The 57671-nt window shown below is 45.8% G+C and carries 56 protein-coding genes (2 of these 56 cut by a window edge); 18 read left to right on the top strand and 38 right to left on the bottom strand.

Going from position 1 to position 57671, the window contains the following annotated elements; all coding sequences use genetic code 11:
- Positions 1-749: the 3' portion of an alpha/beta hydrolase gene (locus UXZ23_RS14465; protein WP_320821253.1), read on the top strand. Its footprint begins 115 nt before the window's first position; only the last 749 of its 864 coding nucleotides appear in the window; its start codon lies off the left edge, out of view; the stop codon is at positions 747-749.
- A 30-nt stretch (positions 750-779) separates the two neighbouring features.
- Positions 780-1586, top strand: a complete 807-nt coding sequence (locus tag UXZ23_RS14460) for a pseudouridine synthase (RefSeq protein ID WP_320821252.1) — start codon at positions 780-782, stop codon at positions 1584-1586.
- Positions 1587-2442: 856 nt separating this feature from the next.
- Here the strand turns inward: UXZ23_RS14460 and UXZ23_RS14455 are convergent.
- The 7 genes from UXZ23_RS14455 to UXZ23_RS14425 form a co-directional block, all read right to left on the bottom strand.
- A complete protein-coding gene (locus UXZ23_RS14455; RefSeq protein ID WP_320821251.1) occupies positions 2443-3303 on the bottom strand; it encodes a DsbC family protein in 861 nt (286 codons plus the stop codon).
- A gap of 146 nt (positions 3304-3449) precedes the next feature.
- The gene (gene rplS / locus UXZ23_RS14450; protein WP_015487739.1) at positions 3450-3803 is read right to left on the bottom strand and encodes a 50S ribosomal protein L19; all 354 of its coding nucleotides are present in this window, start codon (positions 3801-3803) and stop codon (positions 3450-3452) included.
- Positions 3804-3814: 11 nt separating this feature from the next.
- Positions 3815-4570: a tRNA (guanosine(37)-N1)-methyltransferase TrmD gene (gene trmD / locus UXZ23_RS14445; protein WP_320821250.1), complete on the bottom strand. Its 756-nt coding sequence runs from the start codon at positions 4568-4570 to the stop codon at positions 3815-3817.
- Positions 4571-4611: 41 nt separating this feature from the next.
- Positions 4612-5136: a ribosome maturation factor RimM gene (rimM, locus tag UXZ23_RS14440; RefSeq protein ID WP_320821249.1), complete on the bottom strand. Its 525-nt coding sequence runs from the start codon at positions 5134-5136 to the stop codon at positions 4612-4614.
- Between the two features lie 24 nt (positions 5137-5160).
- On the bottom strand, positions 5161-5412 hold the full coding sequence (gene rpsP / locus UXZ23_RS14435) for a 30S ribosomal protein S16 (protein ID WP_015487742.1): 252 nt from the start codon (positions 5410-5412) through the stop codon (positions 5161-5163).
- A gap of 168 nt (positions 5413-5580) precedes the next feature.
- The gene (locus UXZ23_RS14430) at positions 5581-7119 is read right to left on the bottom strand and encodes a DHA2 family efflux MFS transporter permease subunit (protein WP_320821248.1); all 1539 of its coding nucleotides are present in this window, start codon (positions 7117-7119) and stop codon (positions 5581-5583) included.
- A 2-nt stretch (positions 7120-7121) separates the two neighbouring features.
- A complete protein-coding gene (locus UXZ23_RS14425; RefSeq protein WP_320821247.1) occupies positions 7122-8159 on the bottom strand; it encodes an HlyD family secretion protein in 1038 nt (345 codons plus the stop codon).
- A gap of 324 nt (positions 8160-8483) precedes the next feature.
- On the opposite strand from UXZ23_RS14425, the gene UXZ23_RS14420 reads away from it, so the two are divergent.
- Positions 8484-10223, top strand: a complete 1740-nt coding sequence (locus UXZ23_RS14420) for a Na/Pi cotransporter family protein (protein WP_320821246.1) — start codon at positions 8484-8486, stop codon at positions 10221-10223.
- Positions 10224-10392: 169 nt separating this feature from the next.
- Positions 10393-11199, top strand: a complete 807-nt coding sequence (locus tag UXZ23_RS14415; RefSeq protein ID WP_320821245.1) for an ion transporter — start codon at positions 10393-10395, stop codon at positions 11197-11199.
- Between the two features lie 110 nt (positions 11200-11309).
- Here UXZ23_RS14415 and UXZ23_RS14410 read toward each other — a convergent pair whose 3' ends face one another.
- Complete coding sequence (locus UXZ23_RS14410) at positions 11310-11840, bottom strand: hypothetical protein (protein ID WP_320821244.1); 531 nt, start codon at positions 11838-11840, stop codon at positions 11310-11312.
- A gap of 600 nt (positions 11841-12440) precedes the next feature.
- On the opposite strand from UXZ23_RS14410, the gene UXZ23_RS14405 reads away from it, so the two are divergent.
- Positions 12441-13166, top strand: coding sequence for a phosphoadenylyl-sulfate reductase (locus tag UXZ23_RS14405; protein ID WP_320821243.1), 726 nt, complete (start codon positions 12441-12443; stop codon positions 13164-13166).
- Between the two features lie 71 nt (positions 13167-13237).
- Here UXZ23_RS14405 and UXZ23_RS14400 read toward each other — a convergent pair whose 3' ends face one another.
- From UXZ23_RS14400 to UXZ23_RS14385, 4 genes are all read right to left on the bottom strand, one after another.
- Positions 13238-13363, bottom strand: coding sequence for a hypothetical protein (locus UXZ23_RS14400; protein WP_276679686.1), 126 nt, complete (start codon positions 13361-13363; stop codon positions 13238-13240).
- A 39-nt stretch (positions 13364-13402) separates the two neighbouring features.
- Positions 13403-13627: a hypothetical protein gene (locus UXZ23_RS14395; RefSeq protein WP_025264953.1), complete on the bottom strand. Its 225-nt coding sequence runs from the start codon at positions 13625-13627 to the stop codon at positions 13403-13405.
- Between the two features lie 239 nt (positions 13628-13866).
- Positions 13867-14310 carry an MAPEG family protein gene (locus UXZ23_RS14390; protein WP_320821242.1) on the bottom strand — a complete coding sequence of 148 codons (444 nt, stop codon included), beginning with the start codon at positions 14308-14310 and terminating at the stop codon, positions 13867-13869.
- Between the two features lie 85 nt (positions 14311-14395).
- A complete protein-coding gene (locus tag UXZ23_RS14385) occupies positions 14396-14962 on the bottom strand; it encodes a Crp/Fnr family transcriptional regulator (RefSeq protein WP_320821241.1) in 567 nt (188 codons plus the stop codon).
- 220 nt (positions 14963-15182) lie between these two features.
- On the opposite strand from UXZ23_RS14385, the gene nadS reads away from it, so the two are divergent.
- Positions 15183-15473 (top strand): NadS family protein, encoded by a 291-nt coding sequence (gene nadS, locus UXZ23_RS14380; protein ID WP_320821240.1) that lies wholly within the window; start codon positions 15183-15185, stop codon positions 15471-15473.
- 10 nt (positions 15474-15483) lie between these two features.
- On the opposite strand, the gene UXZ23_RS14375 is transcribed toward nadS, so the two are convergent.
- The 5 genes from UXZ23_RS14375 to purL form a co-directional block, all read right to left on the bottom strand.
- On the bottom strand, positions 15484-16116 hold the full coding sequence (locus UXZ23_RS14375) for a hypothetical protein (RefSeq protein ID WP_320821239.1): 633 nt from the start codon (positions 16114-16116) through the stop codon (positions 15484-15486).
- Between the two features lie 41 nt (positions 16117-16157).
- Positions 16158-16337 carry a hypothetical protein gene (locus UXZ23_RS14370; protein WP_320821238.1) on the bottom strand — a complete coding sequence of 60 codons (180 nt, stop codon included), beginning with the start codon at positions 16335-16337 and terminating at the stop codon, positions 16158-16160.
- A 12-nt stretch (positions 16338-16349) separates the two neighbouring features.
- Positions 16350-16625, bottom strand: coding sequence for a BrnA antitoxin family protein (locus UXZ23_RS14365; RefSeq protein ID WP_320821237.1), 276 nt, complete (start codon positions 16623-16625; stop codon positions 16350-16352).
- Positions 16603-16878: a BrnT family toxin gene (locus tag UXZ23_RS14360; RefSeq protein ID WP_320821236.1), complete on the bottom strand. Its 276-nt coding sequence runs from the start codon at positions 16876-16878 to the stop codon at positions 16603-16605. The genes UXZ23_RS14365 and UXZ23_RS14360 overlap by 23 nt, the downstream gene beginning before the upstream one ends.
- Before the next feature lie 161 nt (positions 16879-17039).
- Positions 17040-20915, bottom strand: a complete 3876-nt coding sequence (gene purL, locus UXZ23_RS14355; RefSeq protein WP_320821235.1) for a phosphoribosylformylglycinamidine synthase — start codon at positions 20913-20915, stop codon at positions 17040-17042.
- A 328-nt stretch (positions 20916-21243) separates the two neighbouring features.
- Between purL and mltF the strand changes: the two genes are divergently transcribed.
- Complete coding sequence (gene mltF / locus UXZ23_RS14350) at positions 21244-22683, top strand: membrane-bound lytic murein transglycosylase MltF (RefSeq protein WP_320821234.1); 1440 nt, start codon at positions 21244-21246, stop codon at positions 22681-22683.
- 17 nt (positions 22684-22700) lie between these two features.
- On the opposite strand, the gene tadA is transcribed toward mltF, so the two are convergent.
- Positions 22701-23222 carry a tRNA adenosine(34) deaminase TadA gene (gene tadA / locus UXZ23_RS14345; RefSeq protein WP_320821233.1) on the bottom strand — a complete coding sequence of 174 codons (522 nt, stop codon included), beginning with the start codon at positions 23220-23222 and terminating at the stop codon, positions 22701-22703.
- A 108-nt stretch (positions 23223-23330) separates the two neighbouring features.
- Here tadA and UXZ23_RS14340 point away from each other — a divergent pair, with 108 nt between their 5' ends.
- Positions 23331-23726 carry a thioesterase family protein gene (locus UXZ23_RS14340; protein ID WP_320821232.1) on the top strand — a complete coding sequence of 132 codons (396 nt, stop codon included), beginning with the start codon at positions 23331-23333 and terminating at the stop codon, positions 23724-23726.
- A 31-nt stretch (positions 23727-23757) separates the two neighbouring features.
- Here the strand turns inward: UXZ23_RS14340 and UXZ23_RS14335 are convergent, their stop codons facing one another.
- The 5 genes from UXZ23_RS14335 to UXZ23_RS14315 all read right to left on the bottom strand — a co-directional run bounded on the left by UXZ23_RS14335 (position 23758) and on the right by UXZ23_RS14315 (position 28848).
- Entirely contained in the window at positions 23758-25596 is a 1839-nt protein-coding gene (locus UXZ23_RS14335; protein WP_320821231.1) for a monovalent cation:proton antiporter-2 (CPA2) family protein, read from the bottom strand.
- Entirely contained in the window at positions 25589-26137 is a 549-nt protein-coding gene (locus UXZ23_RS14330) for an NAD(P)H-dependent oxidoreductase (RefSeq protein ID WP_320821230.1), read from the bottom strand. The genes UXZ23_RS14335 and UXZ23_RS14330 overlap by 8 nt, the downstream gene beginning before the upstream one ends.
- The gene (locus UXZ23_RS14325; RefSeq protein WP_320821229.1) at positions 26137-26496 is read right to left on the bottom strand and encodes a translation initiation factor Sui1; all 360 of its coding nucleotides are present in this window, start codon (positions 26494-26496) and stop codon (positions 26137-26139) included. Before UXZ23_RS14325 ends, UXZ23_RS14330 begins: the two co-directional genes overlap by 1 nt.
- 102 nt (positions 26497-26598) lie before the next feature.
- Complete coding sequence (locus UXZ23_RS14320) at positions 26599-28227, bottom strand: sensor histidine kinase (protein WP_320821228.1); 1629 nt, start codon at positions 28225-28227, stop codon at positions 26599-26601.
- A 117-nt stretch (positions 28228-28344) separates the two neighbouring features.
- Entirely contained in the window at positions 28345-28848 is a 504-nt protein-coding gene (locus UXZ23_RS14315) for an Lrp/AsnC family transcriptional regulator (protein ID WP_320821227.1), read from the bottom strand.
- Positions 28849-29161: 313 nt separating this feature from the next.
- On the opposite strand from UXZ23_RS14315, the gene leuA reads away from it, so the two are divergent.
- Positions 29162-30859, top strand: a complete 1698-nt coding sequence (gene leuA / locus UXZ23_RS14310; RefSeq protein ID WP_320821226.1) for a 2-isopropylmalate synthase — start codon at positions 29162-29164, stop codon at positions 30857-30859.
- A gap of 91 nt (positions 30860-30950) precedes the next feature.
- On the top strand, positions 30951-31328 hold the full coding sequence (locus UXZ23_RS14305; protein ID WP_015487766.1) for a cyclophilin-like fold protein: 378 nt from the start codon (positions 30951-30953) through the stop codon (positions 31326-31328).
- 1 nt (position 31329) lies between these two features.
- On the opposite strand, the gene UXZ23_RS14300 is transcribed toward UXZ23_RS14305, so the two are convergent.
- The 6 genes from UXZ23_RS14300 to UXZ23_RS14275 form a co-directional block, all read right to left on the bottom strand.
- Positions 31330-33111, bottom strand: a complete 1782-nt coding sequence (locus UXZ23_RS14300; protein WP_320821225.1) for a VRR-NUC domain-containing protein — start codon at positions 33109-33111, stop codon at positions 31330-31332.
- 203 nt (positions 33112-33314) lie between these two features.
- Positions 33315-33527: a glycine zipper family protein gene (locus UXZ23_RS14295; protein WP_015487768.1), complete on the bottom strand. Its 213-nt coding sequence runs from the start codon at positions 33525-33527 to the stop codon at positions 33315-33317.
- Between the two features lie 432 nt (positions 33528-33959).
- The gene (locus UXZ23_RS14290; RefSeq protein ID WP_015487769.1) at positions 33960-34445 is read right to left on the bottom strand and encodes an FKBP-type peptidyl-prolyl cis-trans isomerase; all 486 of its coding nucleotides are present in this window, start codon (positions 34443-34445) and stop codon (positions 33960-33962) included.
- Between the two features lie 193 nt (positions 34446-34638).
- Entirely contained in the window at positions 34639-36987 is a 2349-nt protein-coding gene (locus tag UXZ23_RS14285) for an ATP-dependent helicase (protein WP_320821224.1), read from the bottom strand.
- A 123-nt stretch (positions 36988-37110) separates the two neighbouring features.
- Positions 37111-38271 (bottom strand): alkane 1-monooxygenase, encoded by a 1161-nt coding sequence (locus tag UXZ23_RS14280; protein WP_320821223.1) that lies wholly within the window; start codon positions 38269-38271, stop codon positions 37111-37113.
- Positions 38272-38297: 26 nt separating this feature from the next.
- Entirely contained in the window at positions 38298-39347 is a 1050-nt protein-coding gene (locus tag UXZ23_RS14275; RefSeq protein WP_320821222.1) for a 2Fe-2S iron-sulfur cluster binding domain-containing protein, read from the bottom strand.
- Positions 39348-39699: 352 nt separating this feature from the next.
- On the opposite strand from UXZ23_RS14275, the gene UXZ23_RS14270 reads away from it, so the two are divergent.
- Positions 39700-40116 (top strand): GFA family protein, encoded by a 417-nt coding sequence (locus tag UXZ23_RS14270; protein WP_015487773.1) that lies wholly within the window; start codon positions 39700-39702, stop codon positions 40114-40116.
- A 45-nt stretch (positions 40117-40161) separates the two neighbouring features.
- Here the strand turns inward: UXZ23_RS14270 and UXZ23_RS14265 are convergent, their stop codons facing one another.
- From UXZ23_RS14265 to UXZ23_RS14250, 4 genes are all read right to left on the bottom strand, one after another.
- Positions 40162-40644: an NYN domain-containing protein gene (locus UXZ23_RS14265; RefSeq protein WP_025264932.1), complete on the bottom strand. Its 483-nt coding sequence runs from the start codon at positions 40642-40644 to the stop codon at positions 40162-40164.
- A 124-nt stretch (positions 40645-40768) separates the two neighbouring features.
- Positions 40769-42172: an ethanolamine permease gene (gene eat / locus UXZ23_RS14260; RefSeq protein WP_320821221.1), complete on the bottom strand. Its 1404-nt coding sequence runs from the start codon at positions 42170-42172 to the stop codon at positions 40769-40771.
- A 64-nt stretch (positions 42173-42236) separates the two neighbouring features.
- Positions 42237-43112, bottom strand: a complete 876-nt coding sequence (gene eutC / locus UXZ23_RS14255) for an ethanolamine ammonia-lyase subunit EutC (protein ID WP_320821220.1) — start codon at positions 43110-43112, stop codon at positions 42237-42239.
- Positions 43109-44515, bottom strand: coding sequence for an ethanolamine ammonia-lyase subunit EutB (locus tag UXZ23_RS14250; RefSeq protein ID WP_015487777.1), 1407 nt, complete (start codon positions 44513-44515; stop codon positions 43109-43111). The genes eutC and UXZ23_RS14250 overlap by 4 nt, the downstream gene beginning before the upstream one ends.
- Positions 44516-44714: 199 nt before the next feature.
- On the opposite strand from UXZ23_RS14250, the gene UXZ23_RS14245 reads away from it, so the two are divergent.
- Entirely contained in the window at positions 44715-45668 is a 954-nt protein-coding gene (locus UXZ23_RS14245) for a helix-turn-helix domain-containing protein (RefSeq protein ID WP_320821219.1), read from the top strand.
- A 69-nt stretch (positions 45669-45737) separates the two neighbouring features.
- On the opposite strand, the gene UXZ23_RS14240 is transcribed toward UXZ23_RS14245, so the two are convergent.
- Genes UXZ23_RS14240 through UXZ23_RS14230 form a run of 3 tightly spaced genes read right to left on the bottom strand, consistent with a single transcriptional unit; the run spans position 45738 to position 47697 of the window.
- The gene (locus UXZ23_RS14240; protein ID WP_320821218.1) at positions 45738-46316 is read right to left on the bottom strand and encodes an NAD(P)H-dependent oxidoreductase; all 579 of its coding nucleotides are present in this window, start codon (positions 46314-46316) and stop codon (positions 45738-45740) included.
- Positions 46317-46361: 45 nt separating this feature from the next.
- Complete coding sequence (locus UXZ23_RS14235; RefSeq protein ID WP_320821217.1) at positions 46362-47033, bottom strand: glutathione S-transferase family protein; 672 nt, start codon at positions 47031-47033, stop codon at positions 46362-46364.
- A 52-nt stretch (positions 47034-47085) separates the two neighbouring features.
- A complete protein-coding gene (locus UXZ23_RS14230; RefSeq protein ID WP_320821216.1) occupies positions 47086-47697 on the bottom strand; it encodes a glutathione S-transferase family protein in 612 nt (203 codons plus the stop codon).
- Between the two features lie 198 nt (positions 47698-47895).
- Here UXZ23_RS14230 and UXZ23_RS14225 point away from each other — a divergent pair, with 198 nt between their 5' ends.
- Complete coding sequence (locus UXZ23_RS14225; protein WP_320821215.1) at positions 47896-48477, top strand: helix-turn-helix domain-containing protein; 582 nt, start codon at positions 47896-47898, stop codon at positions 48475-48477.
- A gap of 15 nt (positions 48478-48492) precedes the next feature.
- Here the strand turns inward: UXZ23_RS14225 and UXZ23_RS14220 are convergent, their stop codons facing one another.
- Positions 48493-49401 (bottom strand): DNA-binding response regulator, encoded by a 909-nt coding sequence (locus tag UXZ23_RS14220; RefSeq protein ID WP_320821214.1) that lies wholly within the window; start codon positions 49399-49401, stop codon positions 48493-48495.
- Positions 49388-52801 carry an ATP-binding protein gene (locus UXZ23_RS14215; RefSeq protein ID WP_320821213.1) on the bottom strand — a complete coding sequence of 1138 codons (3414 nt, stop codon included), beginning with the start codon at positions 52799-52801 and terminating at the stop codon, positions 49388-49390. The genes UXZ23_RS14220 and UXZ23_RS14215 overlap by 14 nt, the downstream gene beginning before the upstream one ends.
- 274 nt (positions 52802-53075) lie before the next feature.
- Between UXZ23_RS14215 and urtA the strand changes: the two genes are divergently transcribed.
- The 5 genes from urtA to urtE form a co-directional block, all read left to right on the top strand.
- A complete protein-coding gene (urtA, locus tag UXZ23_RS14210; RefSeq protein ID WP_320821212.1) occupies positions 53076-54329 on the top strand; it encodes an urea ABC transporter substrate-binding protein in 1254 nt (417 codons plus the stop codon).
- A gap of 73 nt (positions 54330-54402) precedes the next feature.
- Positions 54403-55329 (top strand): urea ABC transporter permease subunit UrtB, encoded by a 927-nt coding sequence (urtB, locus tag UXZ23_RS14205; protein WP_320821211.1) that lies wholly within the window; start codon positions 54403-54405, stop codon positions 55327-55329.
- Between the two features lie 13 nt (positions 55330-55342).
- The gene (gene urtC, locus UXZ23_RS14200; RefSeq protein WP_320821210.1) at positions 55343-56527 is read left to right on the top strand and encodes an urea ABC transporter permease subunit UrtC; all 1185 of its coding nucleotides are present in this window, start codon (positions 55343-55345) and stop codon (positions 56525-56527) included.
- A complete protein-coding gene (urtD, locus tag UXZ23_RS14195; protein ID WP_320821209.1) occupies positions 56514-57278 on the top strand; it encodes an urea ABC transporter ATP-binding protein UrtD in 765 nt (254 codons plus the stop codon). Before urtC ends, urtD begins: the two co-directional genes overlap by 14 nt.
- Positions 57279-57288: 10 nt before the next feature.
- Positions 57289-57671 carry the 5' portion of an urea ABC transporter ATP-binding subunit UrtE gene (gene urtE, locus UXZ23_RS14190; RefSeq protein WP_320821208.1) on the top strand. It continues 307 nt past the right edge of the window, so the window shows 383 of its 690 coding nt (coding positions 1-383); its start codon is at positions 57289-57291; the stop codon falls past the right edge of the window.

Here is a 57671-nt window from a genome sequence, read left to right as displayed (position 1 = left end):
TACACGGCATCTTTGGCAACAGCTGGGATTGGCACTCTCTTTGGCCTCTACTGACTCAACAATACCGAGTAACGACACTCGACTTTGTCGGTTGTGGCGATTCGGATAAACCCCATCCATACGACTACAGTATTCATACACATTGCGAACTATTAAGAGATTTATTAGCACATCTGGGTATTAATGATATTAATATCGTCGGACATGACTATGGCGCTCTTGTCGCTTTGTCACTAGCACAAGAGTGCGCGGCGATTAATACCATGACGCTGATCGCGCCCCGCCTGCCACCATCGCTCGCTCGTTGGCCTTGGCTGGAGCGATTACTCGCAACGCCAATCGGTCCTGCTTTAATACCCTTTATTAATGAAAAACGCTTTGTGCATTATATGCAAAGGCAAGCAGGCCCTTACAGCCGACTATCAACACAATTTTTGCGTGATACATGGCAGCCGCTCCGCGCTCATGATGGTTTACGTGCTTTACCTGAACTACTTCATTGCCGCTATTATGAAACCGATTGGCTGAGTAATCGTCCCATCCTACTGATTGATGGTGAGTATGATCGCATGGCCGTTAAAGCTCTTCCGGCTGGGCTAAGTAACGTAACCCACTTGCAACTGAGCACTGGTCATTTCCCTCACCTCGAAGATCCACAAAACTTGCTGGATTTAATCCTACATTTTTTACGCAGCCATTCATCTAAATCGATTACCAGTATTCTGGATGATCAAGATCAATCAGAGTAAAGTGCCCGCCTGCTACAAAAAGACAGGCTTATGGAACTCGAATTTCTTTATTTAGACGATGACCTTGTTGTTATCAACAAACCCAGTGGCTTACTCGTTCATCGCAGCGAAATTGATCGCCATGAAACCCGCTTCGCATTGCAGCTCGTTCGTAACCAGCTGGGCCGCCGCGTATATCCAGTACATCGCCTTGATAAGCCGACCTCAGGCGTATTGGCTTTTGCTCGTAGTCCAGAGATCGCCAGCTTGGTTGCCGATCAATGGCGCGAACGAGATGTCGAGAAACATTACCTCGCCATTACCCGCGGCTATATGCCGGAATTCATCCATCTAGATTACGCCATGGCTCCGCCGGTTGATAAATACGCCAAGCACGAGCGTGTCAGGCCAGAGCAAGAAGCCATTACCGACTTTCGCTGCTTAGCAACTGTCGAGATTCCTGTAGAAATCGATAAATACCCGCAATCGCGCTATTCCCTCGTAGATTGCCAACCTCATACGGGCCGCAAGCACCAACTACGCCGCCACTTAAAGCACTTAGCACATCCAATTATAGGTGATGCACGCTACGGTAAAGGACGTCACAGTCGTTACTTCCGCGACCAACTCAACGCACCTCGCTTATTGCTGCACGCATGGCAGCTCAATATGGTGCATCCGACTTCTGGAGAAGAATTAGTATTCACAGCACCACTAGATGGAATCTGGCGCCAGCTATGCGAACGATTCAACTGGCTTGACGCATTACCTGAATCTCTACAGTCCACATTAGACATTCCTCCACACCCTTCTTTAGACCAATTTTTATTGCATTCAGAAGAGGATGAAAACAGCTAAAAGGCCCGTGTTTTCGGGCTTTTCGTGAGTTACCCACATTTTCTGTTGATAACTTTCTGGATAAGTTTTTGAAAACTCCCTCTAAGGCCCATGAATACAGGCCCTGAGTTAAATTGTTCGCTTTTACACCACAAAAAAATCTTATATTTTTCAATGAGTTATGAATACTGAAAGTTAATACTACAAGCGCTTGACTTTTTCATGACAGTTCAAAATACGAAGATAGCAAATGTGTATAACCAACTTTTTGTCACCAATACCCTGTCAATAGTCAACACAGCATTTTATAAAAAAAATTGCTCAAATTGGCGGAGATAGTCCGATGTATTTTGCCCACAGATTCTGTGGATAAGTTGGTGGATAAGACTTTGAAAAATGCAACAAATCCCCATCATACTTAGCCTCCCTACAGATTGATCATTTTTTGATCTATTAAAAATTCTTTATTTTTCAATGACTTACAAAAATCAATAGTCATATTTACTTTTTATAAGCCAAATATGAAGAAAATACGACTTTAAAATACCAGTGTGCATAAGAAGGCATCATCATGGGGCGGGACGCACCGAAAAAGATCTGAGTAAAGTAGTTTTCTGAACTTTTCGATAAAAAGTTAATATAGGGTGAAAATCAGTCAAACCAGCGCCTGTGGATAACCCTATGCATAACCTCTGAATACTTGCTGCAAGGCCACTTCACATAAGGCTTGCGCTTCAATTGCATAAAATATAATGAACATTCGTACTTAAATAGGGCATGTGCGCAGAGTGCCAAATCCTAAAATTATTTAATCACAGACATAAAAAACCCGCCAATTAGCGGGTTCGTTTAAGCGATAAACATGCCGACTTTTCGGTTATAAGACGCCTAAACGCTTAGCTAACTCATCCGCAGGCATATAACCTGGAATGAGGCTGCCCTCTTCTGTCACAATTGCAGGTGTGCCAGTGACACCAACAGACTGACCTAGCTCATATTGGACAGCAATTGGAGAATGACAGTCTTTGCTTGACGCTAGCATACCCATCATTTGCGATTGCAATGCACGATACTCTCCTTCAAGAGTGCCCGCCTGGTCTGGACTGCTCGCTTGAGACAAGCGTTGACCAGTAATATTCAACGCTCGCTGAGTGGCTTTCATGTCGGTCATCGCAGAACCACGATCAGTCTGACACCAAACATAGTTAATTTTTTCGAACGATGGCGTTAGCTGCCCCGTTTCACGATCCTTTATCCCAGCTCTAGGATACGCTAGGTAGCGAACTTTAATGCCTAACTCGTTTAGGCGGGGAATCTCGATGTGTAGTTTTTGGCAATATCCACAATCAATATCGGTAAAGACATTGATCATAGCTTTCTGCTCACCTTTCGCAGGAAATACAACCGTGTCTCGATCAGGCACCGCCGCAAGGCTTGCTGCGCGCATCGGTTCTTGGCGAGATTCAGTAACACTCTTAGCGCCACGAGCGGTCAACTCATACAATTCATCGCGATAAGTGAAGTAGCTTAAATCCGGCGTCATATGCATGACACTGCCATCTATCAATACCACTTCTAGTATTTGGCCTTTAGCCAACTGCGCCACTTCCCGAACTTTTAAGTCGGGTCCGAAAGCAGCAACCAATTTGGCTTCTGCTGCGTCCTTTAGTGTCATTTCGGCATTTGCTGTTGCGCCAATTAATAATCCAAGCGCAGCCGCAATTAGGGTCTTTTTCATAAAAATCTGCTCATTAACCTATGAAGAGTTTGAGTGACTGAGCCAAACTAAGCTCATGACTCGTAGAAAGCTGCCAACATCATACAGGCCTATAGAAAAAGACCAAAAAAAAACGGGCCAATGGCCCGTTTTTTCCGCTGAAAAGCTTACAGCTTTTCTTTGATACGTGCAGATTTACCGCTACGCTCACGCAGGTAGTACAACTTAGCTTGACGAACCGCACCACGGCGTTTCACTTCAACGCTATCAACCAATGGGCTGTGAGTCTGGAAAGTACGTTCTACACCAACACCGTGAGAGATTTTACGTACTGTGAAAGCAGAGTTCAGACCGCGATTACGCTTACCGATTACTACACCTTCGAACGCCTGTAGACGCTCACGAGTACCTTCTTTCACTTTTACCTGTACAACGATAGTGTCGCCAGGGCCAAATGCTGGAAGTGCTTCTTTCAGCTGTGCATTTTCAATCTGCTGAATGATTGTGTTCTTGCTGCTCATTATTTCGCTCCTTAACAGTCTGATGAAGGCGCTTCGCGTTCATTCAGATACTCTGTCAATAACTTTTGTTGCTCGTTTGTCAGTTCCAGCGCATCCAGTAAGTCCGGTCTGCGTTCCCAGGTTCGGCCCAATGACTGCTTTAAGCGCCATTGGCGGATTTTCTCGTGATTACCACTGAGTAGTACTTCGGGTACTAACTGCCCGTCATAATCTTCGGGGCGCGTATAGTGTGGACAATCCAACAAACCTTCCATAAAGGAGTCTTGCTGGGCTGATTGATCATGCCCTAACACACCGGGCACCAATCGAATCACGGCATCCATCAACGTCATCGCGGCTAACTCACCACCACTCAACACAAAGTCACCGATAGACCATTCTTCGTCGACTTCGTGTTCAATCAAACGTTCATCAATACCTTCGTACCGTCCAGCCACTAGAATCAACTTATATTGTTGTGCTAATTCAAGCACACCTTGTTGATCCAGTTTACGGCCCTGCGGTGACATATAAATCACCTTAGCACCGTCTCCAGCAGCTGCTTTAGCTGCATGGATAGCGTCCCGTAGAGGCTGAATTTTCATCAGCATTCCTGGTCCACCGCCGTACGGACGATCGTCCACGGTTTGGTAGTTATCATGCGCGAAATCACGAGGATTCCAGCACGTAATCTGCACCCGATCTTGCTTTACCGCACGCCCACTAACACCTTGGTCAGTCAGCGCTTGCAGCATTTCCGGAAACAGAGTCACAACTCCAAACCACACCGGTTATTACTCCACTTTAGCCCTTGTTTGAGGGCCCAAGTTTAAAAATCCGGGTCCCAGTCAACTTGAATCTCAGCGCGATCCAAATCCACCTCTAGAACAAATTGATCTACATAAGGAAGCATACGTTCACGTTGATCAACACTGCCTTCGCAAGGTTTAATCACCATAACCTGATTGCCACCACCAGATTCAAAAAGCTCTTTCACCTGGCCCAGCCACACGCCGTCGGTGTTTACCACCTTCAACCCTTCCAGCTGGAACCAATAATGTTCATCATCTTCAAGTTCAGGTAGTGCTTCAGTCGGTACTGCAATCTCAGCTTTAGCAATTGCTAGAGCCTGATCACGATCGTTAATACCTTCTAATTGTGCCACTAACCCTTTGCCCTGCGCCTTGCCTTGCAGCACTTTGAATTCTTTCCACTGACCTTGAATCTTAAGTTGCCAAATGGGGTAATCCAGAATGTTGGTGACCGGATCGGTGTAAGAAAATACTTTGATCCAACCTTTAATACCAAATGCCGTTGAGACCTTTCCTAATACTGAAATGTTCTCTTCAGACACTACAGACAACTCCGCGTTTGACAATTAAGCCTGAGCTTTCTTGAGATCTTTAACCAATTTCTCAACACGTTCTGTTGGTTGTGCACCTTTGCTCAACCAATAGTCAACGCGCTCAAGATCCAGACGCAAGGCCTCTTCTTGGCCACGAGCAACTGGATTGAAAAATCCAACACGCTCGATAAAGCGACCGTCACGTGGTGAGCGGGCATCAGCTACGTTAATGTGATAAAAAGGACGTTTTTTAGAGCCGCCACGGGCCAAACGGATAACTACCATAAATTCAGATCACTCCGATCGTTTTATCAAGTGACAAGTTTTGGAATCGCTTGTCGTTTATCTTCCCAACCACTTCAATGTGCTCAATATTGAACATCACTTAGACGGACGGGGCCTATTAAAAGGGCGCGTAGTGTATAAAATCTGCCACCCCAGCACAAGCATTGATTAATGGACAGGCGCTTCGGCGTTATTGGACTTTATCGCCGGGCGAATACTCAAAGACACCAACGACGCTAACAGCAAAGCGATGCCCAAACCAAAGAAGGCTTCGTTATAAGACATCACCATAGCTTGCTTGTGTAACTCAGTCATAAGTACACCAACACTTTGATCGGCGTTGCCGCCACCGGCTTGCAGTACGTCACCTAGTTGACGTAGATATTCCATCGCATTTTGACTGCCCATAACGATACGCTGCTGCAAATCCGCTAAGTGAACATCAGTGCGATACTCCAATGTCGTCGCCAACATGGCAATTCCCACTGCGCCACCTAAGTTGCGCATCACATTATAAAGAGTAGATGCCGACGGCACTTCTTTTGGATCCAAGTTCTGCGACGATAAAATCGATAAGGGTACAATGATAAAAGGTTGCCCTATCGCACGAATCAGCAAGGCCGGTATTAAGTAGGCACCCGTGTAGTTCGTGGTCATATGTATGTTCATAAACATACTGCCACCGACCACTAAAAATCCAAAAGCAACCAGATACTTAGCATCGATGTACTTTAGCATGCGCGGAATAAGTGGGAAAAAAGGCAACTGAGGAAAACCTACCCACATCAGCACTAAGCCAATGTCCAACGCCGTATAATCTTGGACTGACGCCAAATACAATGGCACTAAATAGACGGAACCAAATAAGGCGGCACCAAGAACAAAATAGGAGATACACGCCAAGGTAAAATCTCGACTTTTAAATAAGCGGAGGTTTACAAGTGGGTACTCACTCGCCAACTGCTTGCGAGCGAAAAGAAATAAACACGACGCTGAAACCAACGCCAGCCAGCGAATATACTCCGCATCAAACCAATCATCTCGAGCCCCCTCTTCCAACATGACTTCCAAACATCCCATGCCTACCGCCATGGTCAGTATGCCGAATAAGTCGATGCGCTTTAGCTGACTAGGGTCACCTTCTTCTTTATCTAGGCCTTCGCTCAGAAGAAAAAGAACCAAAACGCCAGGAACAACATTCAAATAAAAGATGTAGTGCCAGCTAAAAACTTCGGTCAGCCATCCACCCAGCGTTGGGCCTATGGTTGGGGCAAACGTCGCGGTCACGCCGAATAGCGCCATACCAATCGGTCGTTTTTCGGCTGGAAGCAAAGTGACGATCAGAGTGAAGGCCATTGGAATAAGAGCGCCGCCAGTAAAGCCCTGTAGTGCACGGAATACGATCATAGAGTCGAGATTCCATGCGAATGAGCAGGCTAACGACGCCAGAATGAATCCCGTACCATTCCACAACAGATAACGCCGAGGTGATAGCCAAGCGGAGAAGAATCCACATAGTGGAATGGCAATCATCTCAGCAACTAAATAAGAGGTCGCTACCCACGAAGACTCTTCAAGGGTTGCCCCAAGCGCCGCTTGGATATCTTTTAATGAGGAGTTGGTGATCTGAATATCAAGAATAGCCATAAAGGAGCCTATCAAGGCTCCGGCTATCGCCAACCAATGCTTAGGAAAGCGATCGGCCACGGCTATTTAGACTGCGTTACAGCAGGTGCTTTTTTCGCGTCGGTAAATACCGTCACTTCTAACGACATACCAGGACGTACACCGCTGAGATCCTGACCTTCATTGAAGAGAATCTTAACCGGCAAACGCTGAATCACCTTGGTGAAGTTGCCTGTCGCATTTTGGGCGGGTAACAAAGCAAACTCAGAACCCGTTGCAGCGAAGAAACTATCGACATGACCGCTGAATTTCTTACCATCCAATCCATCGACATGAATCGTTGCGACGTCACCTTCGTGCATATTAGCGACTTGAGTTTCCTTGAAATTAGCATAAATCCAAATAGGTTCAGTGACTAAACTTAAGAGCCGCATGCCCGGCTCAACAGTCTGACCTACTTGTGCTTGGCGACTAGTCACAATGCCTGCTCGCGGCGCTGTTATTTGGGTGTAACTCAGGTTCAATTGAGCCCGCTCTAGTGTTGCTTCCGCTTTGGCGACAGCAGCCGCTAACTGCGGGCGCTCACCACTCACCGTTACTAAGTTTGCTTTCTGCGCCGCCAACTGAGCCTTAACTTGATTGAGTCGCGCTAACGATGCGGCCTTATTAATATCAGCTGCGTCTAGGTCATCTTGAGATACGTATTGCTTACCCTTCAACTGGGTTAGCCGGTCTTCTTGCTGAATCGTACGGCGCCACTCCGCATCAGCCGCTTCAACACTGGCAGCTGCAGCATTAATTTGCGACTTCTGTGCACTCTCACGATCCGCTAGATGTTCCAGTAGGGCTTGAGCCTCAACCAGCTGAGCAGCAGCTTCAGCAACTTCGGCTTGATATACGGCCGGATCGAGTTGCAACAATAGCTCCCCGACCTCGACAAAACGATTCGCAGGTGCAGGAGTATCGGTAACGGTTCCTGCAACACGACTCATTACAGAAACAATATCGGCCTTAACATAGGCGTTATCTGTATCTTCCCGCCCTTGATGCCACCACCACCAGTAGCCACCAGCAACCAGTACAACGACCAATAAGATGCTGACTCTCACTTGCTTAGACATAGAAGAACCTGAGAACGACAAGAAAATACGGCGGTCAGTCTAACCGCGGCAAAGATAGTGTAAACATCACTTTTGTAGTCGAACTGTTTCATACATGCGACAAACTCGGCTGATTCTGACCGACTTGGAACACTATTAATTTGCCTTACCCAAACCATAGTAGTCATCCATTGCTCGCACTAACGGCAGCATTAATATTCGTTAAATGAATTATTTTTTGTTACAAAAATATGAAAAAGCCACCGCTCGCGAAATAGTTGCGGCTATAATCGCCGCCTCAATGCTTCGGCAACACAATTCCAAGCACGAATTTAGTGGTGACCTATGAACTACTCCTTCTTCGACTTCCTACAATTGATAGGAGCGTTAGGAATCTTCATCTTCGGTATGAAGATTTTTAGCGAAGGCCTCCAAAACATCGCCGGTAGCCGCTTAAAAGGAATACTAAGCGGTATGACTCGCAACCGCTTTACTGGCGTTCTGACTGGCTTTGGTACTACAGCCATTACCCAATCATCCACCACAACTACGGTTATGGCCGTGAGTTTTGTTAACGCTGGCTTACTTACCTTTGTTGAATCAACCGGCGTCATTATGGGTGCCAACATAGGTACAACCATCACCGCTTGGATTGTTGCCTTATTCGGCTTCAAGATGAAAATCACCCCGATAGCCATTGCTATGATCGGTATTTTCTTTGCTTTTCTATTCTCCAAAAACAGTCGCTGGCGCAACATTGCTGAAACCATGGTTGGCTTCGGTATTCTCTTCATTGGTCTCGAGTTCATCAAAAACGGGGTGCCTGACATCCGCAGTAACCCTGAGATCCTTGCGTTTCTCGATATATTTACTGGCTACGGATACTTTTCCCTAATCCTATTCGTCGTTATCGGCACCGTACTCACGCTACTCATGCAGTCATCCTCAGCCGCAACAGCGGTGACTCTTGTGATGCTGTTTGAAGGATGGATATCTTTTCCAATTGCAGCCGCTATGGTTTTGGGGGAAAACATCGGTACTACGGTGACCGCCAACCTCGCAGCAATGGTTGGAAACGTTCATGCTAAGCGAGCCGCTCGATTCCACTTTTTATTCAATATCATTGGCGTGATATGGATGATGATATCTATTTATTTTGTACTTGATGCGATCGACTGGGCAGTACAAACTTTTACCAATAACCCTATATCCGTATTAAGTGACGACCCAGCAGCACGCTCCAACGCGACATTGGCCCTCTCTCTGTTTCATACCTCGTTCAACGTATTGAACGTCATTATTTTGTTCGCATTTGTGCCACAACTCGTGCGCCTAGTGGAATATTTACAGCCAGACAGCGGCAGTGATGAGGATAACTTTCACTTACGTTATATCAGCGCAGGCGTTATGACCTCGCCTAACTTGTCGATTGAACAAGCGCAAAAAGAGATTCAGCAATTTGCCGACGTGCTCGAAAAAATGCATGACTCTGTTAACGAGTTATTGTTCGATCCGAAAGCACCACGCGAAAAACTAATGGAGCGCATCCAAAAATACGAACAAGCAACGGATCAGTTTGAAATCGAAATTTCGGACTACCTCGTTAGCATCAGTGAACGCACTCACCTAGAACACGACCTAACTGAACGTATGCGTTTCATGCAAACCATGATCAATGACATGGAGCGCATCGCAGACATCTATTTCCAGATTTCAAAGTTGTTAGAACGCATGCACGAAACCAAGTCAGCCTGGCCAGAAGTTGCGACCGCTGAAATCGAACGCATGATGATTGCGGTGCACGATGTCATCAGCAACATGCATTTGAATGTCGCCATGGATCCGCAAGAAGTCGACCTCGACCACGCGATTGTGTTAGAAAATGAAGTAGATAGGCTACGCGATGAGTATCGTGGCAATCACTACATTCGATTGGAAAATGGCGATTGCTCGCCTCGTGCTGGGGTTACCTTTATTGACGTACTGAACCGCCTAGAGCGTATTGCTGATCATGTTTTAAATGTAAATGAATCCGCTGCAGGTCGCCGTTTGAAGGCTATGCGTATTATTGGACAAAACCGCTAAGTCTGAGGTTTAGGCTAGCTCAATGTGAGCTAGCCTAAACGACTTTGCTTAACCTAGCACAAGCGGCAACAGAGAAGATTTCATTCTCCCAAAATCCTGCGTACAGACGATTGTATTAACCGTAAATCTCGATAACATCAGCGCATTAATTATCAGACAGAGCATCAACATGATAAATGTTCAGCAGATACAAGAACGCTCCATTGCACTCCGAGACAACCGTACTTTCGAGATGTTGGTTGTCGGCGTCATCATCCTATCCGCTTTATTGATTGGTGCGAAAACCTATTCTATTCCTTCTGCAGTCATGCAAGTTATCCTTTGGTTGGATGTGGGTATTACCTTCCTATTTTTGTTCGAAATCATTGTAAGATTTATTGCAGAACCGAATAAAAAGCGATTTTTTCACAATGGATGGAATGTATTCGACACCATAGTTGTGGTGGTCAGCTTAATCCCGATTGATAACAGCGATATGGCCTTAGTCGGTCGTTTAGTCCGTGTATTCCGGGTACTGCGAATGGTTTCTATCATTCCAGAGTTACGCACCCTACTTAATTCTCTAGTCCGCGCCTTACCTCAGCTTGGGTACGTTGTGCTACTGATGTTCATAATTTTTTATATCTATGCAGCCGTTGGCGCGACCTTCTTTGCTGAAATAAACCCAGTATTGTGGGGCGATATCAGTATATCTCTTCTGACTCTATTCCGTGTAATGACGTTCGAAGACTGGACTGATGTTATGTACGAAACCATGGCTGTTTATCCATTATCATGGAGCTATTACCTAACATTTATTTTTTTCACCGCCTTTGCCTTTCTCAATATGGTGATAGGTATCGTGGTGAATGTATTAGAAGATGAACACGCAAAAGAACGAGCGGAACAAGCTGAAGAAAATGGCAGCGCCACATTGAATGAATTAAGAGATGAGATTCAAGAACTGAAGGCCCTGATTATAAACCTTAAAAAATAAAGTTGATGAGAACAGATCGTGCTCTAACGTCATAGTCCTAGTCATAGTTCCGGCGGATGCTTGATGATAACCACCGGAATCCTTATGACTACCCTAAAATGACAGGCGGGTCACATGCCTCGAGGAGTAAGAATGAGTTTAGAACCCTCAACCGTCGTGACATCATTAAAAAAGAGATCGCCAAGCGGCGTCTCCTCAAGACCCTTAATAGCCATATTGTGATAAGCAATTTGCCCGAGCCGCTTAGGTAGTAAGACAGTGATGGTGCCATCGGTATTCGTCACTACTTGCGGAGCAGCCGGATCATGATATTCGATCTCTGTGATTTCGTAATCAGTAAGGAAATCCAGCATAGGAAGCACCGATTGAAACAAGGCCATAACACCCTTCTCAGGAGCTTGATCAACGGGGCCGCTGCCATCAGCAATACCTATCAGATAGTTATAATCATCACGAATACCCTGAGCCGCAACACCACTCATACCATTCTCATTTAAAAACGGCATACCAACCCGCTTCGCCAAGTCTTCATCTGTTTGATTAAGCACTGGTGAATCATCAGCCTGTATCAGAGGAGACCCCAAAGCAAAGAGCCCCACAGCGCCAAATAATCTAAAATCAACAAACCGTAATCTAGCCATTTTATAACCCTCCCTGTATTCCGTATCTAAGTGGTAATTTTTTATTAGAGCTATTCTGGCAGGTGAACTATTACGGGGTTCCAGTATTTATTATAAAAATCAGCCAAAGACTGAAAATGTCTGGACAAAATTAGACGAGTGAAAAAAGACGTCCATTAACTATCCAATGTGACACACCACCCCAAGTGCCAAGATATAAAATCGGCGTATATGCAGATAACACTCCAACTTACTAGGACTTAGACGCGAAAAACCAATTGAAATAAAAAGACTGATATTGACTAAATTTTTAGAATTTAATAAGAAAAATCGAATGGGATTTTCGAAGAATTAATTAATGCGAAAAATTATAAAATAAAAGAAAAATCCAGTTCAAAACGAAATATCATGACGTTTTGAATGAATCACACACGTTCAATGAACTAAATGAGATTGCACGCAAATCGTCACCTATATTCCTTTTAGAACTAAAACTTTTACTATTTATTCTTTTGAAGCGACGATGGACCAGTTTACTATAGGCCAATATCGTTGCCTCCATGCCTGAACACTTGCAACGCGCACCTTCCATTCAGTGGGTCGAAAGCCCAAGGAATTACAATGAATACCGCAAACAACACGTCTGCTGACATTATCAGTACCGCAGGCACAAACAACCTCGGGCTGACTAAAGAAGCTATTAAGAAGCTCAACGAAGAATACAAGCCGCTTAACTTTGAAGAGCGTATTCAGCGCGTCTATCAAGACTTCGCCGCCGATAAGATACTGGTAACGTCGTCATTTGCAGCGACGTCTGCCTACTTTTTGCACATTATTTCAACCATTCGCCCAGAGCAGCTGATTCACTTCGTGAATACTGGTTACCACTTTGCGCAGACATTGGAATACCGCGACTATCTAATAGAACGCTTTCATCTCAAGGTTGAAGATCTGACACCTGACAAACACCTGCATGCATACTCACTGTCGGAGAGCCTATGGGAAACCGATCCAGATTTGTGCTGTTCAGTGAATAAGGTAAAGCCGCTCGAAGAAGTGAAAGCTCGTTACAATATTTGGATTTCCAGCCTCATGGGCTGGCAATCGGATCACCGCGCGTCGCTGAACATCTTTGAAGAGCGCCGTGGCATTATCAAGTTCAACCCTATGCTTGATGTGACTAAAGAAGAACGTGATGCTTACATTGCCACTCATGACCTGCCCTTTCACCCGATGGTTGCTGAAGGCTATGAGTCTATTGGCTGCTCACATTGCACCGTCAAAGGCGAAGGCCGTGCGGGACGCTGGCAGGGGAAAGAGAAAACAGAGTGCGGGCTTCATCTTTAATTTAATAGACCAGTCCACACCCATAAAAAAGCCTCGTTTTTAACGAGGCTTTTTTAACGCAATATGGCTAATTACGCTGCTTTTTTAAGCTTTTTCTTCAGGCTTTTCAACTTGCCTTCTTGCTTAGAAATCTTAGCTTTACGTGCTTTGATTTCTTTTTTGATACTAACAACTTTTTTAGAAACTTTCTTAGACATAGTTATTCCCTTCTTTTCTTTAATATTTGGCTTACGCCTTCATTGATCATCAGTCTCTTGATGCTCTCGAATAAAGCTACGAATAAATCGTCGAATCTCCCGTGCTGCACTGGTATCTAAATCGTCACACAAGGCTAAAAATTCATCGCGCTCAACACCATTGATGCGAATCAACAACTGGGCGTCATTCTTAGCTACTTTCGATTTTTTCTTACTACCAGTCTCCTTTTTATCGGGGGCGGATTCAGACTTAGTTTTATCCACAAAAGAACTCAACAAGATTGAAGATATATTTATGATATACAAAATATATCACCATTCAACAATACTAGCGGAATAAAATATTAAGTTTTTATGACAACGAGATTCAAAAAATTAATTTCAATCTAAAAAGAGACAAAAAAGGCCACGATTGCGGCCTTTATATTGGGCCAAAATTCATATCAGTATAGAACGACTTGCTAGCGTCATAATGACGCTATAAGCACCGCATCAAATGCTCTCTAGAATAGAAGACTGACTGCATTGCCCAATAAAACCAGTAGCGCTACGTTTGACAGCACAAACAATAAAAAGCGGATTTCTATTTTATTAAATACAGCCTGCACAAGACTATGAGCAACGCGTAACAAGGTATAAGACCAAGCAGCAATAGTGACTAGCTGGCTATCAGCACCAAGAATGCACAATGAAATGACCAAGGCATAAAACAGCGTTGGTTGTTCCATTAAGTGATTATAGTTATCGGCTTTCCACCTTACACTAGCAGGCAGAGCCGCCATCTTCTCTTCATAGACCTCACCAGGGATAAGATCTATCTTCGCCGCCTTCATCGCTGGCAACCGAGTGACGTACATCCAAAACCACATCACCATAGTCCACGCAATTAAGGCGACGACGGGTTTCAACAACTCAACTGACTTCAATAATTCGACTGACTCAAGCATGACATCACCTTTATAGTTATTCACGCCACTATAAAAGACTTACCTGTCTACCGCCTTATCAAATGGTAAGCCTGCCTTGAATAATTTAGAGGTGGGTTAAATTTCGCCTCATTCTTGAGAATGACTCCGGCGTAACCCCGAGATACGAGGCAATACAGTGCATTGGCGTGTTCTCCGCGATCCCCTCATCCATCACCTCGCGGAAATAACGATAGCGCTGCTCCAACGATTTATGGTGCAACATGACTAGCCTGCGCTCCATTGATAGGTAATGCTGCTCCGCCATGTACCTTAGCATCACATCGATCCACGAATGTTTTTTGCGCTGATCATCCAAGTCTCTGAGCGAAACCCAAACCCCCTCGCACGCCTGAACACACTCGATGGTTTCATGCGACGGCGCACCGGTAATAAACGCCGAATAGTTAAACGCCGCACTGTTTTTCGACATCAACCTCAGAATTACCTCCTTGCCGTCATTCAAGTAGTAACTCTTCACGATACCCTGAGTCAGATACAACAAGTGATCAGGGCTATCGCCGGCACGAAAGATCACATCGCCTTTAGCAAAGGTGCGCACACGCCCCATCGTTTGAATCAGAGGAAGGTATTGGTTTACTTCGGCTTCGATTTTTGGGGTGATGTTAAACATGAAGACTCGAACGTAGTTCTGTGGTGGTTGACAGTTTAACAGAGTCGAGGGAAAGCCATATCTAGTGGCATGCCGATTCGTCGCCCACACTCCCGTTGACAAGATACTCCCTTGGCGTATACTTTTTTTTGTACGCCAATGAAGGATAGGGATATGATATTCATTGAGCCCTCTGACAGGATAGTGGGCACTGATTCGGTACAGGGATTAAGGGGAGAAAATGAAAGACGATCTCTTTAACCAGTTAATGCAAAGTGTGCAAGAAGCAGACAGCATCCTAAAAGGGAGACAAGCGCCAGCGCGTACTACTCAAATTGATATTCCCGATGTAAAAGCCATTCGTGAAACGACAGGTCTGAGCCAGCGGTTATTCGCTAACATGATCGGCGTATCGCTGCGCACGTTACAAAACTGGGAGCAAAATCGTAGAACGCCCGATGGGCCAGCGAGAGCGCTGTTATTAGTTGTAAAGAAAAATCCAATGGTGGTGATGGAGGCACTAGGGAGCTGAATTGCTCTTACTAATTGCAACCGCCATCATTAAAAGGAAGAGATTTGCCTTCAAGTCTGGCAGCCCTGCCTGCTTTCATGTTGCGAAGCAGCAGTTTTATATTAAACTTTGTTTTACTTTTTAGACCACGAACATCATTTAAGAACTTAACTGATCCATAAACATTTTCAACAGTCTCAAGAATTTCAATAAGTGGCTGATATAGCTCATAAAATTCCATTGTAAGATCATTACGACTGACGGATGCCCGAGAGTAAATTTCGTCTTCGGTCAATTTACAACCGGAATGACCAAATAAATTTTGCCTGAACAAGATAATAGCTTTCCAAGAATTTTTATTTTCATCTATTGAAATTATATTTCCATCTAAATTGTAAGCTTCAGAATCATTTAATTTATTACAAAACTTTTTAATACTTATGGAGTTTTTATCATCAATAAATTTATGCATAGACACGATGAACGTAATAAATGCATGGTTAGCGGCAGATTCAAAAAACTGTGCGTACATCTCGAATTGAGTATCATATTCATGATGTAGTTCGTAGCTTTTAAAACTCGAATATACCTCTATAGCTGTCATTGCATCATAGAGACTTCGTGCTATAGAGGATGCCGAGTCTTGGATATTTAATTTATTCACTGTTTGTCATTCCAGTTGTCGATTTAATAAATAAAACCAGATTATATATCGCCATTGCTTGTCGCCCTTTCCTTGAACCTATCTAGCATCGCTTCCTGCGATGTATTAACCCAGCCTTTTTCAGCTACCGATAGCTCAGAGGCGATAAGTCGTTCGCGGACTGCTGCTATTTCGCGTGTTTTGCGAATGACATCCGTCGCTGTGTTTGATTTCGACATCATAGAAACCTCACACTAAGCCTGAATAACAGGATGATCTTTCAACCATTCTTTTAAGGCGTCATCCATACGGCCCTGCCAGCCTTTGCCGGAGGCTTTGAATGATTCCACGACTTCGGGCGACAGTCGAATGCTAATTTGAGTTTTTGTCGGTTCTTTCTGTTTACCACGTACACGTAAGGCTTTGTGCGATGCCTTAGGCAGAACTTCTGCTGCTGGGCGAAATTGCTTCATATCATCGGCACTTAGTTCACGAACTTCGCCATGTTTATCGATCAGATGCTTGTTCATAACGCATTACCTCCCGTGAATTAGCCTTACGTAAACTGATGACCCGAATGCCATCCTTAATTAGGGTGAACACCATAACATGGAGCCTGTGTCTCAAAATCCCTAGAGCAATGTACCGAGTTTCTCCATATTCTCGCCGCTCATCTTCTGCGATCACCGAGTTGTCGAAGTCAAAAATCTTAGCTTCAGCGAATGAAACTCCATGTTTGGTGATATTTGCTCGGTTCTTTTCTGGGTCAAACTCAATCTTCATATCCATTCCCTTAGATAGATATGTTTATTGTATGTACAAAAATCTGATCGTCAATCTAATTGAATATACAATTTGTAAATCACAGACCATAAAAAGACCGCAAAAGCGGCCTTTTTAATTGCGCACAAGATGCGCTCCTACGAGTTGATTTTAACGATCAATCAATTCTCTTCACACCACACCCGGGCATTGCGGAACATACGTAGCCAAGCACCGTCTTCGCTCCAATCTTCGCTCGGAATATAAGAGTTTTGGATGGCACGGAATACACGCTCTGGGTGCGGCATCATAATGGTGACACGGCCTTCGTTCGCGGTTAAACCGGTAATGCCTTGCGGTGAGCCGTTCGGATTGGCTGGGTATTGCTGCGTCACTTGGCCGTAGTTGTCGACGAAACGCAGCGCGATCTGGCCCGCCAGTTCGCTGATGTCGTCGTCGGAACCAAACTCGGCACGACCTTCGCCATGGGCAATAGCAATCGGCATACGCGAACCGGCCATACCCGCTAGGAATACGGAATCCGATTCTTGCACTTCAACCATAGCGACACGGGCTTCAAACTGTTCGCTCATGTTACGTACAAAGTGCGGCCAGTGTTCTGCGCCCGGAATCAACTCGTGCAAGTTGGAGAGCATCTGGCAGCCGTTACACACACCAAGTGCGAAAGTGTCTTCACGTTCGAAGAAGGCTTTAAACTGGCTGCGGGCTTGTTCGTTGAAGAGAATAGACTTCGCCCAACCTTCCCCGGCACCCAATACGTCCCCGTAAGAGAAACCACCACACGCCACTAGGCCACGGAAGTTTTCAAACGTCACTGCGCCGCTTAATACGTCGCTCATGTGCACGTCGACAGTATCGAAACCCGCACGATCAAACGCCGCGGCCATTTCGATTTGGCCATTGACACCTTGCTCACGCAAAATCGCAACGCATGGGCGACCTTCGAGACCGGCGGTAATGTCGTCGTTAATGTCGAAGGTTAATTCGGCATTGATACCTGGGTTTTCTGCGTCTAATAAAGCATCGAATTCTTGCTTCGCACATTCTACGTTGTCGCGACGTGCCTGCATTTCGTAGCTAGTTTGTGACCACAAACGCTGCCAAGTCACACGGCTTTCGCTCAATACGTCTTCGTCTTGGAAGCTGAAGATAATCTGGTCGTCTTCATTGATAGAGCCGATCACCTGAGTGCACTCACCCAAGCCTGCGCCTTCGAACTGCGCCAGCACTTCTTCTAAGTCGTCGCGGCGAACCTGCATCACGGCACCGAGTTCTTCCGCAAACAAGGCAGCGGCTAAATCCGCTTCTGTGTCGGCCAATAAATCGAGTTTAACGTCGATACCGCAATGACCCGCAAACGCCATCTCAGTTAATGTTGCGAATAAACCACCGTCGGAACGGTCGTGGTAAGCCAGCAATTTATCGTCGCTATTTAAGCCCTGAACCACGGCGAAAAAGGCTTTTAAATCTTCGGCATCATCGAGGTCGGCCGGTTGTTGGCCAACTTGCTGATACACCTGCGCTAAACAAGACGCACCTAAACGGTTTTGACCACGGCCTAAGTCAACTAATACCAAGTCGGTTGCACCGGCATCGGTTTTTAATTGCGGCGTCATCACCTTGCGCGCATCGGATACAGGCGCAAAACCTGTGATCACCAACGACATAGGCGAAGTGACTGCTTTGTCTTCTGCGCCTTCGGTCCAGCGCGTTTTCATCGACATGGAGTCTTTACCCACAGGAATAGTAACCTGCAAATCTGGACACAACTCCATACCCACAGCCTTCACCGTGGCATACAATTTTTCGTCTTCGCCGTCGTGACCGGCAGCACACATCCAGTTAGCGGATAGTTTGATATCCGCTAACTGAGCAATCGGCGCAGCCGCCAAGTTGGTAATCGCTTCGGCAACCGACAAACGACCGGATGCAGGGCCATCCAATAAAGCAACAGGCGTGCGTTCACCCATCGCCATGGCTTCGCCAACATAACCGTCGTAAGACGAGGTAGTCACTGCTACGTCGGCAACCGGCACCTGCCAAGGGCCAACAAACTGATCGCGAGCAACCGTACCGGTAATCGAGCGGTCACCAATGGTGATCAAGAAGGATTTACTGGCAACGGTTGGCAGCTTAAGAATACGTTCTGCCGATTCGGCTAAATCAATACTGGATGCATCAAACGCATCAACCGCAACTTTACGTGTGCTCGCTTCGCGATGCATACGCGGCGCTTTACCCAGCAATACTTGCAAAGGTAAATCGACGGGCTTGTTATCAAAATGGCTATCAGTAACGGTTAAATGCGCTTCTTCAGTGGCAATACCGACCACGGCATAAGGGCAGCGTTCACGCGCACAAATCGCGTCGAACACGTCCATTTCAGATTCAGGAACGGCCATTACGTAGCGTTCTTGGGATTCGTTACACCAAATCGCCAATGGGCTCATGCCTGGCTCATCGTTGGGTACGTTACGCAGTTCAAATTTACCGCCACGGCCACCATCAGAAACCAACTCTGGGAAGGCGTTAGACAAACCACCAGCACCCACGTCGTGGATAAAGGCGATTGGGTTGGCATCACCCATCTGCCAGCAACGGTCGATAACCTCTTGGCAGCGACGTTCCATTTCTGGGTTTTCGCGCTGTACCGAAGCAAAATCTAAATCGGCATTGGATTGGCCAGACGCCATAGATGACGCCGCACCACCACCCAAACCGATCTGCATCGCTGGGCCACCCAATGCGATTAAACGCGCACCGACAGGGATATCGCCTTTTTGTACGTGCTCGTCACGGATGTTGCCGTAACCACCCGCAATCATGATTGGCTTATGATAACCACGCACTTCGCCGTCGTGCTCTAATTCGAAAGTACGGAAATAACCGCACAAAGCAGGACGACCGAATTCGTTGTTAAATGCAGCACCACCTAGAGGGCCATCGATCATAATATCGAGTGCCGACACAATGCGGTCTGGCTTGCCGTATTGGCTTTCCCATGGCTGTTCGAAGCCGGGAATTTTAAGATCCGAAACAGTAAAGCCAGTTAAGCCCGCTTTTGGCTTAGAACCACGGCCCGTTGCACCTTCGTCACGAATCTCACCACCAGAACCGGTTGCAGCACCGGAGTGCGGTGCAATCGCCGTTGGATGGTTGTGGGTTTCAACCTTCATTAATATGTGCATTTCTTCTTCGTGGTACGAATAGCCACGAGTATCAGGATTCGGGAAGAAACGACCACTGACATGCCCACGAATAACCGAGGCGTTGTCTTTATATGCCGACAAGATGTTTTCGTTGTAGCACTCGTAGGTATTCTTAATCATTTGGAACAAGGATTTATCTTGTTCTTGCCCGTCAATCGTCCACGTGGCGTTGAAAATTTTATGACGGCAATGCTCTGAGTTCGCTTGGGCGAACATCATCAATTCAATATCGGTCGGGTTACGACCTAAGCTGCGATAGCTGTCGGCTAGGTAGTCGATCTCGTCATCGGCCAATGCCAAACCTAGATTTTGATCAGCGGCTATTAATGCTTCGCGACCACCACCTAATAAATCAATTTCAGTTAATGGTGCAGGTTGTGCATGCGAGAACATAGCACCGGCGCCTTCACTGTTCGCCAACACTGTTTCTACCATGCGATCGTGCAGCACCGCAGCAGCGACTTCGCGCTCTGCAGCACTAATGCCTTCTACATAATAGGTAATGCCGCGTTCTAAACGCAGGACACTGCCCAATCCACAGTTGTGCGCGATGTCGGTTGCCTTTGAAGACCACGGCGAGATAGTGCCAAAACGGGGAATAACGAGAAACGACTCACCGCTAGGCTCACGTACATGGGCTTTAGGGCCGTAACGTAAAATGCGTTGCAGCACAGTCATTTCGTTTGCGCTGAGTTCAGCTTTTAGGTCTGCAAAGTGCGAAAATTCAGCATACACAGCGCTCACTTGAGGCAGCACCAGTTGTAGCTTATTTAAGGTTTTGTTCAGACGGAATTCAGACAGCGCCGGGGCGCCACGCAGCTCAAGCATCGTGGTTCGACTCCAAAGGTTGGGAGCATATCAAAGCAAAAATGAGGCGGAATTGTACTGGATCGGGCGGTTCCACACCAGATTTTGCTTACTTTGCTTTTGATAATTGAGATTGTAATCAATGAACCAATGACAACAGATTGTTCCGCGGCATTTTTGACTACAAAAAGTTACGCCATATCAAGGTGTTAGCGCAGAGTGTGAAGCTATACCCGAAAGTGTAGAAAAAGTTCCCGGCGTTTATAGATTGTTTTTTAAGCAGCGCGCACGCTAAAATGACTCCCCAGACAATCAGTGCACTAATTTAGTGCGATTTATAGGAAAATTCATGCTTCGTGGCGTAATAAGTCTTTTAGCGATTGCCCTACTAGCGTTCACTACGGTGACTACGCTGTCTGGCAACGTGCGCCCGCAAGTTATGGACGAATTACACAAAACGGGCAAAGTCATCATGGTGACGCGTAACAGCCCTACGACCTATTTCGATGATCGTGATGGCGCTACTGGCTATGAGTACGAACTCGCCAAAGCGTTTGCTCATTACCTCGGCCTAGAGCTAGAAATTTTAGTTGCCGATAACCTTGAAGGCGTAATGGCTGCTCTAGAAAGCGGGCAGGCACAATTTGCAGCCGCCGGTTTAAGTAAAGAACAAACTGCCGATTACGCGTTACATTACTCGCCAAGCTATATGACTGTGTCTGAATATATAGTGATGCGCCGCGGTGGAGAGCGCCCTAAGTCATTAAATGACCTAGCCCAAAGTAGCTTAATGGTTACTGCGCATTCGCGTCATGCTAGTAGCCTACGTCGCTGGCAGCGTGATCAGCTACCAAGCCTAAGCTGGCAAGAAAGTACCGATTTGGAAGCGTCTGATTTGATGCAACTGGTATCGGATGGCGATTTAGACTACACCATGGTGAATTCCAACGAGTTCCAAATGATGCAGACTTACCTGCCGAACTTGGAAGTTGCGTTCACCCTAGGTGAATTGCAGAGTGTCGCTTGGAGCTTTCCACAAAATTCTGACGACGGCTTAGCCCAAGAAGCATTCAACTTTTTCTACCAAGCCGAAACCGGTGCGGTATTAGCAGAGTTATCCGAACGTTTTTACGGACACCTTGGCCAATTTGATTACGTCGGTGCTCAGCGTTTCTTACGTCATTCACAACGCGCCCTTCCACGTTATTTGGCCCACTTTCAAAAAGCAGCAGACGATAATAACTTCGACTGGCGCTTACTCGCAGCCATGGGATACCAAGAAAGCCACTGGAATCCGAAAGCTCGCAGCTACACCGGCGTGCGAGGCATCATGATGCTAACGCAGAATACAGCCAGCGAACTGGGGATAGAAAATCGCTTGGATCCAATGCAAAGTATCGAAGGCGGTGGTCGTTATCTAGCAAAATTACGCAGTCGTATTGACGATGAAGTCCAGGAACCCGACCGTACTTGGATGTCGCTAGCCGCTTATAATGTGGGTTATGGACACCTTAACGACGCACGTAAGCTAACCAGCCAGTTAGGCAAAAATCCAAACTTGTGGATTGATGTTAAAGACAGCTTACCTTTGTTGAGTCAGCGTCGTTATTACCGCAATACCCGCTACGGTTATGCTCGTGGTCAAGAGCCCGTCAACTACGTACAAAATATTCGTCGCTATTACGATGTCTTAGTATGGAATGATGAACAGTATGCAACGATTGGAGAAGGTAGTGGTGCATTACAGGTGTCATCTCTAAACGTGACTGTAGTACCACCTCTTCTTTAATCGTTATGTAAACGCCATCAATATTTTGATGATCTTGGTGATGCTTGTTTCAGACGCTTTTTAGCATCACGCCGTAATTGAAAAAACTCCGACATAATTTCAGAACACTCGGCGGCTAATACCCCACCCTCAATTTCTAAGCGATGATTTAACCAAGGTTGAGAAAATACCTGAGTGGCACTTTCAACGGCGCCGGCTTTCGGCTCTGTCGCACCATAAACAAGACGGCCGATACGGCTGTGGATAAGCAATCCAGAGCACATAGTGCAGGGTTCAACAGTGACATAAAGTGTGGCATTGGCAACTCGATAGTTACCGATACGTTTGGCTGCATCACGCAAAGCAACCATTTCTGCATGGGCACTCGGATCGATGGTTGTGATTGGGCAATTAAATCCAGCACCAATAACGATACCATCCAACACCACAATAGCCCCCACAGGAACCTCTCCAGCAGCAAATGCCTGCTGAGCTTGCAGCAAGGCTAAGCGCATCGCACTTTCATCATCTACGATGGGCAAACCAATGGGTGACAACATAAAATTCAGCTTATATAAGTTGACGCTATTGTAGTTAAGCGAGAGAGAAATTGGTATTAACTGCTCAAAATGGCACAATGTTGGTTAAATCCAATATGAGTTTATTTTATGTGGACACAAACCATACTGCCGCGTTTTGTTGATACCGATGCTTTAGGTCACATTAATAATACGGTATTGCCCGTCTGGTTTGAGGATGCACGCACGCCCATATTTCGCTTTTTCACACCTGATTTAAATCCTAAAGACTGGCATTTAATTGTGGCGAAAATTGAAGTTGAATATACCGACGAACTTTTTTATGGGCAAGATGTTCAAGTGCGTACGTTTATAGGACGCATAGGGAATACATCATTTCTGGTTGAACACGAAGTATGGCAAAGCAACCGCTTATGCGCTCGAGGCAATGCTGTAATGGTGCATTATGATCACACAGCCAAAGTTTCTTGCCCTCTTCCAGAAACCATTAAGAAAGCTCTCAGCGAGCATTTAGTAACACTCTAAATACTCACAAAATCTGGTTACGGCTGGTATATTAATTGCGATCCCAGCCGCTATCTTGCAAGCCAGCATCGGCTTCATCATCAGAATGCAGCACTTTCTCTAAATCGGCAGTATGCTGTTTTGCCATCGTCAAGAATGCCTTTTCATCGGCAATCACTTCCGTTAACGCGTGGACATTTTTCTCATCGTGATGTTTAAACAGCATAGCGGCACGATGCGCTTGATAGGCTCTATACCCTAAATTCTTTAACGCGTGTTCACCTAACGACAATGCTGAGTCAAACGTTTCTCGCTCTACGTGATCAGCCCCTGCATGCAGCAATTCAGCAGCCTGGCGACGACCAGCGGCGCGAGCGAGAATGCGCAAGCTAGGATAATGACGACGAACTTGATGCACAGTTTCGAGCGTGCGTTGGTGATCATCAATCGCGAGCACCAACAGCCGTGCATTAGCGATACCGGCAGATTCTAATAATTCCATTCTCGAGGCATCGCCATAAAACACTTTATGACCAAAGCTACGCACCAAATCCACTTGCGAAGCATCATGCTCAAGCACTGTGATATTAAAACCGTTCATTCGTAGTAAACGACCTACGATTTGTCCGAAACGACCAAACCCCACCAATATAGCTTCTCCTTCAGCATCATGTGGTTCAATGGTATCGGTTGGCCTGACATTAGCGTTGCCCGAAAGTTTAGGTAACACCACCCGCTCATTGAGCACGAATAACAAGGGAGTAATGGCCATTGATAGCGCTACCACTAGCCCCATCGGCTCAACAATCGCTGCCGGCAAAATATCTTGGCTAGACGTAAAACTCAGTAAAACGAATGCGAATTCACCGCCTTGTGCCAACGAAAACGTAAAAATAGCATTGCTACGAGCCGACATACCAAAGCCCCACCCTAGCACTAATAAAATCACCATTTTAATCAGCACTAGCCCTACTACTAAGGCAAGGATCGGCCACGGATTTTCTAAAAACAAACCGAAATCGATGCTGGCACCAACTGAGATAAAAAACAGCGCCAACAGTAAGCCTTTAAAGGGCTCGACTTCGGCTTCTAGCTCATGTCGGTATTCGCTCGTTGCTAAAACCACACCCGCAATGAAAGTACCTAAAGCCGGTGAAAGACCGACATATTCCATTAATACAGCAATACCAACCACCAGCAACAATGCCATCGCGGTAAAAGTTTCACGTAACTTGGTTGCCGCAATAATACGAAATACATGGCGGCTAACTAAGCGTCCGACGACGACAATCGAACTGACTACTGCTAGTACCAGCAGCGTACCTTGCCAGCCTGGTAAACCATGCTTCGCAGAGACATGCTCCACGTCGGTGACCGCCAACAAGGGTAATATTGCCAACATAGGTATAACGGCGATGTCTTGAAATAACAAAACCGAAAATGCCGATTGCCCAGCATCGTTTTTCATCAACCCTTTTTCATTTAGGGTTTGCAATACAATGGCCGTCGATGACAGCGCTAGAATCATGCCGATCGCTGTCGCATGCTGCCAGCCCATATCGAGCGCCATCGCCACACCCGCAATGGCAACCGTGGTAAGCACAACTTGCAATCCACCCAAACCGACAATGGGAACACGCATACGCCACAAGAGTGATGGCTGCAGTTCTAAGCCGACCAGGAATAACATCATGACGACGCCAAACTCGGCGAAATGCATGACACCGCCAATATCAGTACCGATGAAACCAAATGCAAATGGACCAATAACCGCACCGGCGGATAAATACCCAAGCACCGAGCCCAACCCGAGACGACTAGCAACCGGCACTGAAATCACAGCAGCAAGTAAAAACACCAATGCCTGATGCATTAAACTAGTTTCAGCCATGAGTCATTCCCGCCAGTAATGCAATTAACTTATCCCGATAGCCATTAGCAACGTCTTGCATAGCTGCTTGAGTCTTCTGACGGCTCGAGAATATTTCGTAAGGCGTTTCGTAGTGCATACCACACAGATGGGCAATTTGAGGATAAGCAATGAAGAAATCCGCTAGGGAATGGCGATTAATGCCGCTCTCCGAATAAGAGCTATGAGATGCACCTGCGGTAAGCACTGGCCAAAATACTTTTCCTGCTAATTTTTGACTGTTACGCCCGTAAGCAAAGCCATATACCAGCACAAGATCCTGCCACTCTCGAAGCAAGGCTGGGGCGTTGTACCAATAAACAGGATGTTGAAAAACAATGATGTCATGTTGAAGCAACAAAGCCTGCTCGCGTTCAACATCTATATGAAAGTTTGGATACTGCTCATACAGATCATGAACCGTCACATCAGCAATACCAGCAATGGTATCCAGTAAGGTTTGATTCGCTTGAGAGCGTTGATGAGCAGGATGGGCATATATAATAAGCGCTTTCGCCATCATCAGCCGCCCGACTTACGAACGGTGAAACCACGCTTAGTTAATTCAGCCACCAGCAAATCTCTCTGATCCCCTTGAATTTCAACAACGCCATCTTTTAAGGCACCGCCAACACCGCATTTTTTCTTTAAATCTTTCGCTAATGTTTTGAGCTCTGCACCGACCAAAGGTATACCTGTGATCAAGGTCATAACCTTACCGCCACGACCTTTCGTTTCGCGACTAACGCGCACAATACCGTCACCCTGCGGCTGCTCATCTTCGCCGCATCGGCAGTCTGCAATTGCAGCTCGACAATCAGGGCAAGTGCGACCAATTTCAGTAGAGTAAACTAAACCGCCAGAAGAGAATTTTTTCGACATGGGTACATCTTATTGCTGTATTTAATGAAGGCAAACTAACCGATACTATCCGTTGAATCAACGAAACATGCTAGTAAAAACCAAACAAAACGAAGAGAGTTTTCAGTCGAACAATACGTCGATAAAAGGAAACTTCAACATAACCACAGTGCCCTTACCATTTTCACTCGTGATTGATAACTCGCCACCATGATTCAACATCAGGTTATACGCTACCGTCAGACCCAAACCGATACCGGCACCGATTTCTTTACGAGTAAAGAAAGGGTTAATAGCGCAACGAACGTCTTCTTCGCTCATACCAACCCCGGTATCTTTAATAAAAATCGATACCGACTCATCATCGTGTTCCCCAGCTATTTCAATCGTACCTCCGTTCGGCAGTGCATCAATCGCATTTTGCAAAATCTTGCCAAACACCATCATCACTTGAGATCGAACAGCCTTCACTGCTGGCAAACCATCTAATAAAGCGTATACCCTAATAGTATCGTGTTCTAACAAACCATAATCACTAAGGCACTCATCCATAACGGCTTGCAAATTTAACGACGACTTTTCTTGTTGGTCAGCATTCGCAAACGTGCGTAGCTCGCCAACGATATTACGCACTCTCTCCAAACTACTTTTCGACGCTCTTACCAAATCTGGAGCATCTTCGCGGACAAAATCAAAATCGATAGTCTGTCGTAAGTTCGCTAATACTTTTCTTACAGATACATCGCCAATTTGATTTTCTGCTTGCTTGTACTGCTCAGCCAATTCAATTAATTCGGTTAAATACTCGCTTAGTGTGGCGATATTACTGTAAACAATGGCGACTGGATTATTAATTTCGTGCGCCATACCGGCTGCCAAATGCCCCAGCGATGCCATCCGCTGTGCTTGCAGTAGTAAGTTTTGCGTGCGCTGCAATTCGTCAATGCTACTTCGTAACTGGTGGTTACTTGCATGCAATTCTTTGGTTCTATCTTTTACTTTTTCTTCCAACTGCTCATTTAACAGGCGAACTCGCGATTCTGCATTTTTGCGCTGCGCTATTTCGTCGTTTACTGCACGTAATAAATCGTTCATTTTACAGGCTAAATCATCCAGCTCCGTGTACTTGAGTGCCTCTTCAACTTCCAACGATAGCGATGGAGCATGTAAATCCACATCCAATAATCTTGTTGCTAAGCGCTTTATTGGCCCGGTAAGTCGAGTGCGGAAGACAAGTATCAAAACAAATGCCAAAACAATATTGCGTAAAATATCCAATAAAAAAGTCGTTAATGCACGTCCTTCAAAACCTTTACGCACCTGTTCCTCATCGGCCAGCAATATCAATTCTCCAATTTCACGATTCAGTGAACTGTAGGCCTCTGGCTCATATAAAACGACGGAATAAGCGCGTACGACCTTGCTCGTAGGAATATCTTTTGGCGCAATACCAGCAGAGATTTCAAAGCCAGCCTTTTTTTCTACAATACGCGCTGCAATTACCGCAGGATTGACCACTAAGCTATCCAAGATAGCTTCCATAGAACTGGAGTCATAATTGTATAGCGCTAATGCGCTGGGAACTCGCTGGCCATTAATGAGACGCTGGGCATTTTCATCGAACCGTTGGCTTTCTGCAACGTAGTCTGTGCTAATTTGCACACCACTAAACAGCAAACCGAGCAGTACGCTGCACAGCACCACGTATAAAGTGAGCTTCTTCTCAATGGATGATGTCGTCTGCTGAGCCAAAACTAGCTCCTACTTTTATATGTACCCAAAGTATAGACGGCCTTTGGCTGTTCGCTGACCTCAGCTACATTAAGAGACGCAAGTCACAATAGTTACTCAGCAGCCGCAAGCTAACGTTTAGTTGCGAGAAGATCTTGGAATAGCAACCGCGGTTCTGTCGAGGACCTTGCGCATAACAAAACTAGAATGAACACCACTCACGCCCTCAATACGCGTTAACGTGCCCAACAAGAACTCTTGGTACGCCTGCATATCTTCAACCAGTACCTTAAGTACGTAGTCAGCAGATTGCCCTGTAATTAGGTAGCACTCCAATACCTCTGGGCAGGCACTGACCTGCGCTTCAAAGTTATCGAAACGCTCAGGAGTATGACGATCCATGCTGATTTGAATGAGGGCCAGCAAATCCAAGCCCAAACGGCGGGCATCTAGATGGGCTCTATACCCCTGAATTAAGCCACTATCCTCGAGTGCCTTTACACGGCGAGAACATGGCGATGGCGATAAACCGATTTTATCTGCAAGTTCAATGTTGCTTAGGCTACCGTCCACTTGTAGTAACTCTAAAATGCGCTGGTCAGCACGATCCAATTTCACGCGTTCATAACTATTTGAAGCCATAATCCATTGCCCCTCAAGATCAAAGACATTTTTAACTAACTTTAAGAAGATATACGCATTTTAATTCTAAAAATACCGCAAAAGCAAAGCAAGTTCGCAATCATATTTGCTCAAACTGCGCATATACTGTGTTCACACTGTTAAGGCAGAGCAGAACAACCCAACCAGGTTCATCTGTGTGATTGTCCTCACAAGGGTCATGAATGGTTGCGCTCACAAGGCCAAGCCAATATCTGCCAACAGCGACTACTCTACCAATCCGAACACAGCGAGCGTCAAGCCACAAAAAGGTCAGCCGCATCAAGGAACTATCATGAGCACACCAAGCAATCCACGATTTAATCATCGCAAGTACCGTCCGTTCCCAGCGTTGCAAATGCCAAACCGTCGTTGGCCTAATCGCTCGCTCACGAACGCACCACTGTGGTGTTCTGTGGATTTACGTGATGGCAACCAAGCCTTGATTGAGCCTATGTCTGTACAGCAAAAACAGCAAATGTGGGGCTTGTTAGTGCGTATGGGCTTTAAAGAGATTGAAGTTGGCTTCCCTGCAGCATCACAGCCAGATTTTGATTTTGTGCGCTGGTTGATTACTGAAAACCAAATTCCAAACGACGTTACGATTCAGGTATTAACCCAAGCGCGTGATGAATTAATTGAACGCACCTATCAAGCGCTTGAAGGTGCTCGTCGTGCTGTGGTTCACGTGTATAACTCAACATCGCCCGTGCAGCGCGAGAAAGTATTTGCATTAGATAAAGACGGTATCGTCGCGATTGCCCGTCACGGCGCGGAAAAAGTGAAAAGCGAAGCACAGAAATATCCGGCAACCGAATGGGTATTCCAGTATTCACCAGAAAGCTTTTCTAGCACCGAAGTCGAGTTTGCCGTCGATGTCTGCAACGCTGTCATTGATGTCTGGCAACCAAGTGCTGATAACAAGACCATTATTAACTTACCAGCGACAATTGAATCGGCGATGCCTAATGTATTCGCTGATCAAGTCGAATGGTTCTGTGATCACGTCAACAAACGCGATTGTTTAACCATTAGCATCCACACGCATAACGATCGCGGCTGTGCCGTTGCCGCATCAGAATTAGCTTTATTGGCCGGAGCTGATCGTATTGAAGGTACCTTGCTAGGTAATGGCGAACGTACTGGCAATATGGACATCGTGACGATGGCGATGAACTTATACAGCCAAGGCATTGATCCTAAACTAGACATCAGTGCCGCTGACGACATTATCGCTACGGTCGAAGCGTGTACGAATATTCCAACGCACCCTCGCCACCCTTGGTTAGGTGAATTGGTCTACACCGCTTTTTCCGGCAGCCATCAAGATGCGATTCGCAAGTGCTTAGCTGTGCAAGAAGATGACGCGGTCTGGGATGTAGCCTACTTGCCCATTGACCCGCAAGACTTGGGACGTAACTACCAATCGGTTATCCGAGTGAATAGCCAGTCGGGTAAAGGTGGCGCGTCTTACTTATTGGAGCAAGAGTTGGGTATTACCTTGCCACGCTGGATGCAAATTGAATTGGCTCAACACATCCAAGCCTTAGCCGAAACCGAGCAAGGTGAAATATCACCACAAACCATTGTGCAGGTATTCCGTAAGGCCTTTATGCCTAATGATGGGCGCTATATGTTAGCCAGCTATCAAACAGAGCATGGCAACCTAGAAAACGGCGAGCATCATCGTATTCAAGCCTGCCTGCACGATGGCAGCCAATTATTAACCGTGCACGGACATGGATTAGGCAGCATTAGCGCTTTTACTGATGCATTACACAAAACCACCGGCGTCGATGTACAAGTGGTGCAGTTTGAAGAGCAAGCGTTAACAGAAGGTTCGAATGCGCAAGCAATGGCCATGGTTCAGGTCAATGTTGCAGGACAACGCTATTGCGCTGCAGCACAAGATGCCGACACTTTATCGGCAAGCCTACAAGCCATTGTTTCTGCATTAAATATTGCGTTAATTCGCAATGAAAAAGCAGCTTAAATTTAACTGACGGGCTACACTAGCAGCAGAGGCAGGAATTCTCGTACGAACGGGAGTTTCTGCCGTTGTCAGCCGCAATAGGACGCCCTTCATGACGCTGCTAGCCCTTCATTTTGACGAAGTAACTATCCGTATTGCCTTACGTCGCACACCAACAGCGCATGCTTTACTCAAAGCCGTACCCTTTGAATCGACAATCCAAACTCGAGGGGCTCAAGTATTGTTCGATTGCCCGATACGAGTAACACCCGAAGATAAAGCGACCAATATCGTGCAACCCGGAGACATTGCTTTTTGGTCTGATGGCAGCTGTTTAGCCATAGCATTTGGTAAGACGCCCACATCACAAGGTAATGAAATACGATTGTCTTATCCTTGTAATATTTGTGGCGATGCCTTAGATGAAGTAACGCAATTAAAGTCGGTAAAAGCCGGCACGCGTGTGCGCGTCGAGTTTGCCGAAGGTTAATTTAGCCTTGCTTTGGCCCATCACGAGCATACAACACACTGGCAGGAATACCTGCGCGGGCGAAACATTGCAGCCAAGCTTGCTGATTTTTCTGCAAGGTATCACCAGGGCCTTTCACCTCTATCAGCTCGTATAAATGCTCGTTTTTATTCGTACTATTAAACACAATTAAATCAGGCAAACCGCTGCGATGATTTCGCAAATCGTTCAGTATAAAACGAAACATCGCTAGCCAATGAGCACGCGGAATGGCTTGCAACGCACCGGCTAACAAGCCATAAGAAAACTCTGCTGTTAAAAACTCCCAATGAACAAAAGGATTAGCTTTACCTTGATGCAAGGTAAAGCTAGCCGCTAGGTCATCGACAAATTCCACCAAGCTTTGCTGCTCAAGTTGCTGCCAACGACGAGTAAACAGGGTTTGGCGCTTGGCAATAAAGTCATCGTCGTATAAATCTGCAGGACGTATTTGAAAAGGATGATAAAAAGCACCCGTAATCGGTGCAAAAATTACATCCCAAAAATACAAACCAAAAACACTAGGAATGAGTGCGTTTTCGCAATAATAAGCCTGACACGGATATTGTTCTTGCAAGTAAGATAAGGCCGCAACCTCGACTCCCAGTCGCGATCTTTGCTCGCTTGCTAAATAGATCGTTTGCGTTGATATATCAATCGGTTTGCTCGTTAACTCTTTGATCAAACTAACAGCCGTATTTGGGTCTGAAAAAATATCGACTGGTTTAAATGCACGCGGTACAAAACTATGTAGAAACTGTAATTCTTCTTCAGACATTGGCGCTGCATTCATTTTAACGGCTAGAGCTAACGCTGCCTCCCATTGTTTAAGCTTAACCAGTAAGCGTAGGCTACGCTCGCGTGCCGGATGCAGCGCTATAACAGCATATAAACTGAGTGCACCATCATAATCTTCTAATCGCTCCAGTTGACGCCCGATTAACAACCGTGTGCGATCGAGTTTACGTTTTAATAATTCATCATCTACAGCAACAGTGAACGCCTGCGACCATGCCAATAAAGCATCAGTTTGGTATTGGCTAACATCTCCCATAATCTCAACAGTATTAAAATACTCAAGATGATGCTCTAACATCACCCTTGATTGGCACCAGCGCGAAGGTTGCTCTAACGCGTAGGATTCGTAACGATAGATACCTAAATCACGCAACACAAAATCGGTTAAGCTTTGTTGTAAATTACCAAAGAATAAAAGCCGAAAAGACTGAAGTTCTTGCTCGCCATAAACGCAAACCACAGGACTTTTGATCCACTGAGTAATCAGCTGTGGGGTTCGGTTTAATTGCTGCAATACAAGCGGCTCAAGTTCATCGCGACGAAAGCGACGACCACAGGACAGCCACTGCTCCATTTCGTTTTTAGTAAATAACGATAGCCATTCGCCATCATCAAAATCAACACTTAATTGTTCTGGTTGAAATACACCGAAATAACGACTTGTTGCCAATTCAGCAATTGCAGAGGGAATATCGGCTATTTCTTCATAATGAATTTTATCTACTCGAAATAAGTCACCGCGTCGTCCAGATAGCCTGACATACAAACATTGGGCTGCAACAGATAACTGCCAAAATTCATCTATAAAACTGCACTCGTCTTCCGATAGGAGGTCTCGATATAAGCTATTTACGTGGTGAATAAGATGTAAGAAATTATCGAGATAATAGGTCGGCGTTAGTTCAACCTGCTTCGTAGGGGACGTTTGAGTATAAGTCGAAAATTGTGTTGTTGAGCTAACCATCATGTTGTCCACTGCCGAACCTTCCGAGTGGCAACATGTGGTTAGTAGAATACTGATACGCCGCCGCCCTTAAAGTGTACGATTAGCAGCACCTCCTGTCAGCCAAAACAGCGACAAAGAAATACCAACTAAGGTCACCCGCACCGTATCAAAGATACGCTTTAGAGCATCTCTAATACCATGCAATCAACGGCCTATCAGTTTAATTAATTATTTTTCTTTGGCTGATGATGCGGTTCTATTGGCGTCGTACCATAACTTACTAGCTCACCAACTAACCAACCACCGATGAAGCCAGTAGCAGTTGCTTCAAGAGACATTCCAGTAGTTGCGCCAATGATCATGCCTAGGCCAGCACCTACCAAACCTCCGGTTACTAACGCTTTATTACGATAACGAGCTAAACGTTCGTCTTTCATATGTTTATCCTCCGGATCGTTCCTGTAAGACATCCTAGATCAAGACTTTTGTCCTGAGCCTATTTTTGTCCCGCTTACGTCCTGTTGTGTGAGTTGCCTCACTTAAAAAGTTATATCAGATGCTTTTACGCGGTCAATGTGACCAGAGTAAATAAGACAGGTTCCATTCGGCGAAATAGACATTTTTTGACAATTTACTGACTTAAACCAGATTGTTTGTGCTGCTTTTGATGGCACGACGTTAGTCGTATGCACCAGAATCCTTCAGATAGACAGGATTTACGAGAGTGACCAAGACAAGTTGTCTCAATTGGCATCTTTGCGAAAAGATTACAGCGAAAATAAGATATTTTAGAGGAGTTGGGCAGAACAGAACGGCAAACCGGCAACCGTCGCTGCCGGTCTTATGTGGCCATCGAAATGGCCGACATTTTAGTGGTGATGACCACCTTCGCCATGAACATGGCCATGAGCCAGTTCTTCTTCACTTGCATCGCGAACGCTTTCAACTTTAACCGAGAAAGCCAAAGCCTTACCCGCTAGAGGGTGGTTAGCGTCAACGGTCACAATGTCTTCTTCAACCGCAGTAACGATCAAGTTAATTGGGCCGTGTTCAGTTTGTGCAGTAAATGCCATGCCTGGTTCAACTTGCTCAACACCTTCAAATGCCGCTACCGGTACTTGCTGGATGCGCTCATCGCTGTATTCGCCATAGGCGTCAGCTGGTTCTACTTGTACTTCGAACTCATCACCCACTACTTTACCTTCCAATGCTTGTTCTAAGCCCGGAATGATGTTTTGAAAGCCGTGTAGATAAGTCATTGGCGCACCGCCTTCAGAAGAATCGATCACTTCGCCACTGGCGACATCAACGACCTTGTAATGAATGGTGACGACCTTGTGCTGTGCAATTGTCATAGCGTTTTTGTCCGTTGTCGTGGCCCCGATGGGCGTGTATTTGCATTACGCAAAGGCGACTTGAGGGGTTTCCAACAGCGGCCGGTCTCTACGAAGGTAGTAGAGTATAACAAGTGAATAGATGAGTATCACCCCGTGTGCCCGATCAAAATCAGCCAACACGCGTATCTAGATGGCAAAGGGCGTAAAAATATTAGAAATGAAATTTCAAATAATCAGCTGCCACATCTCGACTTAGGGTGCGCACGCCCTGCTCACCGTCGAAGCGAATTTTCACATACTGATCGTCTTGAGATATTAAAACGCCCGTACCTAACGAATCGTGAGTGACTCGCGTAACGCCTTGTTTACCGGGAAACTTCTGATCAACGACGCCACCATTGGCTGGCGAATGAACCGCAGCACGTTGGGCGCTAAGCTTAGGCGCTGCCATCGTGAATTTAAGCTCACCGGTCTGGATACCACTGTGCGACAAATGCTCTAAGTACTGAGGCAACCAATCGGGCAGAGCCCCGAATTGCGGATTCAATTCGATGGCACCACCACCCTGCTCAATGGTTTTCATCAGGGTCAAGCAGCGTTCCACTGCCATTTCACGATCAAAACGGCTCGGCCAATCGCGAGATGTGGTATCTCTTGCCGCTTTTTCAGTTGGCGTTGGCGCGAGCAAATGCAGTTGTTCTCTTGCTCGAGTCATAGCCACATAAAGCAAACGACGCTCGCTTTCTTCACTGGCGGCGGTGGTAAATTCGCCGTCCGGCGTATAGGGATAATAATGAGCATTTAATCCCGGAATGATCACCACAGGCCATTCACGACCTTTGCTTTTATGAATTGACGTAAGTAGAACGCCACTCGCCTGCCGTTGCTCACGGCGCTGTTGACGCAATTCACGTAAATACAACAAGGTATCTTCGCTACTTTTATCCAGTTCGCGAATAAAGCGTAAAAATGCTCGGATCGTTTGCAAACGATCTTCAATTTGCTGCGCGGAAAATGCGCTATCTTCAATACCTTGTTCAAATTCGGTTAAATCGACATAATCTTTTAGCAGTCGATATGCTGATAATTTACCGACCTCTGCATTAGCTAATACTTGCGCACGCGCTTCTAATTGCTGTTTTTGCCATTGGCTTAATGAACCTGGGATGGCACGAAACATGGCCTCGCCCAAATTATGTTCTGCTTGTGCTAAATGCCGTGCTAAGTCTTCTAATACTTGACGCTTAATTTTGGGGTAAGGCGTGGTTAATACATGCAACCAAGCTTCTTCTCGTGCCGCATAATCACGGCGATTAAATTCGCCAGCAGCAATTTCCAACAGCAACCAAAAGATGCGTAATTCCCAGCGTTCTAATACCGATTGAGCGTTATCCAACTGATACGGAATACCGGCAGCCAGTAAAGCCAATTCTACTGGCGCGCATAAGGCCCATAAACGATTGATAACCGCAATATCTTCCAGCGGTCTTTGCTTGGCTTCTTCTTGAATAAGAGTCAGCGTCAGCGCTGGCTCATAACGTGCTTGATGCAATTGCACACGCGTATTTGGCGTTGAAACGTGAGACAAACACAATACGGGTTCACGTTCGTGATTATGATGAATTAAATGATTGGCCATTAAACTTAAGCGATGGCCATAACGAAACGTATGCGGTAACTGATAACACGTCACATCGCCCATTTCGCGATCAAACAGCTCAACAATAAACTCAGGGCGAGAGCCTCGAAATTCATAAATCGTTTGGTCTGGATCGCCAATCACCATCACAGAACCACGACCACCATGTAATACGCGCAATAAATTCTGTTGAATATCGTTAATATCTTGATACTCGTCCACCAGAATCCATTGCATATGGCCAGCAAAAATATCGGCAATTTCGGGATGCGCGCGGAAACACATCACCGGGTCGTAAATCATGTCAGCAAAACTAATACGCCGATTTTGCTTACGCCAATCTTCGAACTGATAAAATAGTTCGATAAAAATTCGGCACTGCGGCGGCAAATCTAAGCTATCGAAGACATCGGCGGGCGGTAAAAAACCGGACTTGACTAAATCGATGAAACTGAGCGCTGGCTCAACCCATTTTTTGCGTTGTGACAGAATATCTTGTTTGGTTTCGTCATCGGCAAGTTGCTGCAATAAACGCCAGACCATAGGTTCCATTTCACCATCGGATAGCGGCTTACCCTGAAATGCCGGTAAGGCACCGCGCTCGATCAATTTTTGATAAAGACGTAAGCCCAACGAATGAAAGGTACGAATGTCCGGAATCGGCTGATTCGGCATCACTTGCTTGAGCTTGGCTTGAAACTCAACCTGCGCAGCCTTGTTGTACATCAGCACTAAGATGCGTCGCAACGGCACACCCTGTACGACCCTAGCTTGAATAAAGTGAGCTAGCGTCGTCGTCTTGCCCGCTCCAGCGACAGCCACAACCCGAGCATGGCCCTGAACGTGGGCCACAACAGCCTGCTGCTGCGGCGTTAAACCGCTGGCATTGGAGGCGTTTTGAGGTGGTAGATGCTGAGACACGCGCGGGTTTCCGACTGTAAAACCCGAATGGTAGGAGGTTTAGCGGCTAAGGGCTAGTGCTGTTAGAGCAGAGACAAAAAAGCTCCATCAGTTGACGGAGCCTTGATACGATCAAATTACAGCTTAGGCGGCCTTCATAAGGCTTCGAATACCACTCTTAGCATTTGCTTCTTTCGCTAATTTTCTTTCTTCCTCGCTTGCGTAATGTTTATCCCAATGTTGAACTTTTGGAGTCATTAAGGCATGCCATAGAGGCGGAATCAAAGCGACGACAATAGTGGTCAAATAACCATTGATCATCATAGGTGCATCAGGATACGGACGCAGATCCTGATACGGCACTTCACCTTGAGCATGATGATGCGAATGACGAGTTAAATTAAACATACTCCAAGAGCTGAAACGCTTATTAGTATTCCATGAATGGCGCGGCTGTACTGGCGTCGTCTCAGGATTACGTACCATGCCATAGTGTTCCATGTAATTCACAATTTCCAACAGAGATTTACCCGCCAAGCCCGCAGCAACAAACAGTAGCATTGCTTCAACGCCGCCAGCTAAATACGCTAACGCAACAATAAACGCACTCATCAAATAACCGCGAAGTACAGAGTTACGGAATGATATAACGGATTTACCCAGCTTATTTAAACGTTCTTTTTCTAACTCTAACGCACTGATATTACCGCGAATAGTTGAACTTAAAATGTGGAAATAAACATTTCGTCCGCGCGGCGCAGTCGCTGGATCTTTAGTCGTGCTCACATAACGGTGATGGCCATAAACATGTTCGACGGCAAAGGCAACATCAAAGCTAAAAGCCAATAACCAACGTCCAATGAACATAGAAACAGGATCCCACGTACGGTGAGTCAGCTCATGAGCCGTGATTGTACCAATCAAACCTATCATTAAACCGGTAATAATGACCGCGGAAACTGCGACTCCTACGCCGCCAGCTGCACGATTCGCCAGTACATCAATACCCGTCTGGGATTGAATAAATGCCCCTGCACCCAATACATCCGTCGCGCTAACCTGCCAAATAAATGCAAAGACGATTAAGCTAAGTATCGGCAGAGCGAACCACAATTGAATAGTTAACACTCCCGGATGCTTAAAATTCGGGGTGCTTGTATCATCCCCTAATATTGCATCGAGAATAATATAGCCAGAGAACAGACCAATTAGACCGTAGATAACCCAACCTTCACCTAAGAATAGAACCGATGCGGCAGCTAGTCCGATAAGATGAAATAAGAAATACTTCAAATAATGAAACATAATTTTTCCCTGTTATTTATAAATTTTTACTTACTAGTTCCGTAAGAGCGGTCTAAGAACTTGTCGCTAAAAACATCGTTTATCGATATTCCAGCGTCGTTTAAAACTGCTTCAGCCGCATCCAACATAGGCGGAGGACCACAGAGGTATGCTTGTTTATTAGGGCCGGCAAAACGCTTCAGTGACTCGGTAATAAAACCGCGCTCACCCTGCCAGTCTGATTCTTCAGACTCTGCCGATAGAACTGGAATAAATTCAAACTTACCCGCCCAGTTATCTTGGATACGAATAATTTGATCTAAGCAGTACAAATCGTTTTGAGTACGCGCACCAAATAAGAAAGTGACATCACGCGGATTTTTAAACTGCAAGGCATCTTCAAGAATGGCCAATATAGGAGCCAAACCACTGCCACCAGCGATCAAAATTAATGGCTTATCACTATTGCGCAGATAAAAATCGCCATAAGGCCCTTCAACTACAATAGATTGACCTGTCTCGGCGCTTTCATTCATCCAAGTCGACATTTCACCACCCGCAACTTCGCGAATAAAAAATGTCAGGTATCGTCCACCCTGATTACCCGTTGGTGTTGCGAACGAATAACTACGCGGCGCATCAATTAATCCAGGTACTGATAACAAAGCGTATTGCCCAGCTAGATAGGTCATCGAGTTATCTAACTCAACATCAATTTTTACGATGTCGTGAGTTAATTTATCTTTGCCAATAATTCGTCCAGCGGTAGCCACTGGAGCCGCACCTACGCCGTCAACCAAACTATCAATTCGAATGGTCACATCCCCTTTGGGAATCGACTGGCAACCCAAAATATACGACTGATCCAAATCTTCTTTGCTAAGAATATAAGCGGCAGATGTTAGTTCTTTGACCTTTCCAATTTTTAGCTGGCATTTGCATGTTGCGCATCCACCCACACGACAACTGTGAGGAAAGCGCACGCCCTGCCGCAGCGCCGCGGCCAAAATGGTTTCCTTTGGCTTCACCTCAAACTCACCATCAATGCCTTCGATGGTTAATTTGCTTGGTTGAGCCGATTTAAATAGACCAAACATGGATATCCCCACACATAGGAATAGTTCCTATCCTGTATTATTGTAGGACAATCCTACCATGAGAATTGTATTGGGTAAGGTTATTTCTCGCCACAGACGACGGCTTCAATAGAATTTTATGGCCGTATTAGTGACCAAAATGTCTTACTAGGAGATAAGAAATAGAGAATCTGCGCGGTTATAGACCTCGTTGCAGCACTCTGTCAGCCCGTGCCAGCCACTGATCTAACGCGAGAATTTTTATGCTAAGAACACTGATCTAAATCAAGTTATTGAGCTAGGATACTAAGGCTGTAAAAGGCCTTAACGCTCAATGAGGTCAAATCTAGTTGGCTAACAACAGGAGAATACGATGACGACATCTTTTACCGGAGGTTGTTTATGCGGATTAGTTCGCTATCAAATCAATGGCAACCCTATACGCTTTTACCACTGCCATTGCAGTCGCTGTCGCAAAGCTAGCGGAACCGGCAATGCATCAAACTTAATGGTCGAGCTAGAAAGTTATCAGTGGACGAAGGGCGAACATCTCATTAAGCATTTTAAGGTGCCGGAAGCGGAGCGCTTTACCAATTATTTTTGCAGCGAATGCGGAAGCCCGCTACCAAAGATTCGCCCGAACATGGGGATTGCCGTTATACCAGCGGGCACTTTAGATAGCGCCCCAGCAATGAAACCACAAGCACATATTTTTTGGACTTCACGCATAGAATGGTCGTGTGAATCAGGAGATTTGCCGGTATTTGAGGAATATCAAAGCGATAGTTAAACGCGACGTTACAACAAAAATAGTCGAGCAACTGAATGCGAGAGTTTACTTACGCCCTAACAATAATGACTCACTAATCGACACAAACTCATCCGCAGCATTAATGAGTGACTGAGCCGTTAATGCTGCCGCGCCATACACTATCGTTTTAGCACCATCTCGTTTCACACGTTCGAGTGCTAAATCAAAGTCACCATCACCAGATAGCAATACAACGAGATCCGACTTAGGTGCTGCATCGAGCAAATCTATGGTAATACCAACATCCCAATCGCCCTTAGCAGAACCATCACGACGTTGAATAAAAGGTTTTAGCCGTACTTCAAAACCAATTTGATGCAGGATACGTTGAAAGTTCATCTGCGCGGCATCGCCACGATCAATGGCATAAGCGACGGCACGCACTACCTCTCGGCCTTGAGTAATTTCATCCCAAAATGCCTGATAGTTAAAATGACGACCGAAGGTCTGACGTGTGGTGTAGTAAATGTTTTGCACATCTACGAAAATCGAAATACGTTCTGCCATGGAATATCCATTCAAACTATCTGAGAGTGACGACTAGCATAACACCACTTTCCCGACCGAACTAAAATTCAAAAAAAGGCCGCTAATAGCGGCCTTGAAGTAGAGATAATTTAAAATTTCTGATTTATCCGGCAACTGCCAAATCCGACTCAGCTTCAGCCAACATAGCAAACTCTTCATCCGCTGATTTAGCGACTAAGTGCTTACTGCTATAACCAAAATAGTAAGCGGCACCAATGACGAACAATACGATGGTGAAGAAGAATGCGCGCGGATCAAAAGCATAGACACCCGTTAAGGCAATCAAAGACAAGACCAAAGCAATACCAGAAGTGACAACACCACCTGGGGTTTTATAAGGGCGCACTAACTCAGGTTGTTTAATACGCAATAAAATATGGCTAAGCGCCATTAACGCATAAGACACAGTTGCACCAACAACCGCCATCGCCAACATAAGGTCACCTTCGCCACTTAACGAGGCTAAGAAGCCAAAAATACCTGGTACGATTAAAGCGCGCGCTGGCACTTTACGTTCAGTCGTTACCGATAACGCTTTTGGTAAATAACCCGCACGCGACAATGCAAACACCAAACGGCTATAGCCATAGATAATTGAGAAGAAAGAGGCAACCAAACCTGCCAGACCAAGCACGTTTACTAAGGTCGCTAAACTTGCATTACCTGTTGCATTCAATGCATCCACTAGAGGCACCGCACTTGCCCCCATTGCCGTAGCACCTGCGGCACCCGGCACTAACACGACTACCAGTAGCGCGGTAAATAACAAGAAAATCATGGCTCCGATAATCCCTTTAGGTACATCTTTACCCGGATCTTTGGCTTCTTCAGCCGCCAAAGGTACACCTTCTACCGCTAAGAATAACCACATAGCAAAAGGTAAGGCTGCCCAAACACCGTACCAACCAAGTGGCAACATCTCGCTTGCGCCGGCCGCATCGGTAGCGGCAATATCAAATAGCAACGCAGAATCAAAACTTGGAATAAGGGCAACGCCCGTCGCAATAATTGCGAATACGGCCAAGCCGCTGATCACCATCATAACTTTTAATGCTTCCCCCACACCCGCCAAATGAATACCGACGAATACTAAATAAAATGCGGCATATACCCAGGGGCCATTCACCCCAATTAAAGACTCCACCGCAGACCCGATAAATATGACGATAGCGGCAGGCGCTAAGGCATATTCGATTAAAACGGCTAACCCAGTCATATATCCACCGGCAGGCCCCATTGCTTGACGAGCGAAGCTATAACCGCCGCCAGCGGCCGGAATCGCTGCCGACATTTCTGCCAGCGACAGCACTAAGGTTAAATACATAATCGCCATTAATACCGCAGCGATAGCAAAACCACCCCAACCGGCTTCGGCAATACCAAAGTTCCAACCGGCGAAATCACCGGAAATAACATATGAAACACCTAAGCCTGCTAGAAGAATCCAGCCTGCTGTGCCGCGCTTTAATTGCCGTTTGGCAAGATACTCTTGATTTTCATTCGACATGATTAACCCTCTTTTCTGTGCAATTTTTAAATCAGTTTTTAAATGGGTAAAAAGCCATCCCGCTCTATTCAGAAAGCAGGAAGTTCTTCTGTTCAACGTGATGCTCAATAACATCATCTTGAGTACGATCTTTTAGATTCACGCCCGAAAGCTTCAAACGTCGAGCTTCGCGCAATAAATATAAAGCACGACGAGCAGCTTCTGGATATTGCAGTCCGGCAGGACGAATATTGGAAATACAGTTACGACTGGCGTCGTTAAGACCCGATTTAGGATTCCATGTTAGGTATAAACCTAAACTGTCGGGCGAACTTAACCCCGGACGCTCACCAATCAATACCAACACCGCGCGGGCATTGAGTAGCTCACCAATATCATCCCCAATCGCTACTCGGCCCTGCTCTACAATGGTGATCGGTGAGAGTGACCATGGCTGATCTTCGGCTATTAGTAGTTCAGATAGCTGCTCAATAAACGGCACCGCATTTTTTTGCACCGCTAACGACGACAGTCCATCGACAACAACAATAGCAAGATCGTATTCAGGCTCAGCATGAGGCGCAGTGGGGCTGTTATCTAAGTTATTAGCCATAAATTGAATTAGTTTTTGCCGCGACTCGTCACTCAGTGCACGGCCTTGGTCGGGGCGTTGTAAATACGTGATTCTGTCTACGGCTTGGCTATGCAAACCAAGTGTTTTTTGATTAGGAATTAGCCCTAGTAAGCTTTTGATATCACGGCAAATAGCTTCGGCATCCAGCGGAAAATGCACTGCATCACGCGCCTGAGCATGAGATAACTGAAAAGCTAACATCTCTTTGGTGGGCAAACTAACACCGGCACGGCCTAAGCCGATTCGCGCATCGGTAAATTCGCGCAAGCGCCGCCATGGGTTATTGACGACTTTGCCATTTTCTTCATGTTCGTTAATGTCGCTCACAAGCCACCTCCCGGCAAAGCTTTTAGCGAACGTGCAAAAGGCTCAGGTAATGAATCATTTAAAATATGCTGATTGGCATTTTTCATAATCTGCATTTTCGTTAGCCAATGTTCAAACTCAGGGGCAGGACGTGAGCCCAACACACGACGCACATATAGCGCATCGTGAAATGATGTCGTTTGATAATTCAGCATGATGTCGTCAGAACCGGGAATCCCCATGATAAACGAGCAGCCAGCAACACCTAATAAAGTAAGTAAGTTGTCCATATCATTTTGATCAGCTTCGGCATGATTGGTGTAGCAAACATCGCAGCCCATTGGCACACCGAGTAATTTTCCGCAGAAGTGATCTTCTAGTCCGGCACGGGTAATTTCTTTACCGTCGAATAAATATTCAGGGCCAATAAAGCCGACAACAGTATTGACCAATAAAGGTTTAAATTTTCGTGCCACAGCATAAGCGCGCACTTCGCAGGTTTGTTGATCTAAACCATGATGCGCATTAGCTGACAACGCACTGCCCTGACCTGTTTCAAAGTACATAACATTATTACCGACATTACCGCGTCGTAAACTCAGAGCGGCGTCTTGGGCTTCAGCGAGGGTATTTAAATTAAAACCAAAACTGGAATTCGTTGCTTCAGTACCACCGATAGACTGAAACACTAAATCGACCGGGGCTCCGGCTTCTATACATTCAATGGTATTAGTAACGTGAGTTAACACACAGGATTGAGTCGGAATTTCATACTTCTCAATCACATCACTCATCAAATTCATGAGCTGAATTGCCTGCGCTACGTTATCTGTTGCCGGATTAATACCAATAACGGCGTCACCACTACCGTAAAGCAAGCCATCTAAAATACTGGCGGCTATTCCATTTACATCATCGGTTGGATGGTTCGGTTGTAGACGAGTTGATAAGTGCCCCGGCAAACCTATAGTGTTGCGAAAGGCAGTAGTAACATGACATTTTTTAGCAACTAGAATTAAATCTTGGTTGCGCATAATTTTACTGACAGCCGCGGCCATCTCTGGCGTAACACCCATACGAATACTGGCTAAAACACTGGGTGTTGCATGATCACTGAGCAGCCAATTACGGAAATCGCCAACCGTTAAGTGAGCAATAGGCGCAAAGGCTTTATCATCATGCTCATCAATAATAAGGCGGGTTATTTCATCGCTCTCGTAAGGAATAAGTACGTCATTTAAAAAGGTTGTTAATGGCACATCGGCCAACGTCATTTGTGCGACTGCACGTTCTTCTGCCGATAACGCAATCACTCCAGCTAAACGATCACCAGATCGCGCAGGCGTTGCTTTTGCCATTAACTCGGCAAGATTGCGAAATTGATAGGTCTTGCTACCCAGCGTGTAGCAATATGACTTACTCATGTGTTCACCTCAGGAACGAAACTTGCTGTACTCTTTTACAGAGTCCACTTTTCTATAATGTGGAAGATGCGATATATATTCCGACCGACTATCAAATTTTGGCAAACCTTTGTTTTCGCTGGAAAATCAGGTGGTTAGCGAATATCAAAGGCCGTAAACTTATTGCGAAGTCATTAAATAGAGGCAATAACGCTCACCCATGCAGCACGAACCACATCTGAGCGCACCGGAGAAGTGCATCAGTGAAGCAAGGGACGCAGACGAACATGCCCACAACCTGACAAATTGGCAGCAAGAATACGATCAATTAAGTGATGGCAGCTTTTATGGTCGTATTGATGAAGTAACGTTAGAGGGTTTGCAGGTATTTAAAGAGCATACCAATCGCTCTTTACGTCAGCAGTGTAATGTCTGGGCAGACTCTATCTGGCTGGGGATTCCCGCACGGCCATCGGATAGTCGTATTAACGGCTTAGTGATTGGCAATGATCAACTCATGTGCCGTCCTGGCAGCTGCGACTTTGAATTAATGACGCCAGAAAAATATGATATCTACGGCATCGTGGTGAAACAGGATGTGCTATTACAAGCTGCCGAGATTCAAGGCCTAGCTCTTAAAGGTTTATCTCTCAACGAGTATCCGCGCCTAACCGTGCAACAAAAAACGTTAGATGATGTACGTTATTTATTGGAACGAGTGTTAAACCACAACGCCGATGGATTGAATAACCAAATGCAGCAAGATGTTGTCACGATGGGGCTGCTACGCCTTTTGCAAGAAGAGACGCCCGCCTCCTCGCCAGCACCTAGTTACGCACATAGAAAAGCCGTCGTTGATTGCGTTAAAGAATATTTAGCAACCCATGCAGATGCACCCGTCACTATGACCGAATTATGCGAATTAGCTCACGTTAGCCGTCGCACACTGCAATATAGTTTCGAAACCATATTAGGCATGAGCCCATTACGCTTTTTACGCACAGCGCGATTAAACCGTGTTCGACGTAATCTGAGCGACCCATTGTCAGACAGCTCAGTGGCTGTTGTCGCAGCGAACTGGGGGTTTTGGCACCCCGGACAATTTGCAAAAGACTACAAGCAACTGTTTGGCGAGAATCCATCCGAAACGATTAAGCGTGTGAAACACAGTTGAAATTTGTAAATTTCAACTAACAGACAATAAAAAGCCCCGACTGTCGGGGCTTTTTATTTCAACGAAATCTTACGACATACCATTACCGTAATCTTTAAAGCGCGAACATAAATATTCGCGCTGCGGTGCAAGTGCCGTTATATAGGTTTGTAATTGATCGATGGCAAACGCCGCACGCTCATGTAAATACGTATCGGATTTAGAGTTTTCGCCCGTCCATAATGTCCCGACGTTGCGCAGTAATAAATGCTCTGGAGTATAAAGAAGCCTAGAGTTTTTATAGCCACTACCGCGCATTTCAGCGATCACAAACGCACCGCCACTCGAAGCCGAGACACCAACGAGTAAGGTCGGCTTATGTGCTAGGTGACTGGCATTGCACCATAGCAAAAGATTTTTTAAGCCAGCAGGCGCCATGCCATGCCACTCAGGAATAACAAAAATAAAGCCATCGGCTTGTTGTAGAGTATTTTGTACAGCGACGACCGTCGCCGTCGCTGCAGTGCCATCCCATAGTGGTAAGTCCGCTTCATTGAGATCGACGATACTGGCTTCGCCATTTAGGTGCTCATCATTCAAATGATGAGCAATACGCAAGCTTTGGGAGTCAGCGCGGTGACTGGCGCTAACAATGGCGATTTGAGACATAAATATTCCTACCGTACTTGAAAAATCAATGGGCCGATCATCAAGCTATTTTTGAATAATCGCCTGCCCCGTTTGCGTAACCGTATCCTTATCGCCGCGAGCAGGCAAGCGAATACCGGCTTGCACCGCAGGACGCTCGCGAATTCGTTGAATCCACGCCTGCAAGTTGTCGAGGCCTGTGATATCAATACCCGACCACTCGTAAGTGTGCGCCCAACACCAGTTAGCGATATCGGCAACGCTGTATTCTCCACGATTTTCGCCAACTAAATAGTCACGCCCTGCTAATGCTGAATCCAATACAGCCAACAATCGTCGACCTTCGTTTTGGTAGCGATCAATAGCCGGTTGAATTTTCTCGGGGAAATAGCGAAAGAAGACGTTAGCTTGTCCCATCATGGGGCCAACTCCGCCCATTTGGAACATTAACCACTGTATAACCTGGGATTTTTCCTTGGCGTTATTGCCAAATAATTTACCGGCCTTTTCTGCCAAGTAAATCATAATAGCGCCCGATTCAAACACCGCAAAATCGTCGGCATCATGATCAATTAACGCAGGAATTCGACCATTCGGATTGATCTTTAAAAACCATTCTTCCTTCTGTGTATTATTGGCCAAATTAATTGGCGTCAACGTATAAGGAAGTTGCAGTTCTTCTAGTAACACAGTTGTTTTCCAGCCATTCGGCGTTGCTGCACTGTATAGTTCTAACATTAATATTTCCTCATATTTCGACTGCCGCAGTGCAGCTAATAATCGCTACATTTTATGCCGTATACGATGGTCGCTCTTTCATAGCCGCTTGCCAACGTTGAATCGAAGGATATTCATCGCCGATGCGTATTTTAATAACGCGCGCAAAATCAATCGCACAAATCGCTGTAATATCGGCGATAGAGAATTCGCTTCCGGCAACCCAAGTATTCTCAGCCAGTTGTTTTTCTAAAATCGGTAGGATTTTTAATACGTTACCAATACATTCCTTGCCCCAAGCTTCTACCGGCGTCATACGGTCTTTGAAAAAACCACTGAGGTGCTGAAAGCCCATTGCGACGCTAATAACTAAGCCTAATTCCATGCGGTGATCCCACATATCAATAATGGCACGCTCTTCCACTGTCTTTCCGTATAAACTTAGTCCCTCAAAGCGCTCGTCGAGATAGCGACAGATAGCACCGGTTTCTGCTAGACAAAAGCCATCATCAAGCTCCAATACAGGTACCTTCCCAAACGGATTTTTTGCACAAAATTCTGGGGTAAGATTGCCTCCGACACCCAATTCAATCTGCACAAGCTCTACATCCGTAATGCCCTTTTCTGCCAGAGCCATGCGAACGCGACGAGGGTTTGGCGCTTGATTGTTGTCATACAGTTTCATAGAACTTCCTCTACATGCCCTAACGAGCGCGGGTTGATACACAACGGATAGATACCCTTTTGGCGGTTATATATCGATGCAATAATTTCGATGCAGACCTTATCAGAATGCTCATTCTGTATTACACTAGCCGAGAGCGATGGGACAGGTCAAGAGAACTTATGCCCACCTTCAAAATAATCACTTGAGGCAGTTGCTATGGCGCGAACGCGCAGTTTTGATCCTGAACAGGTATTACAACAAGCAATGATGTTGTTTTGGCAGCAGGGGTTTGAACGCCTGTCGATGGAACAATTGGTGAAGCACTTGGGTGTCAATCGCTACAGCCTTTATGAGACCTTTGGCAACAAACAAGCCTTATTTGAATTGTCGCTGCAGCGCTATATCGCGGTGGTATTTGAATTTATGCAAATGCCGCTAAAGGAACATAAAGGCAAAGCTGCTTTGACTGCCTTTTGTCAGAAGTTCCGCGATCAATTACAACGAACTAATGCCAACAACGGTTGCTTAATGTTCAACAGCCTTCAAGCGAAAACGCCAATGTCTGATACTGCACGCCAGAATTTGCATACCGCCATAGAAAAGCAACAAACTCTATTATTGCAGCGCATTATAGAAGCCCAGGCGGCAAATGAGTTCAACCGTCGATTTGAGCCTGAGGCAGCGGCCCAGTTTATTGCCGCACAAACCCGCTTATTACTCAATACTCGCCGTGATCAGGGCATAGAGGCAATGACAACTATTGCCGACTTTATAATTGCCGATATTGAAGCCTGGTAGCCAATCAATCATATTTTATAACGAATTTAAAAAGCCTAAACTCACAGCGGTTGCACTGGCACGGTTTTCTACGCCAAGTTTAGGAAATATTTGCTCTAAATGCTTATTCACCGTACGCGGGCTCATGGCTAATATTTGGGCAATATCACGATTGGTTTTGCCGCGAGACAACCACATCAACACTTCGGCTTCGCGTTCAGTTAATAAAAACTTCTGGCGCAATTCAGCTTGCAGCACATTGTCATCGTCGTTAATTAATCGTAATAAATATTCAACCGGCGATGGCCGGCCTAAATAGCGCACCTGCAAAGAATGTGTACCTAACTGTAGTCTACTATGACTATTGCGCTCTGGTGCTCTTGCTAACCAAGGTGCTATATCACTGCAAATTAACGTTTCTAGTTCACTCTCTGAGCTCCCGAGCGTTTGTAATAACTCTCGGGTTTTTACCGTACTCCAGAGCATTTCCCCGTGAATATTACAAGCAAAGGCTGGTTGCCCCATTTCATCCAAAGCGCTACGTGCACTGCGTGTTTTACGAGCATTACTCAAATGCACATGCACGCGAGCTAACAGCTCATCAATGTTCACGGGCTTAGTAATATAGTCAACACCACCTACTTCTAAGCCACGCAAGACATGTTCGCTATCGCTCAAGCCTGTCATAAAAATTACAGGAATATCGTGCAGTTCATTGCGCTTTTTTAACGTTTCACAGGCAGTAAAGCCATCCATCGTTGGCATAATGGCATCCAACAAAATCAAGTCTGGAATCATACGTTCGGTAATACTCAGCGCTTGAGTACCATCCATCGCGAGTAATACGGTGTATCCCGCAGACGTCAGCGCTTCGTTCATCATAGCGAGAGATTCTGCTGCATCATCCGCAACCAGCACGATTCCTTTAGATTCAGGCCTGATCACGGGACAACACCTTTTGATTGGTAGAAATAATCGTCGCAAACTGATACGACGCAAGGTAGCGTTTCATCTGCTGGACAAAAAACGGGTGCTCTCCTGAGCTTTCAATACGCACTAAAATTTTCTCCACGCCATCAACATAACCCAATTCTGCCATCGCGATTAATTCGCGTGCATCGGCATGGCTGATATCAATCAACTCGGCGTCTGCAGTCTTCACTTGGTTAAGAGGAACATCGTCTTTATAAATCCACTGTAAGGCTAACGCTGCAGCCAGTTTATCGAGTAATACCTGATCACGAATCGGTTTAATTAAATAATCGTCATTTAAACGCTCGACATTATCAGTGCCATTTTGTCTCTGATTATGCTCGTGACTTTCCTCTGCATCGGCAGACGCCATAATCACGGGTGCGATAATATTTCTGTGGCGTAATTCTTTGACCAGTTCCCAGCCCGTCATCTCGGGCATAGAAATATCGAGGAAGAATAGATCGACCGGCACAGTATCAATAGCCTCTAAACAGGCTAAGGCGTTCGTTGCTTCAAGCACTATAAAGCCGAGCGGAGATAAAATTTCGCTAATTAACCCCCGATGCGACGCGTCATCGTCAACAACCATGACCGTGCGCTGTGGGCCATGATAAGAATCTATCTCTCTCACCTGTGTCGTACGCTGCAATGGCATAGAGACACTCGACAGCATGAGAGACAACTTAAAGCGACTTCCCTGCCCCGGATCACTTTTTAAGGTAATTTCACCCCCCATAATATCGGTTAATAATTTACTAATGGTTAAACCTAAGCCGGTGCCTGGCATTTGCGGCTGGCCTGCTTTACGAATACGTTCAAAGGGCTGAAAGATACGCTCCATCTCTTTAGAGTCGATCCCGACCCCCGTATCCTCAACTGAGAATTCGGCGACTTGGCTGCGATAGCGCACAGATAAGGTTACCGATCCGCTATGAGTAAACTTAACCGCATTGGATAATAAATTAATCAGAATTTGGCGTAGATGCTTCTCGTCTGTCGTGACCACAGCAGGCAGGTGCGGTGATGGTCGGTAATAGAAAGCGATACCTTTATTCTCGGCTTGTAACGAAAACATATCCACCAGTTCTTGCAACATACTACGGATAGCCACTTCTTCGCGCCGGATCTCCAATCGCCCTGCTTCTATACGAGATATATCAAGTAAGCCTTCAATTAAATCAGCTAAATGCTCGCCACTGCGACGAACGAGTTTCACTTTGCTTAGCTGCGAGGTATCAAGACTTTTGTCTTTTTCTAGTAACTGTGCATACCCTAAAATCGAATTCAATGGGCTACGTAATTCATGACTAATCCCCCCCAGATACCGGCTTTTAGCACGGTTAGCCGCCTCTGCTAAGTCTTTTGCATCTTGCAAGGCTCTATCAGTAGCTTCATGCGCACTGATTTCTTGAGTGAGTAATTCGGTTTGCCGCATGGACTCATCTAACGCAAATTGTCGACTTTCATTCGCCAATACAAATAACCAAATCAAAACGCCAATAATAATGAGTAACAGAAAATACACTTGTACAAGTGTGGTCCCAACCATAGATTGCGCCGCATCGGCAGCCGGCACTTGGAGATACACCAGCCAGAAAAGTACAGCAACGGTAAAAGCAATGATGCTAAGAAAACCACTGAACTGCATTAACCGCGGATTCATACGCCGTACTAGCCAGACCGGCAGTACCGTTTCGAGCAAAGATTGTAGCTGATCGCCAAGCCGTGCTTTCTCTTTGCACTGATCATGACAGCGAGCTTCTAACGAACAGCAAAGCGAGCAAATATGGCCGCCATAAGCAGGACACTGTGCAATATCTTCAAGGTCAAAGGTATTTTCACAAACCACACACTCAGCCAACATCAAGGCCGGATTAACAGGTGTAATCGGTATAATTTCACGCGCAAGATAGAAGCGTCCTTTGGTCACGAACGCAATAATAGGCGCGGTAACAAACGCTGTTAGCAAGGCAACGTACGGCGCCATGGCCTGTGCCACCGGGCCTACAACTCCGACATAGCAAATAATGCCGAGTAATGAAGCCAAGATCATAGCGCCACAACCAACTGGATTAACGTCGTATAAGTAAGCGCGCTTGAACTCTATGTGTTTCGGACTCAGCCCCAATGGTTTGTTAATCACTAAATCTGCGACCAGTGCTCCAACCCAAGCCACGGCAACATTGGCATAGATACCAAGGATATGGACAAGTGATTCATAGACACCCAGCACCATAAGCAGCAAGGCAATCATGACGTTAAACACCAGCCATACTACCCGCCCGGGATGACTGTGCGTTAAGCGCGAAAAGAAGTTAGACCACGCAATAGAGCCAGCATAGGCATTGGTTACGTTAATCTTGACCTGACAGAGAATCACAAAAATACCAGTGACCGCCATCACAACCATAGGCGAATCAAATAAATAACCAAATGCGACCCGATATATTTGCGTAGGGTCACTGGCATCACTGACGTTCAAACCGTGACTCAACGCCAGCACGGCTAAAAAGGAACCGCCGAGTAATTTAATAAAACCAACAACAATCCAACCTGGCCCTGCGCCCATTAACGCAGTCCACCAACGTAACTTATGTTTTTTATCGGGTTCAGGTAAAAACCGAAGAAAGTCGACCTGCTCGCCGATTTGCGCGATTAAGGAAAAAATAACGGCCGACGCAGCACCAAAAAAGACCAAATTAAAGCCACCGCTACCAATTGGTGCGCTTTCAGTCACTCGTTCGATCCCAGTAAATTGCACCCACGTCAGAGTAGCTGACCATTCATGCCACAAGATAAATACAAATGGTGCTAACTGCAGAACCAACCAAATTGGCTGAGTCCACAATTGGAAACGGCTGATTAAGGTAATGCCGTGCGTTACCAAAGGAATGACAATAATGGCACTGAGTAAATAGCCAACCATCAATGGCAGACCAAACAGAATGTCCAATGCTGAGGCCATGATGGCCGATTCAAGCGCGAAGAAGATGAAGGTAAATGATGCGTAGATCAGTGATGTAATGGTCGAGCCGATATAACCAAAACCAGCTCCACGGCTAAGTAAATCAATATCAACGCCGAATTTGGCCGCGTAATAGCTGATTGGAATGGCCGTTAAGAAGATAACTAAAGATACGGCTATAAAGGCATAAAACGCATTATCAAAGCCATACAGTAACGTTACCGTAGCTCCGATTGCCTCTAAGGCTAAAAATGAAATGGCACCTAACGCCGTATTCGATACCCGAGCTGCCGACCAGCGTCGCGCACTTTTAGCGGTAAAGCGTAATGCAAAATCTTCGAGAGTCTGATTCGCGACCCAACGATTATAACTTCGTCGAGCCTTAAAGACCTGTTGATCGCTCATTGTAGAACACGCCCCTGACTGCAAATGTAACGCATACTTCACAGCCGTTATTTTTGGAATGCTGTCCTTGCAATGCCTTATAGTTTTGACCCGCGAGAACAACTTCTATCAATCGCACGCCCATGCGTCAAGACAGTAATCAACTCCCGTGCCAACCACTATGCGTCAAATGACGTATGCGTATGGTGCGAATAGCGAATTCTTTGCTTTCCTGACTTTCTGCATTCTAACGGTGTTCCCATTCCGAACCCACAAACGTCAGAGAGGCTACACCATGCGCTCAAAAACGCTTAACCCTACCAGCGGTGTTCGTCGCCGTACCCTACTTAAAAGTTTGCTCGCCATTCCTGCGGCAGTGATGTTGGCAAACGCCAACTTTGCCAATGCTGATATGGCCAACACCACAGGCTTAGCCGTTACCGACGACACGGTAACTGTGGGTATCCTGCACTCAGTGACAGGTACCATGGCCATCAGTGAGACCGGTTCTGTACAAGCTGAGAAATTAGCGATTAAACAGATCAATGCCATGGGCGGTGTATTAGGTCGTAAGATCGAGTATATCCAAGAAGACGGCGCCAGCGATTGGCCAACCTTCGCTGAAAAAGCCAAAAAATTATTGGTGAGCGATAAAGTTGCAGCCATCATGGGTTGCTGGACATCGGCTTCACGTAAAGCTGTTTTACCAGTAATGGAACAGTACAACGGTATGTTGTTCTACCCTACCTTCTATGAAGGCTTGGAACAGTCTCCTAACGTTATTTACACCGGCCAAGAAGCTACTCAGCAGATCCTTGAAGGTATCGATTGGGCATCACGTGTCAAAGGTGCAAAATCATTCTATCTACTAGGTTCAGATTACATTTGGCCACGTACGTCTAACAAGATCGCGCGCAAGCACATCGAAAAATTGGGCCTTAAAACGGTTGGCGAAGAGTACTATCCTCTGGGCCACACTCAGTTCAACTCGGTTATCAACAAAATCAAACTGAAAAAGCCTGATGTTGTATTCATCTCAGTCGTTGGTGGTTCTAACGTTGCGTTCTACAAGCAGCTAAAAGCCGCTGGTATTGAAATGGGCAAAGAAAAGCCATTATTCCTAACCATCTCAGTAACTGAAGATGAAATCTTGGGTATCGGTGGTGAAAACATCGAAGGCATCTATGCCTCTATGAAGTACTTCCAAAGCCTGCCTAACGAAAACAACAAAAAATTCGTTGCGGCATTTAAAGAAGAGTATGGCGACGACATCGTTATCGGTGACGTAACTCAAGCAGCCTACCTTGGCCCTTGGATCTGGAAAGCAGCGGTTGAAAAAGCCGGTTCCTTCGATATTGATAAAATCAAAGAAACCTTGCCAGGTATCGAAATTACAGCAGCTCCTGAAGGCTACGTTAAAGTGCATGAAAACCATCACTTGTGGTCTAAAACACGCATCGGTCATGCAAAGTTAGACGGCCAATATGACGTAGTTTATGAAAGCCCTGAGCTGATTGAACCTAACCCATTCCCTGCCGGTTACCAGTAAGTAAACACAGCGGCTCCTCTCATGGAGCCGCTACTTACTACTTAGCTTTATTTTTTCCACCGGGAGATTACCTATGTTTGCTGAATATAGCGCAGCCGAACTGACCTCCATCTTTGCCATGCAAGGATTTGCCGGTCTAATTTTATTCTCAGTTTTTGTTTTGATGGCACTCGGTCTGGCGATTATTTTCGGCCAAATGGGTGTGATTAATATGGCACACGGCGAATTTATGATTCTCGGTGCTTATGTTACTTATTTAACCTCTATTGTATTTGCCGAATACCTACCAGGCATATACGAAGCCTACTTTTTTATCGCCATGATAATTGCATTTTTTGTCACGGGGGCACTCGGGGCCTTTGTCGAATGGGCGATGATTCGCCATCTGTACAAGCGACCTCTAGATACTCTATTAGCAACCTGGGGCCTAAGCCTGATTATGCAACAAACCTACCGCACCGTATTTGGCGCGCGCGAAGTGGGTGTTGTATTGCCCGATTGGCTGATGGGTTCTTACCAAGTTACCGACATGATCGAAGTGCCTATTAACGGTATTTTCGTGATGATTTTAACCATCGTTATTTCCACTGGTGTGTGGTTAATGATGCAGAAGTCGCGTTTGGGTAAGCAAACCCGTGCGGTAGTGCAAAATCGTCCGATGGCTGCTGCTGTTGGTATTGATACCGGTCGCGTCGATCGCCTGACCTTTGCACTTGGTTGCGGTATTGCGGGCATTGCTGGATCTGCTTTCACTATGGTGGGCTCTACCGGTCCAACGTCTGGCCAGCTTTATATTGTTGATACTTTCCTTGTCGTTGTATTCGGCGGCGCGACCAGCCTACTCGGCACCATCGCTTCTGCCTTCACCATCTCTCAAGCTCAATCAACAATGGAATTCTTCTTAAGTGGTTCGATGGCCAAAGTATTAACACTACTGACCGTAGTCATAATTCTTATGCTTCGCCCTGAAGGCCTATTCTCACTCAAGATTCGCCGCTAAGGAGTAGTAAATTATGTTAACCAAAGCTCGCGATTTTTTAATGAAAGGTGACATTACTCACCTGATTATTCTGGCAGCGATTATCTTTGTAATCATGCCGCTATCGATGGATATATTTCGCCTCAATCTAGTTGGTAAGTATCTTACCTACGCCTTTGTGGCGTTGGGTTTAGTACTTTGCTGGGGTTACGGTGGCGTATTAAGTTTAGGTCAAGGGGTGTTTTTTGGGTTGGGTGGCTATTGCATGGCCATGTATTTAAAACTTCAGGCATCAACACCTGAGTTAACAGCAATTCAATCGACCCCTTGTATTCCAGACTTTATGGATTGGAACCAAATAACCGAACTACCTTGGTTTTGGGAACCATTCCATAGCTTTGCCTTTACTGTACTTGCCGTATTTATTGTCCCTGCAATATTCGCTTATATCATTGGGATTGCCATGTTTAAGCGTCGTGTAGGTGGTGTTTACTTCGCCATTATTACCCAAGCGGTAGCAGCCATTTTGACCATTCTTATTATTGGTCAACAGGGCTACACCGGTGGTGTAAACGGTATTACCGATTTACGGACATTAAATGGCTGGGATATTCGTACCGATGAAGCCAAGTATGTTTTGTACTTCATTAACGGCTTATTATTGTTCGGCGCTATCTTCGCATCTCGTTATGTTGTGAAAAGCAAATTAGGTCGCTTACTTGTCGCTATGCGCGAACGTGAAGACCGTGTGCGCTTCTCTGGCTACGATGTATCTAACTTTAAGATTTTTATCTTCTGCTTAGCAGCAGCGATCTCGGCTGTTGGTGGCGCTATGTTCACCTTGCAAGTGGGCTTTATGTCGCCTTCTTTTGTCGGCATCGTGCCTTCCATTGAGATGGTGATCTTCTGTGCTGTTGGCGGTCGTCTATCAATCTTAGGCGCTATTTACGGAACATTAATCGTTAACTTCGCCAAAACAACCTTCTCTGAAAGCTTTCCAGAACTTTGGTTATTCGCTATGGGCGCACTCTTCATTGGTGTGGTAATGGCGTTCCCGAACGGTATTGCTGGTGTCTATCAAAGCCATATTTCTCCATGGCTTGCGAAGAAGTTTGGTAGCACGCCAAAAGATGAAGAAACTCCAATTATGGCGACTAAAAAGAACTCTGTTGAATCCAATGAAGCCCAAGTAAAGGAGTCTAGCCATGTTGGAAACTAATAAGCATATAGAGCAAAAAGATTTCGTGCTCAGTATTGAAGGGCTAACGGTTTCTTTTGATGGCTTTAAAGCAGTAAACGATTTATCGCTTTACGTCGAAGAACAAGAAATCCGGGTCATTATCGGTCCTAACGGCGCCGGTAAAACAACCGTACTCGATTTGATTTGTGGTCGTACTAAGGCGACTGAAGGATCAATTAAATTCAAAGGCAAAGAATTAACCAAGCTCAATGAACACCAAATTGTTCATGCAGGTGTTGGTCGTAAATTCCAAAACCCTTCAATTTATGAAGATTTGACGGTATTTGAAAACCTTGAGCTATCTTTCCCTCGCGGTCGCAATGTGTGGGGAGCCTTGTTCTTTAAACGCGATCAAGAAGTAATAGATAAAGTAAAAGAAATTGCCGAGATGATTTTTCTCGGCGACAAATTAAATATGCAAGCTGACCTACTCAGTCATGGGCAAAAACAATGGTTAGAAATCGGTATGTTGTTAATTCAGGATCCCGAATTACTCATGCTCGATGAACCTGTTGCCGGAATGTCAGTATCCGAACGCAAACAAACAGCCGACTTATTGCACCGTATTACCAAAGATCGTTCGGTACTGGTAATTGAACACGACATGCAATTTGTTGCTGATATCGCCGACCGTGTAACCGTTTTGCATCAAGGCAAAGTTCTGTCGGAAGGTTCGATGGAACGCGTGCAAGCCGATCCAAAAGTCATTGAAGTTTATCTCGGCCATTGAGGATAACCGTATGTTTGAATTAGCAGATTATGGTGTGGCTTATGGCCAGAGTGACGTCATCAAAGATATGAATTTGACGTTAAAACCAAAAGAAATCATCGCGGTACTTGGCCGTAATGGCATGGGTAAAACCACCATGATGAAGTCAATGATTGGCATGATTCCGAGCAAAGCAGGCACGATTAAGTTAAATGGCAAAGACCTATCAAGTCTACAAAGCCATCAGCGTGTGGCGGCAGGTTTGGGCTTTGTACCACAAGGCCGAATGATTTTTTCAACCTTAACGGTACAAGAGAATATCGAGACTGGCTTAACCGTTACCGGAAAATCCACCGTACCTGAAGACTTGTATGAATTGTTTCCAGTACTGCTCGAAATGAAAGATCGTCGCGG

This window comes from Thalassolituus sp. (assembly GCF_034111725.1).
GTDB lineage: Bacteria > Pseudomonadota > Gammaproteobacteria > Pseudomonadales > Oceanobacteraceae > Thalassolituus.
Note: the sequence above shows the minus strand (reverse complement) of the source record. Positions and strands in the feature narration are given on the sequence as shown.

Excerpts from the sequence above, each read along its gene's own strand:
- UXZ23_RS14370 (WP_320821238.1), bottom strand. The coding sequence starts at position 16,337 with ATGATGTCGAAATCAAACACAGCGACGGATGTCATTCGCAAAACACGC.
- leuA (WP_320821226.1), top strand. The coding sequence starts at position 29,162 with ATGAGCACACCAAGCAATCCACGATTTAATCATCGCAAGTACCGTCCG.
- eat (WP_320821221.1), bottom strand. The coding sequence starts at position 42,172 with ATGTCGAATGAAAATCAAGAGTATCTTGCCAAACGGCAATTAAAGCGC.
- UXZ23_RS14340 (WP_320821232.1), top strand. The coding sequence starts at position 23,331 with ATGTGGACACAAACCATACTGCCGCGTTTTGTTGATACCGATGCTTTA.
- UXZ23_RS14420 (WP_320821246.1), top strand. The coding sequence starts at position 8,484 with ATGAACTACTCCTTCTTCGACTTCCTACAATTGATAGGAGCGTTAGGA.
- UXZ23_RS14325 (WP_320821229.1), bottom strand. The coding sequence starts at position 26,496 with ATGTCGAAAAAATTCTCTTCTGGCGGTTTAGTTTACTCTACTGAAATT.
- urtB (WP_320821211.1), top strand. The coding sequence starts at position 54,403 with ATGTTTGCTGAATATAGCGCAGCCGAACTGACCTCCATCTTTGCCATG.
- nadS (WP_320821240.1), top strand. The coding sequence starts at position 15,183 with ATGAAAGACGATCTCTTTAACCAGTTAATGCAAAGTGTGCAAGAAGCA.
- purL (WP_320821235.1), bottom strand. The coding sequence starts at position 20,915 with ATGCTTGAGCTGCGTGGCGCCCCGGCGCTGTCTGAATTCCGTCTGAAC.
- urtD (WP_320821209.1), top strand. The coding sequence starts at position 56,514 with ATGTTGGAAACTAATAAGCATATAGAGCAAAAAGATTTCGTGCTCAGT.
- UXZ23_RS14385 (WP_320821241.1), bottom strand. The coding sequence starts at position 14,962 with ATGTTTAACATCACCCCAAAAATCGAAGCCGAAGTAAACCAATACCTT.
- UXZ23_RS14390 (WP_320821242.1), bottom strand. The coding sequence starts at position 14,310 with ATGCTTGAGTCAGTCGAATTATTGAAGTCAGTTGAGTTGTTGAAACCC.
- UXZ23_RS14315 (WP_320821227.1), bottom strand. The coding sequence starts at position 28,848 with ATGGCTTCAAATAGTTATGAACGCGTGAAATTGGATCGTGCTGACCAG.
- UXZ23_RS14230 (WP_320821216.1), bottom strand. The coding sequence starts at position 47,697 with ATGAAACTGTATGACAACAATCAAGCGCCAAACCCTCGTCGCGTTCGC.
- UXZ23_RS14250 (WP_015487777.1), bottom strand. The coding sequence starts at position 44,515 with ATGAGTAAGTCATATTGCTACACGCTGGGTAGCAAGACCTATCAATTT.
- UXZ23_RS14225 (WP_320821215.1), top strand. The coding sequence starts at position 47,896 with ATGGCGCGAACGCGCAGTTTTGATCCTGAACAGGTATTACAACAAGCA.
- UXZ23_RS14425 (WP_320821247.1), bottom strand. The coding sequence starts at position 8,159 with ATGTCTAAGCAAGTGAGAGTCAGCATCTTATTGGTCGTTGTACTGGTT.
- UXZ23_RS14330 (WP_320821230.1), bottom strand. The coding sequence starts at position 26,137 with ATGATGGCGAAAGCGCTTATTATATATGCCCATCCTGCTCATCAACGC.
- UXZ23_RS14455 (WP_320821251.1), bottom strand. The coding sequence starts at position 3,303 with ATGAAAAAGACCCTAATTGCGGCTGCGCTTGGATTATTAATTGGCGCA.
- UXZ23_RS14215 (WP_320821213.1), bottom strand. The coding sequence starts at position 52,801 with ATGAGCGATCAACAGGTCTTTAAGGCTCGACGAAGTTATAATCGTTGG.
- UXZ23_RS14245 (WP_320821219.1), top strand. The coding sequence starts at position 44,715 with ATGCAGCACGAACCACATCTGAGCGCACCGGAGAAGTGCATCAGTGAA.
- UXZ23_RS14265 (WP_025264932.1), bottom strand. The coding sequence starts at position 40,644 with ATGGCAGAACGTATTTCGATTTTCGTAGATGTGCAAAACATTTACTAC.
- rplS (WP_015487739.1), bottom strand. The coding sequence starts at position 3,803 with ATGAGCAGCAAGAACACAATCATTCAGCAGATTGAAAATGCACAGCTG.
- tadA (WP_320821233.1), bottom strand. The coding sequence starts at position 23,222 with ATGTTGTCACCCATTGGTTTGCCCATCGTAGATGATGAAAGTGCGATG.
- UXZ23_RS14240 (WP_320821218.1), bottom strand. The coding sequence starts at position 46,316 with ATGTCTCAAATCGCCATTGTTAGCGCCAGTCACCGCGCTGACTCCCAA.
- UXZ23_RS14460 (WP_320821252.1), top strand. The coding sequence starts at position 780 with ATGGAACTCGAATTTCTTTATTTAGACGATGACCTTGTTGTTATCAAC.
- UXZ23_RS14335 (WP_320821231.1), bottom strand. The coding sequence starts at position 25,596 with ATGGCTGAAACTAGTTTAATGCATCAGGCATTGGTGTTTTTACTTGCT.
- UXZ23_RS14280 (WP_320821223.1), bottom strand. The coding sequence starts at position 38,271 with ATGTTTCATTATTTGAAGTATTTCTTATTTCATCTTATCGGACTAGCT.
- UXZ23_RS14360 (WP_320821236.1), bottom strand. The coding sequence starts at position 16,878 with ATGAAGATTGAGTTTGACCCAGAAAAGAACCGAGCAAATATCACCAAA.
- UXZ23_RS14415 (WP_320821245.1), top strand. The coding sequence starts at position 10,393 with ATGATAAATGTTCAGCAGATACAAGAACGCTCCATTGCACTCCGAGAC.
- UXZ23_RS14410 (WP_320821244.1), bottom strand. The coding sequence starts at position 11,840 with ATGGCTAGATTACGGTTTGTTGATTTTAGATTATTTGGCGCTGTGGGG.
- UXZ23_RS14405 (WP_320821243.1), top strand. The coding sequence starts at position 12,441 with ATGAATACCGCAAACAACACGTCTGCTGACATTATCAGTACCGCAGGC.
- urtA (WP_320821212.1), top strand. The coding sequence starts at position 53,076 with ATGCGCTCAAAAACGCTTAACCCTACCAGCGGTGTTCGTCGCCGTACC.
- UXZ23_RS14290 (WP_015487769.1), bottom strand. The coding sequence starts at position 34,445 with ATGACAATTGCACAGCACAAGGTCGTCACCATTCATTACAAGGTCGTT.
- UXZ23_RS14365 (WP_320821237.1), bottom strand. The coding sequence starts at position 16,625 with ATGAACAAGCATCTGATCGATAAACATGGCGAAGTTCGTGAACTAAGT.
- UXZ23_RS14275 (WP_320821222.1), bottom strand. The coding sequence starts at position 39,347 with ATGTTTGGTCTATTTAAATCGGCTCAACCAAGCAAATTAACCATCGAA.
- UXZ23_RS14270 (WP_015487773.1), top strand. The coding sequence starts at position 39,700 with ATGACGACATCTTTTACCGGAGGTTGTTTATGCGGATTAGTTCGCTAT.
- UXZ23_RS14305 (WP_015487766.1), top strand. The coding sequence starts at position 30,951 with ATGACGCTGCTAGCCCTTCATTTTGACGAAGTAACTATCCGTATTGCC.
- urtC (WP_320821210.1), top strand. The coding sequence starts at position 55,343 with ATGTTAACCAAAGCTCGCGATTTTTTAATGAAAGGTGACATTACTCAC.
- UXZ23_RS14300 (WP_320821225.1), bottom strand. The coding sequence starts at position 33,111 with ATGATGGTTAGCTCAACAACACAATTTTCGACTTATACTCAAACGTCC.
- rpsP (WP_015487742.1), bottom strand. The coding sequence starts at position 5,412 with ATGGTAGTTATCCGTTTGGCCCGTGGCGGCTCTAAAAAACGTCCTTTT.
- mltF (WP_320821234.1), top strand. The coding sequence starts at position 21,244 with ATGCTTCGTGGCGTAATAAGTCTTTTAGCGATTGCCCTACTAGCGTTC.
- UXZ23_RS14235 (WP_320821217.1), bottom strand. The coding sequence starts at position 47,033 with ATGTTAGAACTATACAGTGCAGCAACGCCGAATGGCTGGAAAACAACT.
- UXZ23_RS14400 (WP_276679686.1), bottom strand. The coding sequence starts at position 13,363 with ATGTCTAAGAAAGTTTCTAAAAAAGTTGTTAGTATCAAAAAAGAAATC.
- UXZ23_RS14295 (WP_015487768.1), bottom strand. The coding sequence starts at position 33,527 with ATGAAAGACGAACGTTTAGCTCGTTATCGTAATAAAGCGTTAGTAACC.